Below are 57,671 nucleotides of genomic sequence, written 5' to 3' on the forward strand. Positions count from 1 at the left end.
TCTTAAGAAAACAATCACAAGAAACAAGAACAATCCAATCAGAGTGGAAGATAGGGGATAGGTTTCAATCCAAGTAAGTAGCTGATCCATAAGTGGTGCGTCCATTTCTATATTCAAAGCAAAAAGTTGACAAGCTAAGATTGGAGGCGAGCTAGAGATTCCAAAAGTTTTTCTTTTGTAAAGGGTTTGAAAATATATCCAGAGATGATTGGAATTTTTGCAGCCCGATCAGTATCAGCCTCGTCGACAGAAGAACTAACAAGGAATACTTCAATTGCTTTGGGAAACTTTGGAAAGATCTTTCCAAAGGCATCTAAAAATTGCCATCCATCCATAAAGGGCATATTGATATCTAAAAAGATGATATCGGGAAGTAGTTCTTTGTTTTGAAATTCCTGATGAAAGAACTCGAGCGCATTTTCCGCATCGGAAAAAACGAGAACTTCCCCTTTGATTCCCGCATTGGAGATGATTTTTTTGGTAGTGAACTGGTAAATTTTATCATCATCGATGACACAAATCTTGGGAGTCGTCATAGGGTATCTCTCCCATCGGGAAAGTACATAAGGAAAGTAGCCCCTTCCCCTGGTTTGGAACGCACTTCAATCCTTCCGCCTACAGATTCCATTTTGTATTTAATCAAAAACAACCCGAGTCCCTTACCACTGATATGACGATGAAAAGTCTTTCTAAGCTGAAAAATTTGATCACCATATCGCTCCAAATCGATTCCGGTACCATTGTCCGAAAAAGAAATGGCAGTTTGGGATCCAATTTGAAAGGATTCCACGGAAATGCGTAGTTTTCTGTCTGGGTGGGAATACCGGATGGAATTGCTGAGTAAATGTAGGAAAATTGTTTCTAGAAACTCTTTGGAGAAATAAACCGTTTCTGCCCCCGAAAAATCGGATTGGATTTCGACCTGTTTGTTTTTTAATTCTCCTTCCATCAGTTGGATCACATTGGAAAAAGATTGGCTGATGTGGACTGGTTCTGGTTTGTAAGTGTCTGGGTTTTGAATCCTCAATGTGGTGATCAGTTCTGAGAGGACAGTCTCTAAGGTTTCAGTGACATCTTCTAAATGGTTTTCCAATTCTCTAATTTCTTCGAGATTGTTTGTCTCTTTCATTAAATCGAGAAGACTTCTTAAATTGCTTACGGGCGCCCGCAGGTGGTGAGAGATGATTTGATTGTAGGCTTGTAGCTGTTTGTTTTGTGTTAAAAGCGAATTTGTAATAGCCCTCAAACGATCATTGTTTTCTAGAAGGAGGGTTTCTGATTTTTTTCTCTCATTGATATCGATGATTTGCGCAAGATAATGGATGGGATGGCCTGTGTCGTCACGAAGTACAGTAACTGTGATATAGGCCCAAACTTTTTTTCCTGATTTGTGAATGTATTGTTTTTCAATGGAATAGTTATCGATGATTCCTTTTTGAACTTCATCTCTATACTTTAAATTTTCTTCTAGTTCTTCACCGGCACTGATTTCAGAAAAATGTTTTCCAATGATCTCAAAACTTTTATAACCTAAAAAATTAGCAAAGGCATCATTTGCTTCATCAATATATCCGTTTTTTCCTGTGAGTACAAGTCCAATCGGGGAATCGTGAAATAATGTATTGAACCTTCGTTCTGAAAGTGCTAAATTTGCCTCGGTATCTATTTTTTCTGAGATATCTCTAGAAGATGTATGTAAATATTTTTTCCCCGTAGTTGGATGTATCGTTAAACGATTGTCAGACTGTAGCCATATATAATTCCCGTTTTTATGTAAAAAACGAAATGTTGTATGGATGTTCTCATCTCCACGAAGGAGAGGTTGGTGTGATCTTTCTTGGATGAGTCTTCTTTCGTCTGGGTGAAAATAATCGTAAGGATTTTTTCCAACTAGTTCCTCTGCATTATATCCTATGATTTTTTCCGAGTTGGGGCTAACATAAATGTAGGTTCCGTCTGATTCGTGCAAACAAACCAACTCTCGGCTAATGGCCGTTACTAAGTGAAGTATCTCAGAATCGGGAAGTCCCACGAGGAAATTCTCGCCAATTCCTTTGGATTGTCTATCCGAAATGTAAATGTGAACAGGGATTTTATAAATTTAGTTTCATTTGTAATATTTTTTTAAACCAACCAAATCAAAAACGAACCAGTCTTTGTGTGGCCATCAAAATTGATTTAAGGGATACTCAAATGAAAAATCTATCGTATGTCATTCTGGACGGAAATTTAACCGCCGACCCAGAAGAAAGAACCATTGCAGGCGGAAAGTCTTTAGCTAATTTCACAGTTGCCGTCAACCATACGTCCAACAACCAAGAAGGAAAAGACAAGGAAGATGTCTCTTACTTTGAAGTGGAGGCTTGGGAAAAACTAGGTGAGAATTGCGTGGAATACCTGAAAAAAGGGAGTAAAGTAACCGTAATGGGAAATCTGAAACAAAACCGATGGAAAAGTCCTGAAGGTGAAAACAGATCTAAAATTAAAGTCACTGCTTCCACTGTTCGGTTTGATAGCGTTCGAAAGAAAGAGTCAAAGGTTGCATAAAAATGACTTAAGCGGGTGTTGGAATCGCCCTTCACCCGTTTTCGTTCGTTAAGGAGTAGGAATTGTCCTTTTTTTATGTTTTGTATGAGTTGGGGAATCAAAAATAGAATGAGAATCGTGATCATCTGATTTTGATTTTTCTTCTGATTCATCAGTTAGTTTTTTTTCATCATTACGTTCCTCTAGTAATGATTGTTTCCCATTTTTGTTTATCGATACAATGCGAAAGTACCGGGGAGAGGAAACTAGGTTCCATTCTCTAAACATAAATTTTGTAAATCCATGTTTGGGTCCAAAGACTCCATTCGTGTTTTCAATTTTTGATTTGATATTGGTTTTGAATTCTAATTGTTCAGTTTGTGTTAGGTTTGGGAACTGTGCCACTTCACCTTCTACATAACGATTTTTTAAAATATCCAATTCTCTTCGATTACGCCCAGTGACATCTTCAAAAAATTTCTGTTTGGCTCCATTACAATTACCTGCGTATGATTCACAGTTAGGTTCTAGTTGTGGATTTACATAAGTGAGTTCTAAATAGATATTAATGTATTCGCCAAGATTTGGAACTTTGCCTTCTTGAATTTCCAACACTTGAGGAACTGTATCTCTATCGGTGTATTGTCTTTCGATGGCTTCCCGTGAGGTTTTAGTTTCAGGAACCGTGCTATTTACCTTTACTGGTTTTTTTGACTCTCCAACGATTACTTTGTTTCGCATAACTTCCGTTTTGGTTTCTAGAATTTCGTAAGCTTGGAAGTTTACTGGTTGTTTGGCGATAATTTCACCCTTTTGGTTTAGGACAATGATATGATGGTCTAAAATGGTGCCAGAAATGATTTCTTCTATAATGCTAATACCGGCATCTTCAAAAAACAAATCCAACTGTATGAAGGGAATTTTGTTCTCTGAATATTCCACACTGACACCTGGTTCTAAAGTCAGAGGTTTTTTTCCTTCTTTGGAATCGGTATGAAATGCTTCCGATTTGGTAATCATCTTAATTCGGTTGAGATTGATTTGTTCCGTATGGGTGGGGAAGGTTGGTGTGATTACCTGTTGCGGAGTTTGGCATCCGAAAGAGAGGAGTAACAGGAAGGAAACAAAATACAAACGATTCATAGTTTAAGTATCGGATATAGATTGCCCCTAAAATTAGGGGCAAACAGGTAAGTTTAGATGTGTTTTACGGAAAGCGGAGGGAGGATTGGTCCGCTAGTTTGGATGATTTCCACATACTTTCCATTCACCAAACGGAATGCTTTTTCTGGGCGATCTTTTAAGAAATAAACAGCTTCCATTCCTTTTTGGCCTGGTGCTTCCATTTTTAGAACCTTACCCCACTCTGTGTAAGTAAGAGTGATGGATTGACCATCTTGGTTGTATTCTTTTACGAGTTTTCCATCAAAGTCATACTCAGCCATAGCAATTGGGTTTTTGTCAGTCCAGAACTCAATTAGGTTGAAAATAAAGATATCTAAAAAACTTCCAAATCCATAAGCAATGTATAGTGGGAAGATCATTAAAAGGGAACGAAAGAAACCTGCAAGTTTGCCAGAACCAATTTGGATATTTCCGTTAAAGGAGTAAACTGCTTTGACAGCACCAAATTTTCCAAAACAATTGGAAAGTAAGCCAAAGGACAAAATTCCCACGAGAGATGTTTTTAATATTTTTTTCATTTTATACCTCTAAGTTTTTAGCTAGAAAACTAGAAGTATATCATAGGCGATTCTGTTGCCATCTGCAAGCCGAAATGATTGACAGACATATTTTTTCAAAGAGCCTGGTCTGAATAGAAGGCATATCCCATTGATCTTTTCTGATTTTGAATATTTTGTCTTCTTTCTCTTCGTTTTTTTTACGGTTTGGTACGTATTCCCCGCCATTTTTTCGAACCAATCTCAAGAAACACGAATCTTACACGTATTCCTACTCATTAGTAGTTATTTCTTTTACATGTCTTGGGACTACCGATTCGGTGCGCTCATTTTGCTTTCTACTGCCATTGACTATTTTGTAGGACTCAAACTTAGCTCAGAGACTAGGGAAAAAGTAAGATACTACCTCTTACTTTTTAGTTTGATTACGAACCTGGTTTTTATTTTAGGCTTTTTTAAATACTATAATTTTCTTGTGACCTCTATCAACACTGTCACCAATCCAATGTTTGGTGCAGATGCACTTCCTGTTCTTAAAATCATTCTTCCTGCGGGAATTTCCTTTTTTACCTTCCAATCTTTATCTTATACGATTGATGTATATCGCAGGGAAATCCCGGCTGAAAAAGATTTCATTCGTTTTGCTCTGTTTGTAAGTTTTTTCCCGCAATTGGTAGCAGGCCCGATTGTGACGGCAAGGACCTTTATGCCACAATTGTACGTTCCGAAGAAATTGGAAGATATTGAGTTTCGGGTTGCGATTCGATTCTTTATGTTAGGTTATTTTAAAAAAGCAATCCTATCTGATATGGTGGCTCCTACCATTGATACCATTTATGCAGATCCTGCTGGACATCACGCCTACGCCTTGTTAATTGCAGCTGCCTTGGGTGGAATCCAGGTTTATTTAGACTTTAGCGGATATTCGGATATGGCGATTGGAAGTGCCATGTTACTTGGTTACAAACTTCCCACTAATTTCAATTTGCCTTTCATTGCCACTTCCGTTTCTGGTTTTTGGCGCCGGTGGCACATGACCTTAAATTCTTGGTTACGCGATTATATTTATATTCCTATGGGGGGAAGTCGGGTAACATCAGTAAGACGAAAGTTTAATCTTTGGTTTACTATGTTTGTGAGTGGAGTTTGGCACGGAGCTCAATGGACTTTTGTGTTTTGGGGATCCCTCAATGGTGTTTTTTATGTTTTGGAAGAGGTTTGGAAGGAGTGGTTTCCTGACAAAAAGGACAATGCAAAGGCAAAACATTGGTATAAAGTTCCTCTTTGGCTCTTTCAGAATATTCTGAATAGCTCCATTTTCTTTTTAGGTGCAGTTTTTTTCCGTTCCCTTACTTGGGAAAATGCCTGGATCCACATTCGGGGAATTTTTACTTTTCAGATGGGACAAATCCGGCCTTATATGTGGAAGGACTTCCTTTGGATCCTATTCTTCTTGTATTTGGGCCATGCCATCGGTTATTTGATCTTTGAAAAGGGAAAAGGCAAAAAAATCCCGGCTAGTTTGGAGTTTGCCCTCTATCCGGTTCTCTTTCTTGTCTTAAATTTGGCTACACCAGAAAATTCTGTTCCGTTCATTTACTTTCAGTTCTAATTTGCTTTTTTCGTTTCCAATAATGGGAATCCTTGTACCTTGTTGCTATGGAAAGTGAGCGAAGGCTTCCAAGAATATCTCCAGGTGACTTTTCTGGATTTGAGGTCCAATTGGATTTGGAAGGGATCACTTTGTTCGGAAAGTTAGGGAATATTTCGGAAGAGGGCCTTTGTTTTTTGGGTGAGGATGACTTACTCAGCGATGAAATTGAGTCCCAAGTTTTGGGTAGTATTGTTTGGTCAAAAGGCACCAAACGGATGTTCTTTGAAGGTACAATTATCTGGACCCAAACTTCCAAAATCAAAAACGTAATTTATTATATTGCAGGAATCCAATTTCAAGAAAGGCTCAATCTTACGGATTCCATGCTCGCACGTAGTTTGGAGATTAAATGAAAATACTACTCCTTGGTGGAACTGGTCTTATCGGTAAACAAGTGTTACTCTCTCTAGTTTTTTACCCTCAAATTAAAAAGGTAATTGTTTGGGCGAGAAACTCACCCTCTAGTTCCAATCCCAATGTCCCCATTGAAGTGGTACAAGTTCGTTTTGAGGATTTTAAAGTGGGAAAAGTTTCCATTCCCGAAGGGATCGATGCTGTATTTTGTTGTTTGGGTACAACCATTAATAAAGCGGGAAGCCAAGAGAAGTTTAAAGAAATTGATTACGAATATCCATTGCTGGCAGCAAAACAAGCGAAAGAAAAAAAGATCCCAGGATTTTATATCATTACAGCTATGGGATCAGATCCGAACTCTTCGATATTTTATAACCGAGTGAAAGGCGAAATTGAAACGGAACTACGTAAGTTACAATTTCCCTTTTTAGGAATCTTTCGGCCTTCTTTACTTATCGGAGAAAGAGAAGAGGTGCGAGTGGGAGAGAAAGTGGGAGAATTTCTTGGCCATCTCATTCCTTTTGGTCTTCTGGGGCTCAAAAAATACAAACCCATTCCCGGTGAGTATGTTGCGAAATCCATGATTTATTCTTTGTTACACGACAAACCTGAGCCGGGTGTGGCACCTATAGTGAAAATTTATGAAAACGATGTCCTTTGGGAGATCGGTAAGGACCATTCTTTTTGATTCCAGATAACAAACAAAAACCTTATTCCAAAACCAAATACATTATCCTCAGTTGGGTGGTTCATTTCATTGTCCGAGTTTGGTACCTATTTGTTCGAAACCAAAAATTCATCATCCCCGAGGAAAGTGCCAAGGTCATTGAAAAAGGTTCAGGTTACATCATTGCTGTTTTTCATGAAACCACACTTTCTCTTTATAGGCATGCCACTCAGTATTTGAAACGAAAGAAAAAAGCAGATATGGTGGCACTTGTTTCCCAATCCAAAGATGGAGAGATCATCCACCAAACCTTTGCTCGCTCTAACCTTCGTTCGGTTCGCGGTTCTTCTACACGAGGGGGCACCGGCGCATTTCGCAATATCTTAAAAGAAATGAAACAAGGTGCGGTTCCTATTTTTACTGTCGATGGTCCCAAGGGCCCGAGACGGGAAGTGAAACCAGGAGTGATTGTGACTGCTTCTCTTACAGGATTTCCCATCCTGTATTTGCATTCTTGTTATGACAGGGCCTATACTTTCAAAAGTTGGGACAGGCATTTTTTTCCTAAGTTTGGAGCCCGACTTTTTATCCAATACGGGGAGCCGTTCTTTGTTCCGAAAGGCCTTTCGGAGAGCCAAATGGATGAATATGCCAAAAAATTGGAAATTGCCATGGGGAAAAATGCCGAAATCCTAGAATCCTATGTGCGTGGACTATACCCCGACAATTCTATTGACGTACCGCCTAAACTCTAAATTTTAACCAAGTAAGGTAAAAAATATGTCCTCTCTTAAAAACTATATCTTCACTTCCGAGTCCGTATCTGAAGGACACCCAGACAAAGTCTGCGACCAAATCTCTGATGCCATTCTCGATGCGTATTTAGCTCAAGATCCAAAATCTCGTGTGGCTTGTGAAACTCTCGTCACTACAAACTTAGTTGTGATCGCTGGTGAAATTACCAGTAAAGGAAAAGTAGACACACAAGAAGTCGCACGTGATGTGATCCGAAAAATCGGTTATAACGATATCAATATGTACTTCGATGCTGATTTTGCTGTGGTTGCTTCCCATGTTCATGCACAGTCACCTGACATTGCTCAAGGGGTAAATGAAGGAGAAGGACTTCATACAGAACAAGGGGCAGGAGACCAAGGTCTTATGTTTGGTTTTGCAATTGCAGAAACGCCAGAACTTATGCCAGCTCCTCTTTACTATTCGCACAAACTTTTAGAACATTTATCTGAACTTCGCCATACAAACAAAATCGAATGGCTACGCCCAGATGCTAAATCACAAGTGACCATCCAATACGAAGATGGAAAACCTAAGAAAGTCGATACAGTGGTGATCTCCACTCAACACAAACCAGGTGTGACTCACAAACAAATCGAAGAAGCAGTGATCGAAGAATGTATCAAAAAAATGATACCAAAAGAGCTTCTTGTGAACACTCGTTATTTTATCAACCCTACAGGTAAATTTGAGATTGGTGGACCACATGGTGACACAGGTCTTACAGGTCGTAAGATTATCGTAGATACTTACGGTGGAATGGGTCGTCATGGTGGTGGTGCTTTCTCTGGAAAGGATCCATCTAAAGTGGATCGTTCTGCTGCGTATATCGGTCGTTATATTGCGAAAAACGTTGTGGCAGCTGGTCTTGCTCACAAATGCGAAGTGCAACTTGCTTATGCCATTGGTGTGGCAGAACCAGTTTCTGTTCTTGTGGATACATTCGGAACAGGAACAATTTCCGATGAAGAAATTGCAAAACGAGTTTTAGCAAACTTCAAACTCACTCCTAAAGGTATCGTTGATGGTTTGGATCTTCTTGGAAAAGGAAGAAAATACCAAGAAACAGCGGCTTATGGTCACTTTGGTAGAACAGGTAGTACATTTACTTGGGAAAAAACTGATAAAGCAGAAGCTTTAAAAAAAGGATAATATGGGAGCACCTAGCCAATCCACTGCGGACAAAAAAGCAACAAGAGATGCATACGGCGAAGCCTTAGTTGAGTTAGGTGCATCCAGACAAGACGTCGTAGTTTTAGATGCGGATCTTTCTGGTTCCACTAAAACTGCAGATTTTAAGAAAAAATACCCTGAACGTTTTTTTAACGTTGGAGTCGCTGAACAAAACTTAGTCGGTCATGCGGCAGGTCTTGCTCTTTCCGGATTTGTACCTTTTGCTTCCAGTTTTGCTATGTTTTTATCCGGGCGAGCTTGGGAAGTGGTTCGCAATAGTGTTGTTTATCCACAGGTAAATGTTAAACTCGTTGCTTCTCACGGTGGAATCACAGTGGGAGAAGACGGTGCTTCTCACCAATGTATTGAAGACTTTGCAATTATGAGAGTCATTCCTGAAATGACAGTGATTTGTCCTTCTGATTTTAACGAAACCAAACAAGTCATTCATGCAATTGCAGACTTTAAAGGTCCTGTTTACGTAAGAGTAGGCCGTCCGGCAATCCCTGTGATTGAACGAGAAAACTACAAATTCCAAATTGGAAAAGCAGAAGTCATCTCGGAAGGAAAAGATGTTTGTATCATCGCCAATGGTGTGATGGTAAACGAAGCCATGATTGCTGTGGGTCTTCTCAAAGAAAAAGGAATTAATGCAAGCCTTCTCAATATGGCTACCATCAAACCTTTGGATAAAGAAGCCATCATCGCCAAAGCAAAAGAATGTGGGGCCATTGTCACTTGTGAAGAACACAATGTCATTGGTGGTCTTGGTTCTGCTGTATCAGAACTTCTTTCCGAAGAGTATCCCGTTCCTGTCATCAAAGTGGGAATGAAAGATACATTTGGTAAATCGGGAACTTGGAGTGGTCTACTCGACTACTTCGGTCTCCGTGCCAAAGATGTAGTTTCCCACGCAGAAATCGCCATTTCCAAAAAGAAAAAATAAGGTTTGGGTTTTGGGTTATGACCGGTGCCGGAGTTTCCCAACCATCCATCTTAGAAGAAACCGAAGTGAGGCCACGTCGTAATGACGGGCCTTGGAAGGTTGTACTTTGGGATGATGACTTTCACACTTACGAATATGTCATTGAGATGTTGATGGATGTCTGCCAAATGCCTTGGGAAAAGGCCTTCCAACATGCCGTTGAAGTCGATACAAAAAAGAAAACCATAGTTTTTTCAGGGGAATTAGAACACGCCGAGTTTGTCCACGAACGGATCTTAAACTACGGCCCAGACCCTCGGATGAGTTCCTCGAAAGGATCCATGACGGCCACACTAGAACAGTAAATGACTGTTATGCGTAGTAATACGTTTGGATTGTGTTAATTAAATAAGAAATCCATTGACCTTCTTTTGCTTTTCCATCGAATGAAATGTAGCCATTTGATTTATAAACATAGTCAACAGCCCACATTTTGTTTTTATTTCTTTTTTCATTAATATATTCGATAGAATCCTTAACTCTTGTGTCTTTTATTTTATCTGTTTCAGAGATAAACCAGAGTAATTCTAAAATAGTTATATTGTAATTTTCGGGAAAATAAAGATCAAGTATGTGTTTAGTGATTGGGTTCCCATTCGATTGTCTCTTAAAAAGGTGATGCTGCAGAATATACTCTGTACCTTCCTCAAGTTTTAGTTGAAGATTTTTATTTGATTCAAATTTATTATATTCGTGTAAAGCTATTACTGATTTGGCTAATCCTATATAACAAGGAGTAGATTTAAGGCATCCGCCATGTTTTAAAATTTCTGCCTCCTTCCAATCAGAGTTAAAATTTCTATGGAAAGCCTGATAATTTATGATCCAGTTAACAGCATTTTTGACAATTTTATTAGATTGTAGACCCAATTTACAAAAGGCTTTAATTAATATAGCATTGTAACATGGTAATAAATTTTCCTTATTTCCAGTGAGAGAAAATCCTTCAGAAGTTCCAAGGTTTTTGATAATTAAATCAACTATTTTCTTAGTATATGGTAGTTGTATAGAATATGGAATTTCACTAAGTGCAATTAATTTCCAAATAAGAAATAACGGATTTTGATTAATATCCTTTGTTAAATTCTGAACTAATTTAGAATTTTTAAGTAAAGAGGTAATCTCGGATTTTGATAAACTTTCTTTTTTGTCATATTTTATTCTTAATTCTAGAGAAGTATCAAATATCATGATGTTTAAAATGTAAAGTGTGAGCGATCACATCTTACGTTCTAAAGCATAATTCCGTTCTGGTACGAGTAGTGATGAAACGGATTCATTGGTATCCACTTTGATATGAGTTGTTGGATTGTAAGTATCCAACATATAATCCCCATCCACAATGAATTGGTAATGGTATTCACCCGGGAGTAGTTTCTTTTCGAGAGTAAAAACTCCCTTTCTATCTTTTTTCAAAAAATCATGTTCTGGGTTCCAATCATTAAAACTTCCCACAACACGAACCACCTCTGCATTTGGTAAATAGATTTGGAACTTAACCGTCCGTAAGTCACGTTCTTCGTTTGCAGAATCTTCGAGCACCATAGTTTTTGTTTGGCGGTCAGTATCTTTTCCTTCTAAAATAAAACGAGAGAAGTAAGATCCAGAGCCATCTTCCAACTTGTCAAAGTTTTCTGGATCATAAGTGAGAAGTCCATTCACTCGGAACTTGTATTCATACACTGGATCTTCTTCGTAAGTATCAGTGATTTGAGTGGGTTCCACCACGGTATAATAGATACCATATTGATTTCGCTTCATATCGGAACATTCCCAATTGTTGAAACTTCCGCAGATTTCTACAGATTCATCCCGGAGTCCATTGTAGGTAAAAAGAATTCCTCTGTGTATTAGTTTGCCAGAGGATACGTAAGATTCCACATCGAGATAACGAATGTAACGTGGAGCAATATTTTTTTTGAGACTTTCTAGTTGCCAGAGGTAATAGACTGTATCTTGGTCTTCTGTTTCATCGGACATCTCTAGTTCTTTCGAGGAAAAACTTCCAATCCAATCCATTCCATCCTCGGCAAAGATTCCGATTCCTGTGAAAAAGAGTAAAAATAGGGCGATAAGGATGGATTTGGATTTCATCATAGTCGTGGTCGTTAAGGAGTCCTTCTAGATAATTTTCGGCAGAAATGAAAAAAGAGAGTGAAAGGTTTTTTTCTACGGGAACCATCTGACATAATAAAAAAAATATTCTGTCATTTTAAGAAGGGGCCGATAATTCATTAGGAATAGACCCGTAATGGCTGAGCCGATAGACAAATTGAGTCCGGAAGAAATCACACAAATCGAGACGATGTTTTCGGCTCTCAATAAAAATCCGCTTTCATCGGAAGAACTGAATCCGATGGCGAAGGTTTTACGTGAGAAACTGGGATATACGAGTCCCATCGTACCTTCTGAACCTGAAGCCGACACGGACGAAGATTCTGGCTCCACCTTTGATGATTTTGATAACGAAGGGGCCGGCGATTCCGAAGCAGGGGATCCTTTCTCCGGTCTCGACGATGAGGACGATGATTTTGGTCCTCCCAAACTTCCCAACCGAGAAGCAGAAGAAGACGATGGAATTGATTTAGATGAACTTCTCGGTGAAGACTCACCAAAACCCAGCCCCACACCTGCTGCTACTGACGATTTTGATTTTGATGCCCCTTCTTCTGACACAGAAGAATCCGATCCCTTTGCTTCCGATTCAGGAACCACAGACGAACCAGACCCGTTCGCAAGTATGGGCACTCCAGGAGAAACTTCTGGGGAAGATGATCCTTTTGCTAATTTAGATGCCGTCGATGAAGCTCCTTTAGAAGACAAACCAGCTCCTGTCATTGGCGATGATCCTTTTGCCAATTTAGGTGGTGAGGAAGATACTCCTCCTACTACCGACGAAGATCTGTTTGCTGGTTTTGATTCCGGCGAAGAAACACCAACCCCTGCCGGTGATGATTTTGATTTTGGAGGTGGTGGGGACACAACTCCGGCCGGCGACGATCCTTTTGCGGATATGGGTGCCACACCAACATCGACAGAAAGTTTCGGCGATGACCCATTTGGCGGACTTGATACACCTACCTCCGATACAGGGGGCGCCGATGATCCGTTTGGTGATCTTTCTACTCCTGCTTCTGGGGGAGAACCTTCTTTTGGCGATGATCCCTTTGCGGATATGGGATCGACCCCAACCCCAGCAGAATCCAATTTTGGTGATGATCCTTTCGGAAATATGGACAGTCCGTCCGCTTCGTCTCGTGATAATGAACCTGCCGATGTAGGTGGTGGATTTGATGATCCTTTTGGTGACTTGGGTGTGGGAATGGAACCACCGAGTCTCGATGACGATCTCGGAGCTCCGTCTTTTGATGATTTAGCACCATCCATTGATGATATGCCTGTCTCTACAATGGATGACTTTGGTTCAGAGGGCCCTGGGGGATTTGAAGAAGACCTCATGTCTCTTGGCAAAGAAGACGAACCAGAAGAGTCTTTAGAAGCCAACCTAACAGATGAAGAGTTGGCGGTCATCCAATCCGAGTTACTTCGTTATCCGCCAAAACTTCGTCGTACAATCATTGATACGATTGTGAACCAAAGGATTCCGGTTCGTAATCAGAAAGAAATCATTGAGCTCATCAAGGCACAACAAAAACCAGAAGACATCGCCAGTTACTTAAGTGGTCTTCTGGGAGAACGAGTCGAACTCAGCGATTCTACAGGAAAATTTTCTGCCGATGGCGTTCCCATCATTGCGAGCCGAGATGCCTATACAAAAGAAGGAGCTGCACGCAAACGAGAGTTAGTTCGTAGAACTATTCTTTCATCAGCAGCAGCGGTATTTCTTGTTTTTGGGATCGTGACTCTTTGGAAATATGTCATTGTTCCGTATCGTGCTAAAGCTCAGTATGCACTCGGACTCGAAAAAATCGAAGAGTATAGTTATGAAACAGATGCTCTTGAGAAGAAAAAACTCCTGGCCGATGCAGAAAATTATTTTATCAAAGGGGAAGAGATTTTCCCACATAACTTAGAGTTTTTGAATAAATATTGTACTGCGTATACCAAAGCAGGGCTATATGAAAGAGCCTTTGAAAAATGTTTTGGAAAAGTGGAACCTGATTTTGGTTACGAGCCAGAAGACAAAGAACACAAACGTGCTTGGGAAAATAGAAAAGAAGTACCAAACATCAGTTTTGCGAAAAAAACAGAATGGAATGATGCAGGAGTTGAAACGGCTGGCCGACGACCACTTTCAGAACTCGCATTTTATCTTACGTCTCAAGACAAGGTTCCAAGAAGGGTTTTGAAGGCTGGGGCTTACATTGCCTCAAGGCTTAAATACAATATCCATGATATTGATACCTACATTGCCCTGGGAACCTTCCACTCCTTTCACAGAAAGGACTTTATCGAAGTTCCTCCTGGTAGTAATCGCAAAAAATACAAAAATGATCATCTTGCCATTGAATACTTCAAACGAGTGTTTACCGATGGTGGCGATCCAGATAATGTCGATGCGATCGCAGGAATTGCCAAGATTTTTTACAACAAACAAGAGTTTGGAACGGCTGTTAAATACTATAACGATATCATTGAGAAGTATCCCAAAAATGCCATTGGACATGGTGGGATTTTATCAACATACATCGAAATGTGGAAACGAGATAATAACCCTCAATATGTTTTAAACCATCATAGACAAGTTCGTAATGCTCTGAATATAGAAGATGAACTTTCTCTCTTTGTTTTGGCAAAACTAGCATCCTTTTATATTGATTTAGATTCTGAAGAAGTAAGAATCAAATACAACATCAACCCAGAAGACCAAGTGACCGGAATGGAGATTGATGATAATGTGGAATACCTTTTAAACATTGCTTATGGAAAAGAAGGTGGTTCTAAATTTGCGGAAGGATATTACCAAAGAGCTCGGTTCTATTTCAAAAAAGAAGAAGCGGCACGTGCCCTCAAACAATTGGAATTGGCATCAACTTACGATATCCGCCATTACTTAGCTGTATTACTTATGGCTGAGTATTATATCCAAACAGAAAATTATGATGAAGCTGTAAAACTCCTCAGAGAAGCGGACGACCGTTATCAAAATTATAGAGAAAGGCTTGGTGAAAGAGATGAGGATGAAACCTTACTCGAAGGAAGTCCTGGAAGGATTTCGTTTAACTTAGGAAAAATCCAATTTTTGGAAGCGGCTGGGATTAACGTAACAGACAATATACGAGAGTTTCCTGGTAAAAAAATCTATCCAGAACGTAGTATTGGAACTCTTTCTTATGAAGAGAAAGAAAGAAGAAATGGTCTTTTTATGGCTCGCGAATCCTTCTTAGCTGCCTTGGATCGTGATATTTCAAAAGATCCAAAGATAGTCAGAGAATGTTATTATTACTTAGGTTGGATTGATTATAACCATGGAGACTTTGCGCAAACTTTGGATTTTTGGGCAGAACTTCCGGAAGAAGATATTTATAATAACGCAACCTTACTTTTTGGAAAAGGAAATGCCTTTTACTATACAAGACAGTACAATGCTGCCCTTGGCAACTATCTGAAGTTAAAAGATGATTTTGAGCTGAAAGAACAAAGTTTGGGAAGAATCGATACAGAAAATTCGGATCATAGAGAAGTGTATGAAACCCTCACAGCCCTTTATAACAATATTGGGGCAGTGTATGAGAAAAAACAAGATACTATCAATGCTCTTAAATACTATTGGAAAGCCATGGAGACGGCACGCAAAATTGGTTCTGTAAGCGAAATTGCAAACTCTAACAAAGATTTGGTGTTCGTTCGGGCCAAACTCGACCGTGAACCATTGTTAGAAGATTGGTTAGCTCCAACACTCGACCGGTTGACCGAAATCAAAAAATAGATCGAATTTAGTGTTTGCGGAATCTTTCGCGAATCCCGAGAAGAAAGAAATAGAAAGTTTCCCACATTCTTTGGATTCGGTAAGGTCTTGCGAGGATTCGCCAAAACCAAATCAGTCCTCTTTCTTTGAACCACTCAGGGGCTTTTTTGTCAGCACCAGATAACATATCTAAGGCGCCACCCACACCGATCACAACTGCTTTGCCAAAATAACCAGTATTGTTTTCGATCCAAATTTCTTGGTCAGGAAAATCCATCGCGAGGAAGATGATATCGGGTCCTGTTTTTCGGATGGCTTCTTTGACTCGCATCTCTCGTTGCCGGTCCAGATGACCTGCATGCCTTCCAACGATACGAACTTTTGGAAAGTGTCTTGTGAGGTTAAAATAAATTCGTTCTACAATTTCGTCTTTTGCCCCAAAGATAAAGGCGGTGAATTCTTTGAGTTCTGCCAGACGAATGAGATCCATCATGACGGCAATGGGAGTGACTCTTTCTTTGAGTCTTCCCGAAGTCATCCATCCAATTCCAGCTCCTTCGACCAGAATGGTTCCGGCTTTTTCTGCAATCCGGTGGAGTGATTTTTTCGGACGCATCCGCATGAGTTTGATCGGATCTAAAAATAAAACGTGGTGCATGCCTTCTTTTTTCTCAAGCACGCGGAAGAGTTTAGCAATGGCTTCGTCTGTAGTGACGTTGTCGATGGGAATTCCCAAAACATTCAGAGTTTCCAGCTTGGAAACATCGATATTTTGGTATTCTAGTAGTATATCCCTCTCATCTTTTGAGGAATTGTGAACGATTTCGCTCAGTTGCTTCATTTAGCCGGGCTTTCCTTTCCTATCTAAAACATTATGTCCAGTATCCTCTATTGTCGCCTCTAAATTTTTAAAAACTACCGTTTTTTCACTTGGATTGGAATCGAAAGAACGAGAAAAAGTATCAAAATGTTTCGAAGCCATCTTTTCCCAATATTGATTCTCCTATTTCTCTCAAGCGCAAGTTATGCGGAAAAACTTTCCATTTATGGAACTATACAAAATGGTACAACCGGTGGACTTGGTAAGGCAGATTCGATTCGAATGTTGGCTTTGCAAGGTGCGATGGTTCCTTTAGCAGACATCGGTCCACAATCGGGTAAATTTCGTTTTCCCGAAACGGATTTGCCCGAAGGAGCACCCATCCTTTTGCAGATTCAATACCAAGGCGTAAATTATAATAAAATGATTCCGCCAACTACCAAGTTTCGTACATCTCCGCAAGAAGTAACAGTGTTTGATACGGGGGCCGATCGCAAACAAGTCGCCGTAAAGAGCTTAATGCAAGTTATGCGAGAAAAAAAAGGCCTTCGCGTTTTTAAACTATTTCTAATTGATAACTCGAGTAAACCTCCCAGATCCTATGATTCCAAATTATCTCCTTTAGAATATTCTGTTGCTAAAGAAGCTACAGAGATCCTGGCACAAATCCAACAGCCAGGAAGTAAAATGGCCATTCCTTTAGGAATTCCGGAAGGAACTAATGGAGGAAGGATTTTGGATCGGGCAATCCTACCTGGTGTATCGGAGATGCAAATCTCCTATTTCATCCCAAATAACAATGATACATTCAGCGAACGAATGTTAATTGAATCCGAAAATGGAAAATTTCCCATCTTTGTCAAACCGCAAGATATGGAAATTACCACCGGTGAAAAAACTCCAGTCACCAAACTAGACAAAGATGTTCCGGCTGGCCTGAGTGCTTACGTTCTTAGTTCCTTAGAATTTGGAACTACTGTGGAATTTACATTCTCAGGCGGAAAACCACTTCCTACTATTTCCAACAATCCGAATCCAGAAATTTGGAATGGATCCATACTTACGAGTTGGGACCTTTCCCTTTTTGCAGTCGTGGGTTTTCTTGGATTTTTATTTACGCTCTCATTTATTTTTGTCTATCGAAAACAAATAGAAAGGAAAAACAATCCATGAACCAAAAACAAACAATACGAGATAAATCCTATCTGCGATTCTTTGGCCTCGCCGAACTCGCAGACCATGGAGCAAGAGGGATTTTAGCATTTTGGGTCATTTTAGGAATGGCCTTCTTTTTGTTCGGCGACCAAAACTTGATCGCACCGAATATGAAAAATATTGGTGCTTCTCTTGGAATTACAGATCCAAACGAAGTTGATTGGAAGTTAGGTGGGATCATTCCCGTATTGTTTTTTATTTTGGGTGGAGTGGTTTCCTTATCCATGGGATATCTATCGCAAACATTTTCGCGAAAGAACTTACTACTCGCAACAGTACTTCTCGGTGAAATTCCCTGTTTTCTGACTGCTTATGTTGAAACGTATGATCAGTTTTTGGTTTTGCGTACCCTTTGTGGGTTTGGTCTTGGTGGAATTTTCCCCTTACTCTTTAGTTTGATTGGAGATTATTTTTCTAGTCAGTCGAGAGCGATTGCTACCGGATACGTGTCTTTGGCAATGGGGCTTGGTGTGGGAGTAGGGCAACTCCTCGGTGGAATTTTGGGTGGAGCAGATCCTATTAACGGATGGAGAGCTTCTTTTATTTATATGTCTGCGCCTTCTTTTATATTCGCAGCAATTTATTTATTCTTTTGTAAAGAGCCTAAACGTGGCGGGGCCGAAGGTGTTGTCAGTGATGAACTGTCTCACAAAATTAGTTTAAAAGATTTTAAATTACTCTTTGAAAACAAAACCAACTTAGGAGCCTTTTTACAAGGCCTACCAGGTTGTATTCCTTGGGGAGTCTTCTTTGTTTATTTGGCTGATTATTATGAACACACTTACCACCTTTCCAAAGAAGTTTCTGCTGGTATGATTACCTTTGCCGCGATCGGAATTTTTATTGGAACTTTTTTCGGTGGGGTTCTCGGTCAAATTTTGTATAATATCAAAAAAACCTACCAACCACTTCTCTGTATGGGAACCACATTCTTTGGCGTATTTCCAGCAATCTTACTTTTATATTCCTTTGATATTGTCCCTTTTATGGGGTTATTCATTGCTCTAAATATTTTCACTGGAATTATGATCTCTGTCACTGGGCCGAATGTGCGAGCTGTTTTACTGAATGTAAACGAACCAAAATCAAGAAGTGCGATCTTCTCTATTTATAACCTTACGGATGATTTGGGAAAAGGGCTTGGGCCAGTGATGTCGGCAGTGATTTTAGGTCTGACTCCTGACCGGGGACTTGCTTTATCTATATCAATCCTATTCTGGATTCCTTGTGCTTTCGCATGGTTTCTTGTTTTGTTTAATTACGAAAAAGATGAAGAAAGGATGCATTTGCTTATGAAACAAAATGCATCGGCAACATAATATCTTTACCATTTGGATTGAATGAAGATTAAACACAATTTACTCGACATTGAAGGGACAACGGCACCAATCGCCTTTGTCCATCAGGTTCTTTTTCCTTATGCAAAAAAACATATTGGTAGCTTCTTAAAGACATACCAGTTTTCAAAAGATCGCCAGAAAGAAATCCAATTAGAATTTGAGAAAGATATAACATTAGGTGAAAAAGGTTTTCTGAATCTTTTTGCAAAAGAGGGGACGACACAACAATCGAACACTATCTCTTTTTCTTTGGAACTCATTCCTTCTTACTTTGAATATTTGATAGAGAAGGATCGTAAGTTTGGACCTCTAAAAGAAATCCAAGGGAAAATTTGGAAAGAAGGTTATGAGTCAGGCGAAATCAAAAGTATAGTGTATGAAGATGTGCCTGTTTTTTTAAAAAATGCCAAGGAAGAAGGAATTCAGAATCATGTATATTCTTCTGGTTCCGTAGAAGCACAAATTTTGATTTACCAGTATTCAGAGTTAGGTGATCTTCGAAACTTTTTTACTTCTTATTTTGACACTGCTGTCGGTGGAAAAAGAGAGAAAACAAGTTATGAAAATATTGCAAACGAGTTAAAATCTCCTCCGAACCAAATTCGCTTTTTTACAGATATCATAGAAGAAGCAGAAGCAGCAAATGCAATAGGTATGGATGTTGTGATTTTAAACAGACCAGGAAACCTACCGCAAAAACCGCACCACTTCCCCGTTTGGGATCATTTCTAAGTTAGAATCCAAATACTAAAAGAATAGATTCCAATGAGTATAGGGAATGTGACCTTCCAAAAAGGATTGGCCTCTTTCAGATTCATAAATACAAAACAGATCAACAGAAACTTGATAGCACTCATGAGAATCAAATTCCAATTTCCTGGAATCGTCTGGCCCATTCCAAAAAAGGAAAAGTAAACAATGAACATAAGAACGCTGTAAGTGATGATAATTAATTTCATTTTCTAGTACCTACTGAATCAAATAAAGTGCGGGATAAAGTAATAGCCAAATCAAATCACACATATGCCAAAACACAGCTCCTGCCTCTAAGTTTTCAAAAGATATGGTTTTACGGCTTCCATAGATGAAAAAAAGAATCAGAATTCCCACGACAACATGGAGATAATGAAATCCAGTGAGTAACCAATAATAACTGAAAAAAATACTGGTTTCTAGTCCATAACCTAACATCCATTTCTCTCTAAATTCGTAAAATTTGAGTATTAGAAATGCAAATCCAAATAAGATGGATGCAGATAAGAAGACTGTAAAAAGATTTAAGTTGTTTTTACTTTTATAAAGTACAGCAGTCGCAATACAAAAACCACTCGTAAGTAAAAACACTGTATTCCAAAACGCAAAGGTTTTGTTCAGGTGTGACTGCATAAAAGAAAAAGCTGCAAGATCATTCGACTTTTCATAAACGAGCGAGCCAATCCCCATACAAAATGTAAGTACTTCTACAAGAACAATCATCCAAATCAGGATACCTCCAGGCGGATACCACAAGGATTGATTGGTTTGTATGTTGTTTTGATTCATCGTATTCTCCAAGACCTCTAAATATTTCCAAATAAGTGAATATTCAATATATATAATTTAATAAGAAAATTCTCTTTCGTTGACTAACTCTTAGGGATTTCCTATTCATAGGACAACCTGTATTCGAAAACTCTCTGTGAACGTAGTTCTTATTATATTAGATTGATTCTAGTTAGCAATTAATCTCCAATCATGATTCAAATGTCAATGATATTAGAAAAATTCAAATTCGTACTTGATATAAATCAATGCCGAAACTAAAATCTGCTCTTACAATTCTAAAAATTGAAAATAGGAGGCAAGGATGCTATCAAAATCGCAAGCTAGGGCGTTCTTTTTGGGAGGCACTTTCTTGTTCAGTGCTGTCTTTGTGTTTCTCACTGTGGATACCTTGCGACAAACTGATTCCCGAACCAATGCACAAAACATCACAGAGGATGTTTTAAAGGGTAAAGAAATTTGGGAAAAAAACAATTGTATGGGTTGTCATACACTGTTAGGTGAAGGAGCGTATTATGCACCGGATCTGACTAAGGTTGTCGAAAGACGAGGAGCCACTTGGATCGATGTATTTTTAGACGATCCACAGGCGATGTTTCCTGGAGAACGAAAAATGGTGAAGTACAACTTTACTAAGGAAGAAAAAGGACAGGTCATTGCCTTTTTGGATTGGGTAGGTAAGATCGATGCCAACGGCTGGCCTCCAAAACCAAATATTCCCATTGATTCGATTGCGACTTCTCCTGCCCCGCAGGTCAAAACCAATGCAGTTGCTGTGTCTCAACCAGAAAAGTTTTCTCAACTTTGTGTCGCCTGTCATACGGTAGGTGGAAAGGGGGGAAATGTTGGGCCAGCACTTGATCACGTAGGTAGTAAATTTGATTCTGATTATCTCAATCGTTGGTTATCAGATCCTCAGGCCATCAAACCGGGAACAAATATGCCTAAGTTGCCGTTAACTGATCCAGAAAGAAAAGATATCGTTACCTATCTTTCTGCATTGAAATAAGGAGAAACAATGAGATTCCAATCACAAAAGGTCGCATATTGGTTCTTTGCAACTTGTATGTTACTCTTATCTTTACAAATCGTATATGGTTTCATTATGGGTTTTGCTCGTATCGGCCTGGATGGACTACATGATTATATTCCATTCAATACCGCGCGTGCTACACATACAAATTTACTCGTAGTATGGTTGTTAACCGGTTTTATGGGCGCAGCTTATTACATCATTCCCGAAGAATCAGACAGAGAGTTGTATAGTGTCAAACTCGCTTACATCCAACTCATTTCTTGGGTGGTTGTTGGAGTGATTGCCATTATAGGATTTCACTTCAACTGGTGGGAGGGACGTAAATTTTTAGAAATCCCAAGGCCACTTGACTATTTGGTTGTTGTGAATGTTTTAACATTTTTGTTTAACATTGCTATGACTATTTGGGAAGCCAAAAAAAGAAGTACAACACAACTTGTTCTTTTCTTTGGTTTATTATGTGCCGCCTTACTCTACTTACCTGGTATGATTTACTTCGACAACCAAACGATTGATTCTTACTTTCGCTGGTGGGTAGTACATCTTTGGGTAGAGGGAGTATGGGAACTTATTATGGGTGGTATCCTTTCTTTTTTACTCATCAAACTCACGGGAGTGGATAGAGAAGTGATCGAGAAATGGCTTTATGTAGTTGTGGGTTTGACTTTCCTTTCTGGAATTTTGGGAACGGGTCACCACTACTATTGGATCGGAACCCCTAAGTATTGGCTTATGGTCGGTGGTATCTTTTCTGCTTTAGAACCTCTTGCTTTCCTTGGAATGGCGATCTGGGCACTCAATATGTATCGCAAAAAAGGGAAAAACCATCCGAACAAAATCGCACTCTATTGGACACTGGGAAGTGCTATGATGTCCTTTATTGGCGCTGGTTTTCTAGGTTTTGCTCATACTTGGCCTGCGGTCAACCAATGGACACATGGAACACTCATCACTGCGATGCATGGACACCTTGCTTTCTGGGGCGCTTACGCCATGTTAGTGTTAGCTGTAATTTCTTATGCAATGCCTAACCTTACGGGAAGAAAACTATTTACAGGAATGTCTGGTTATTTAGCATTCTGGGCATCTAATATTGGAATGTTGGGAATGACTGGAGCACTCGCTGTCGCCGGGATCACACAAGTGTATTTAGAACGTAAGTTGGGTATGGACTTTTTGGTTGTTCAAAAGGAAATTATATTCCATTTTATTGGAATGTTACTTGCGGCAACTCTCTTTACCGTTGGGATCACATACTTTATCGTTGATTTCATTCGACATGGCCTTCCATCGAATGAAGCACTCGGTAAGAATGTTGGTGACCTCGATTAATTTATGTTAACTAAGAAAGCACCCTATTACGAACCAATCGGTAAGGAAATAGAAATCTTTCAGATGGCGGCAGAGAATTCTCTGCCGCTTTTGTTGAAAGGCCCTACTGGATCTGGCAAGTCTCGGTTTTTGGAATACATGGCTCACTTAATGGGACGAAGGCTCATCACTATTTTATGCAATGATGAAACTTCCTCAGTCGATTTAGTCGGAAGATTTTTAGTGAAGGGGGCTGATACTGTATGGATGGATGGACCGCTCACAACGGGAGTCAAAGAAGGAGCCATTGTATATTTGGATGAAGTTGCAGAAGCAAGACCAGACACACTCGTGACGATCCATTCTCTAACTGATCATCGTCGCACGTTATTTCTAGAAAGAAAAAATGAAGAAATCGTGGCACACCCCGATTTTTTACTCGTCGCATCTTATAACCCAGGATACCAAAGAGGATTTAAAGAACTAAAACCGTCCACCAAACAACGATTTTTGGGAATGGACTTTCCTTATCCCAAACCTTCTGTTGAAGAAAAAATTATTGTGGGAGAAACTGGGATTAGTGATCCAATCGCCAAAAAATTAGTTCAATTTGCGGGTCTTGTTAGAAACAAGCAAGAGTTAGGTTTGGCGGAAACCGTATCCACGCGGTTGCTTGTTTCTTGTGCAAAATTGATGACAAAAGGGCTTCCCTCGCGCCTCGCAGGAAGAACAGCCATCATCCTTCCGCTTTCTGATGATATAGATACAGTTGCTGCCTTACAAGACAGCTTCGATCTGATTTTTTAGGTTTTCACATTGGAATGGGACCAGTTTGTATTCTACCAAGGTCATAAACTTTGGAAAAAAATTCGTAAAAAACTTACACCACCGAGTCCCTATTATGGATATGATTTAAAATCCGAAGAAGTCAGGATCATTCGCTACTTACAAACTCTAAAAAAAGAACCAGTCACTTTGATTCTTGGGGGAGAATCCATTTCCTTGGGTCAAAACTTTTTGAAATTCCCAGAAGTTGTACATTGGTTCGTATCTGAATCTATTTCAAAAAAATTTGTTCGGATTCTCCTTGCCTATCTTTCTTTTCTTTTTGATTTGCAGCAAGATTTGAAAACTAAAAATGCAGTTCCATCCCGTACTCCAAAAAATTTCTTTAATCAGTTTCGGAAGTTTTTAAAAAAGTTTCCGGGTATCACTCTGGACTGGAAAGAAATCCGAAAGGAACGGTTGGAGATTCGCAAAAAAGACCAAACACAATATACGAAAATTAAATCTATCCTTGTTACTGCCCAAACATCCGTTACTGATACGAAACAAATATTTCCAGCTGGAAAAGACTTTGTATCCCAATCGAATAAACAAAAAATCCAATCGAAAGAATCTAAACAAAAATTGGATCCCAACGAAGCCGAACTTTTAGAAGTCGATGAGAAAAAAATCGAAGAGTATACCTTGGGTCACAATTTTGAAAAAATCGAAACAGTCGAAGAGTTTGATGGGCAATGGAGGGACATTGATGGAGAAGAAGATATGGATGAGGAGGAGGCTTTACAAGAGCTAAACCTAAAACATATCATCCGAACAGAAGATCCAGTTCATACAACACGAACCAGTGAATCGGGATCTGGAACTTTACTTGAAATTGAAGACGTTCGAGATGAGGGAAAAAGTTTTACTTATTCGGAGTGGGATTATAAACTAAAAAACTATAAACCAAACTATTGTTCTGTGGTAGAAGAGTTCCCAAAACAAACTGATGTTGGTTATACAAAACAAGTTTTAGAAAAACAACATTCGTATTTAATCCAATTGAAAAAGAAAATGATGGCTCTCCTAAACCAGACTCGGATCAAAAAACGTTTGGTGGCTGGGGCTGATATTGACTTGGATGCTCTTGTGGATCGGTACGCAGATATCAAAGCTAAAATTAGTCCTTCCGAATCGATTTATATGAATCCCATCCGAGATGTGTCGGATATGGTTTTGTATTTTCTTGTCGATTTAAGTTTATCTACAGACTCATGGATCCAAGAAAAAAGAGTTTTGGATGTCGAGAGGGAAAGCCTCCTCTTGTTTTCCGAATGTTTGGAAGATCTGAAAATTCCCTTTGGGATTGCCGGTTTTTATTCACGGACTCGTAATTATAATCAATTTATCCACGTAAAAAAATTATCGGAACCTTGGATGGTGGCACGTGATCGTTTGGGTCCACTTTCCCCTGTTGGATACACTCGTGTGGGTCCATCTCTTCGTCACGCAAGTTCGATACTAAAGGAGACATCATACAAACAAAAATGGATTATTTTAATCACCGACGCTCGTCCCAATGATTATGATCAATATGAGGGAAAGTATGGAATTGAGGATGTAAATAAAGCGGTCGGAGAATGTTTGTTTAATGGAATTCAAGTTTATACTTTGGCAATAGGAACAGAAGAAAAACCGACGATACCGGCTATGATGAGAAATGCTAGTTATCAAATGTTGTTTCATCCTGAAAGGCTCCTCGATTCTCTCCAAGAGTTTTTTCGAAGAGCCATAAGAGTATAAATCTTTTCTTTAGGAGGGTTTTCCGTCAGGTCTTGGGCTAAATAAAATCTTCGTGTATTGTAAAAGAAATATTAAAAATGTTAGAATCCAAATCGTACCAGACAAATGGTATGCATACTTGTATTCTCCCATCAAAGGAAAGAAGACCCGAACCATCACAGCAAAATTAAAAATGAAATATGCAAATACAGTTAGTCGGGAAGCCACAATACTTCTTCCGGTATGTCCTAAACTCACCCTTGTGATCATTCCATAAATAAAAACTCCGATTCCGCCAACAGTTAAACTATGGATTGCTGAAGAGATAGGGAAGTATCCGAGTTCTGCCAAACTATAAAATAAAAAACCTAAACAAACCCAGAAGTAACCCATGTACAAAATCCATAAGATAGGTTTTTTGTAAGACTTCCAAGGTTTCCAAGAAAGGAATCTTATGCTATTGGTTACAAACAAAGAGAAACTGATTAAAAAAGAAGCAATAAGTATCCCTATAACTAAATTAAAATTTGTAATGTCAATGTTAGTGAAAACATTTGGTGCCAAAAATCCTTGGATGAGTTTGAAAAAATAAAAGACAAAGGGTAAGTAAAGGATAGCCGATTCTAACTTGGGAATTCGTTTGAAGGAATATCCTGGAATCACAACTCCAGAGAAAAAGGGAACAACACGGCCTCCAATGATCAAAATCAAAAATAAGATTACGAAAATACTTAAGTGAACAAATAATAATGTTCGTTCCGGTTGTAAAACCGAACGAGCAGAAAGACCACTTAACAAATGAAATATGGTAAATAGTGCGTAATGGAATACGATCGGCCTGTTGTGTTTTTGTGTAGGCACCATGAGTTTCGGAATTAATAAGTAGATGACCATGAGATCTGAACTAATGTCCAAACCAAAAGATAAATAGGCAGGAAATCCAAGAGGATACATCGAAAATCTACCTAAAGCCCAAAATAGTAGAAGGAAAAATAGATTTTTCCCTTTTAGGATGGTTGAGTTTGTCCAGTTTTGGACAGCAGTAAAAAGGAAGCCGAGTACGATTGCTTTGGAAAAACCAAAGACCATTTCATAGGAATGCCAATGGATGGAGTTAATTTCGATTGGATTGCTTATTGTATTCGAAAGTACTAATAACCACAACCCAATAACAAAAACGCCATAAATAGAACCGAACCAAAAAAAAGGTCGGAAAGCAGTGTTCCACAAACTTTGCTGAAAAAATGAATCCTTCATAGTTCGATACTATTAATAATTAGAATCATTTCATTGATTCAAATCAAGAACTAAGCTAAAATTTTAAGTAAACCTTCTTTGTCCAAAATAGAGATTTCTCCCTTTTGGGTATCAATGAGACCTTGGTCCTTGAGTTGTTTGAGGATTCTAGAAAATGTTTCTGGTCTGAGATACAGAAGAGACGCCATTTGTGTTTGTTTCAAGGCTAGTGAGTCGGGTGTCCCGTAGAATAAAAAATGAGCCACCCTTTGCATGGCATCCATCGTAAGGCCACGGTTGATTGCCAAATTTAAGGTTTCAATTTTGTTCATGAGCGAATGCATTAAAATATGATTGAGTTCTATATTTTTATGAATGCGGGTCTGTACTTCTGTTAATGGCATCCGTAAGATAGTGCTATTTTTAGTGAACCGTCCAGAAGCGGGGTAAGGAATGCCTTGGATGACTGCCCACTCGGCAATGATACTCACAGGACGAAAGAAAGTTAAAGTTACTTCATTCATGTTTCCATCATATTTGAAAACTTGTAAGTCCCCCGTGACAAGTAAATCCATATAGGCAACTTTATCACCGCCGTGAAATAAAAATTCATCCTTAGAGAAAGATAATTCCTGGCATCCTTCAAATGCTTTCATTAATGATTCAGGATTTGGCTGTGTAAGGTACTTTATAATCATGAAATTCTGAAATTATTTTTTCTTTTTAAAGTTTGGAATTTTAATTTCAGTTTCTTTTAGAAATTTCCAAATCCGTTTTAGAGTTACTTTCCAATCTTCCTTTTGTGGTTTCGTTGAAGAAGATTCTGAAGTAGCTTGCGATTCCTTCACTGGTTGCAGTTCGGAAACGGGAACAATCGCAGAAATACCTAGGTCGATTTTAAGATATTTCTTTTTAATAATTTTGAAATCAATTTTTGCACCTAATAGGCGAACTATTTCCAATATGATTGCCCATTTTACTTTTATAGGTGTTAAAGTATTATAATTTTCAACTAAATCGCTAAATAATCTTTGTGAGACTTTGGGATTGCTATGGAATAATAAAAATCGGAAGTGAACATTTCCCCTTAAATCTTGTGTGATGATTAGATCATTGTGGTTAAACTCTTTGAATGGAGGAAAATCAACTAGTCTTACAACTACGGAGTTAATTAAATCCAAACTATTATGGATTTCCGTCTCAGGATTAACCTTGATCGAGTAGGTTATATCATCTTCTGGTATGACTTCATTAATAAAGGATATGAAGTTTACTTGTTCCTTAAACGGAACTTCTTTCAAGACTTCCAATCTCGAAAGTTCAATAATATCATCCATTACATTGTCTATGGATGATTGGACTTCAATCACTTCTTTTACTAAGTTTTTGTCCTTTGCTTTTTGGGTAGATTCGCGGTAAGATATAAGTTTGTCTTTCATAGATTTCAGAGGGCCTGAAATCATCGCATCCATGTAATAAAAAATCTTTTCACGTAATGAGTCCGCCTCTTTTAGTCTTTCATATCGATTTTGAAGTTTTCGTTTCATCATCAGAAATTGAAATCGTAAGGCGAGTGTCATTAAAATCAAATACACCAAGAAACTTGTTTCGAGAGAGGATGGAGAATTTAGGTATCCTCTTTCGATTAAGATTTCTTTTAAAATAGAATAAAGTAAATAAACAAGTGCAAGTAAGTGTATTGCCGATCCACGTGCTTGTTCGCGAAGTTTGATAAACGTTACGTAGATAGCATAGCCAATGACCGCAAGAAGATGAATGTCCCAATATCCAATGAAGTTATACCAGAATACGGGATTATGAAGTATTGCAAATATTGCTATAAAGAAAAACTGTGTTAGAAGATATATTCTCTGGTATTTAAAAGGTTTTAGTTCAAAGAAATCTTGAATAAATTTAATAAAGCCATAAGGAAGAATGAGTAAAAACGAATACTCAACAAACTTTAATATTGCGAATTGATTGATTATAAAAAAACGAACTTCGTTTTTTGACAATTCATAAGCAGAAAAAATAAGGGCTAAAATGCTAAAACTTAAATATTCTTTTTTATCTCTTAGATTGAAAAAGTTAATAAAGAAAAATAACGCTATAAAGAGATAAAAACCAACAAAGATAAGTTCTACGAGAGAATCATAAAGATTTCCATTTAGAGCCTCTTCATAAGTCACAATGCGAATTGGTCCTGTGATGATTCCTGCCGAGGTGGATAATGAGGAATCAATTTTTATTATTAGAACATTTTCTCCTTCTAATAATAGGTCATGAGGAATTGGGTAAATTCTTGGTCTACCAAAGGCAAACTCATCAGGATCTTTTCCGAACGCAGAGTTGTTTTTACCGATAAGCACTCCATTAATAAATACTTCATCCGATTGATAAATTTTACCAAGTTGTAGTGCTAAGGATTTTTGGTGTTGTTCTGTAGTGATGTCAAAACTTTTCCGAATCCAAATGGCTCCGCGATAACTTCTGTTTAAATTTCGAAAGTTACTCGGAACAGTTGTGAGATCTAAATTATTTGCATTAAATTCATTACTGAGTATGTCTGAGTTATTGTTGAAATAAATCCCCCAATCTTCGCCATCCAAACGTAATACAACGGTGGTCTCATCTGTGGAGCGAGAACAATTGTAGGTAAGTAAAAAGAAACTAAATAATAAAATTCGAAAGAATGTAAAGGATTTCATTTTTTAGGTTTCTCCGGGATACGAATAGTGAATTTGGCTCCCATACCTTCACTTGATTTTAAACTCACTGTCCCACCAAGAAATTTTGTTGTGGCCTCAACTAAAGTTAAACCAATACCAGCACCTGGGATTTCATTTTTTTTATCACGGTATCCTCTGACAAACTTTTGAAAGATAGTTTCCATTTCTAGTTGGCTTAGACCCATACCCTCATCCATAACAATGAGTTGGTGATAACCATCGCGGTTAAAAAACTCTATGCTGATGTCAGTTTTTGGATCGGTGTATTGGTAGGCATTTTCAATAAGATTTCTTAAGATACAAAAGAACAATTCCTTTGGAAAAAATACTTCTAAATCATTCGGTTTTACTTCGATAGAAGTAGTTTTTCTGTGTTGTTCTAAATGGTTTTCAACATTCGAAACGCAGTGTCTAATCAATTCTGATACTGAGAAAGTTTCATAGAAAGGTATGTATGTTTTGTCTTCTAATTTTCGTAAGAGAATTGCTTCTTCTACCATATAACTCATGTAAGAAATATGGTCTTCAGCTTGTTTTATAGGATCTAACTCTTGTTTGGAACCAGATTTAGGTTTGGTTTTCTTCTTAGCTGCAGATTTTGTAGATACTTTGGTTGGTTCTTTGGAAATATTTTTCCCGTGATTGGAGGATATATTGTCGATTGCCTTCTTGATTTTCTCCATTCCCGATTTGAATTCCGAGGACAAATTGATAAGAAATCCTGTTTTCACTCGTTCCATTTGGATCAGTTCTTTTTCTTGTTCGATAAAATTCTCTAAACCCAAAACGATGTCGTTCGAAAGTTGGATTGAAATCATTACAAGAAATATCAAAAATCCTAAATAAAGAGTTCCTGGCATCGAAATGATTTCTAAAGCGGAAAGACTATCGATCAGAATGGTAGGCAATAAAGAGGCGATACCAATTAGAATATATTTTACTTTTGCAATGTTTGCTTTGCCATTGTTGACAAATAGATAAATCACAAGACCCATTGCCACTGGTAAGGCATAATTAAAAAGAGCAATCACCAAAATCCAAGTCTTAGGAGTTCTAAAGAATAAAGTGATTACAAATAAAGCAAAAAGGAATACTTCATATACAAGTAACACAACATTCCGTTTCATCTTTAGATACTGATGCATGAAGTTGATAAAAAATACAGGAAGGCAGATAAGAACTAAAAGTTCTGTAACATAAGACCAAGTAAAACTTTCAAATAAAATATCGCGATGTTGGGTTCTGATCAGAACATAGATTCCCATAAATATGGAAAAAAGAGCAAAGAAAAAGTTTTCTCCTGCTCGGCCGCGAACAATGGAACCTACTAGAAAATATATCCCCATAAATATGAATACATAACCGCAAACCATTGCAAAGGCTTCTTTCGAAAAAACTTCTTCGCGTAATAGGCGTTCTTTGGCAATCGTGGGAGCTTCTTTCAGTCCATTTAGATTGGTCGCGGCGTAGATGCGAATTGCCATTACATTCAGGCCAGGTTTGAGAAGGTGAGTTGGTAGGGAATAAATTCGAATTTTTTGGAAGTCCACTTCCATTTTTGGTAAAACGGTTCCTGTTTTATCGATCAAAGTTCCATTCAGATAAAACTCATCAATATCTCGAATCCGACCGAGTTGGACTGCGATGGGTTCTACAGGAGTAGTATAGTTTTCTGGTAAATAGAATGAACACCGATACCAGTGATATCCTGTTAGGTTTTCTGTTTTTGAAATTCCATAATCGGGGACAGATCGTTTGACCCAGAAAGATTCTTCAACTGACTCATCGCGCCAATCTAAGTTATCACCCTTCCTAAATAACCAATCTGTTTTTAAAACTACTGGTCTTTCGAAGGATGTGATCATGGTCCCGCAAGGTTCCGCCACCAAACTGAAAGTAGCTGGTGACAAAATCAATGCGAACCCGAATACTAGTTTGTAAATACGGGTTTTCGAAATCATATCGGTTCGACGTTTCGAATGGCCTCTTCGATTTCTTTGAGCTGTGTAGAGATCCTTGCATCGATCGCTCCCACATCTGTTTCGATGATAACTCCGCCACGGTCCACTCGAGAATCTTCGTAGATATTGACCTTTCGGAGAGATTCCATAAGTTTGATAAGTTCGTCTTTGTGTGCTGTTGTGAGTTCCAAGTCCGCAAAGTTAACACGAATATCAATTCGGTCTCGATCTTTAATTCGTTTCATTGCTTCACGGATATTGTTAAGCACTATCTCTTTACGTTCAATAATTTCGTCTTTAATTACTTTCCTTGCGATGACAAGAATCATCTCTACCATTTGTTTTTCAGAAGCAGCAATCATTTCTTCACGAATATCAATCGCCTTACCAATGATAGTTCCTAGTCGGTCAATGAGTCGTCTCACTTCCCCTTGGCCTTTTTTAAATCCTACTTCACGACCTGCATCGTAACCTTTTTGGTAAGCTTCGTGTTCGATCTCTGCCTGTTTCATTTCGGCTTCTTTGATCATACGTTCGACTTCCATCTTCGCACGATCTAAGATCTGTTCTGCTTTGGCACGGCCGGAGTCTTCTTCTAATTTAATTTTTTCTTTAGAGTCTTGAACCATTTGGAAGGCTTTGGTCCTTCCTTCTTCTTCAATGGCTTTGGCTTGTTTTTTGGCATCTTCTAATAATTGACGGACTTGTTCTTCTGTCTCTTGACGATACCTTTGTAGTTCCGCTTCGATCTCTTCGATTGAAGGACCTTGGTATTGTTCGATGATATTCCCTTCTTGGTCTATCTCGAAGTCTTCTTGTTCGTCGGTCTTATGGAACTTTTTGTACTTATCAGGAAGTTGAATCTCAACTTCTTCTTGTAAGTCGGCAATTTGAATGGGTTTAAAGACGAGTTTTGCCATATCCTTACTTCAATCTCCAGAGTTTCACTTTGCCTTCATCCATTGCCTCTCGTAGTCTATCCAAGATTCCCTTTTGGGCTTCTTCGATTTCTGCTAAAGAGACAGGACCTAACGAATCCCATTCGATCTTAATTTCTTTCACAAGCCAAGATTCCAAATTGGAATATACTTGATCACGAAAATCTGTTTCCACTCCTTTCAATGCGCAAGCAAGGACAAGAGGATGGATCTCAGAAAAGAACCGAGTGAGGCTCGTCCTTCCTAAATGAAGGAGGTCTTCCAAACGAAAGTAGTGTTCTACTATAGTTTCGGCATATTCTGGGCTTTTTTTCTGAATTCGTTCAATTAAATTTTGAGATGGTAAAAAAGGAAGTCTAGTGAGAATTTCCCCCGCTGTTTTTGCTTTGCGGCTGCGGATCTTTGAAACGGGCATTTTTTTCTGGATGAGTTCCATTTTGAACCGAAGGAAACGCTCTAATTGGTCCCTTTCCCGGTCCGAATGGTAGTCAATTTCGGAAAGGGCTAAAATGATATCTTCCCGATGATTTTCCGGATATTCGGCCAAAACCTCAGAGGCAGTTTCCGGATCAGAAAAGCTGAGAATTCGGGCCACAACCTCTGGAGATTCGTCCATGGTCAGATTTCGGAGCATTTCCAAGGAATAACTCGGAAGCTCTGGCCAAAGGGGAACTCCCGATTTGGAATCTTCCTCTTTTAAGATCTCTTGTAGGAGGGAATACAATTCATTTGTGTCTGGATGTTCGCTATTCGCATATCCACCCTCGTCTAGTGGATTTCCGAATGTGGATTCGGTTTTCCCCCTTTGTTTCGGGGAATCATTGCTATTCGTATAACCGCCGCCGCCGGTTCCAGACATACCTGCGGATTTTGTGTTATCGTTGTAATTCGTATATCCACCCTTCAGAATCTCGCTGGGAGTGCCCATCGGTCCTGGTTTCGGATATCCCAAACCAATCTGGTTCGAGTTTCGAGAGTTCCCCTTTTTTTGGAGGAAGCGGGTGAAGGAAAGGAGGATGTCTTTTTCCTGCCCTTTCGTTGGGGATGGATTGGATTCGACTTTTAAGAGGAGAGATTCGATTTCGGAATCGCTCAAATGAGAGAACACTTCATCCGGTAAATAGCGACCTAAGATTTGGTAGGCCAGGGCTGCTTTATTGGATCCGGAAGAAGATTTCATTTAAGAGACATAATAGGTAATCATTGTGGTCGTACAAACCAAAAAATATTATTTTTTTCAATTCGAAAACTTCCTTTCCAAATTCATGTCCTCCAAGTCTCTGAAGGTTAGGGATGACCCGTCAGACATTAATCTATCTTTCCATTGTATTTTTGGCAACGGCTTGTAGTATGGTTGCTCCTTCACCCCAGGTTCACTTGGGTGAATTAGATTTGCGAACATTTCCTTTTGAATCTGAGTCTGCGGTTGTTCTCCAGGGGGATTGGAAATTCTTTCCGGGGGAGTTCGATGTTCCTTCCGATGCGACTGCTCCCACTTATCTCCCCGTTCCGGCTCTTTGGAACCAGTTGCCATTGCGATCAGGGGCAGCGGACGGTAAGGGATACGGTACTTATGTTCTAGATATCAAACTTCCAGAAGAAACTCAAATTTATTCAGTTTATTTGCCTGAAGTTCGTACCGCTTTTCGACTTGTTGCGGGTAACAGGAGTTTGGTGTCTGGAATGCCCGGTCACACGAAAGAAAGTACAACTCCAAGTGCGCAAGGTCAAAGTTTCACGATTTCGGCAAAGGATAAACTTCAGATTCGTATTGAAGTAAGCAACTTCCACCACAAAGAAGGTGGGCTTCCGAATGCGCCAGTATTTGGACTCGCAGAAGGTGTTCAAAACTATATTTTGTCACAAAGTACTGTGGATTTAGCGCTAACGGGCGCTATATTCATGTTCGGTTTGTATCATTTCATTTTATTTTTCTATCGCAACAAACAGAGAGAAGCTTTTTACTTTGGGTTTTTCTGTTTGGTCTTTGCAATTAGGATTCCTTTTATTGGAAGTAAAACCATTTATGCAATGTTCCCAAATATTCCTTGGGATTTAGTAATCTATGCTGAGTATGCATCAGTGTTCGTTTTGGGGATATTATTTTTATGGTTTGTGGATGGTCTTTTTCCTCGTTTCATTGATACAAAAATCATTTTATACTCTAGCGCTTACGTACAGTTTATGTTAGTTTATGGTTTGATTATCAAACCGGAAATATACACTCAATTTGAAGTTGTCTTTCAAGTATTGGGAATTGTATATGCAGTATTTTTGGGAATTCGATTGTACCAGATGGTAGCCAAGGGATTGCCTGATGCTGGAATTTTCTTTTTAGGGTATTTGATATTATTTGCTGGTTTTGTTTACGATGTTTTCCTTGCTTATAGTGGGGGAGGAGATTCTACTTTATCACAAATTGCAGTGTTTCTATTTTTTGGAGTACAGTCCACAATTGTTACACTTCGTACGGCAAGAACCTTTCGTAAAAAACTACTTCTGAAAGAAGAATTTGAAACTATCAATGAACAGTTTATTTTAACAAATCGTTTTTACGCAAAATTTATTCCACGCGACTTTTTAACTCATTTAGGTAAGGAAAGTATCGAAGAAGTTCGGTTAGGTGATAGTAGCGAAAGGGAAATTACTGTTTTGTTTGCAGATATCTGGGAATATTGGGATATTATTTATTCTATTCCTCTTGAAAACAGAATGTTATTTACCAATTCTTATTTAGGAAGGATTGGACCTTGTGTTCGCAAGAATAATGGTTTTATCGATAAATACATTGGAAGTGCCATCATGGCATTATTTGACGGTGGGATTCAGAATTCAATCAAGGCAGCTGAAGATATCCAATGGGAATTAGAAAAATACAATGAACGTAGGAGAACTTTCGGTTATTTGCCGCTACATGCTGGAATTGGAATCCATTCAGGGGATACCATGCTCGGAATTTTGGGAGAAGAAGAAAGACTCGAATCTACGGTAATTTCCGATACAGTCAATCTTTCGAGCCGCATTCAAGGTTTAACAAAAAAATACGGTGCAAGAATTCTTGTTAGCCTAACGTCTCTTATGTTGCATGAAGATCTAGATACAATTCCTTATCGAATCCTGGATTTCGTACGAGTTAAAGGAAAACAAGAAACAGTAATGATTGCTGAGGTTTTGATTCCCGACATCGATGCAATTTCTAATAAAAAAATTGAAAATAGAGAACAATTTGAAGCTGCGATTTTTGATTATGAACGTGCTGATTTTGTTTCAGCATTAGAAGGGTTTCGTGCTGTATTTGCAAACAATCCTGAAGATTTGGCAGCACAAATTTATATCGAAAGATGTGAATACTACCAGACTGCCGGTGTAGGTGAAGATTGGGACGGAGTTTCTGCATGGGAAAAATAGCGAAAACCATCTCATTAGGTTTTATATTTCTTATTTCTATATTTGTATTTTGTTCCTGCAATTTTGGCACTTCTCCTGAAGCGATCAAAGGTTATCTGGAACTGCCTCCCGAGTATGTAAAAGATCATAAAAAACTATCCACTAGTGGCGAATGGGAATTGTATTGGGGAGAAGTTTATGGCGATAGTTTATTTGAAAAAATAAAGGAACCGAGTAAAACTTATGTTAAAGTTCCTTCTTCTTGGAATTCTTATCGACCAGAAGGAGAAGGTGGCGATGGTTATGCGGTTTTTCGCCTAACATTTAAAGTTCCAGATCCAACCATTCGTTATTATCTTCGAGTTCAACCAGCAACGAGTTCCTACGAACTTTATATCAATCGTCAAAAAATAGCGAGTTCTGGAAAGGTGGGAACGGATGAACTAAGTGCCATTCCCAAATACCAAATCCAATATGTATCCTTCCAACCAGAAGACTACGAACAAGAAATTCTTTTTGTTGTAAGCAATTATCATCATGCACGGGGTGGGTACAGAAAACCAATTGAAATTGGAACCAAAGAAGTCATTCAAAACGAATCGCTCATTTATTCTGCGGGCGAAGTATTTGTTTTTGGCGCTATGTTGACCATGGCTCTCTACCAACTGACTGTTTTTTTCTTTCGTAGAGAAGAAAAAAGTTCCTTGTTCTTTGCCTTGTTTTGTCTGTTTACCGGTCTTCGACTCGTTGTGCTCGATAACTACTATATCATTTATGCATTTCCGGATTTCTCCTGGCACTGGATGCAGGTGTTAGATTACACGTCAGCACCCCTACTTGTGTGTTTTTTCTTAGGGTATTTGAAGAGTTTATTTCCCGGAAGGTCGGAAGTTCCGAAGTGGATGTTGTATTCTTGTTGGAGTATCACTGCTTGTTACGTATCCTTTGTAGTTTTGACAGATGCAAAACTTTTTACCAAAACAAATATTTTTTCACAAGTGGTGATTCTGTTTTTTAGTGTTTGTTCTTTTTATGTGATTCTAAAAATATATCGGCAGAAAAAGAGAGATAGTAGTTTGGTTTTTTATGGATCACTATTACTTATGCTTGGATCTACTCATGATTTGATGGCAGGAAATTATTGGTTTCAATCCCAACCCTTTATGCCGTTTTCTCTTTTTGTATTCTTCCTATTCCAGAGTATTCTCCTTGCACGAAGAAATGCTCGGTTTTATTCCTCAATGGATACTTTGACAACAGAATTGATCGAAGTCAATAATCGACTAGAAGCATCTAACCAAGTTTATGCGAAATTTGTTCCTTTGCGACTGATTCAATTGTTTTCTCAACAATCGAAAGCTAGGGTCAAACGCGGAGATTTTATCGTAAAACAGATGTCGGTATTGTCTTCTGATATTCGTGATTTTACGGCTATCTCTGAAACTTTAAGCCCTGAAGAAACATTTCTTTTTTTAAATGATTATTTGCGCCAAGTCGGTCCAACCATCAGGTCCCATAATGGATTTATTGAAAAGTATGTGGGAGATGCTATTTTTGCTTTGTTTGAAAAGGAACCGGAAGACGCTTTGTCTGCTGGTATCGAAATGCATAAAACAATTGCAAGGTGGAATAAAGAATCAAAACCACACCGAATCGGGGATATTCAAATTGGAGTGGGGATTCATTTTGGTGAGCTAATGTTAGGTATCATCGGTGAAGAACAAAGAATTGAGTCCGCCGTTCTCTCTGATTCGATGGGTGTTGCCAACTCATTAGAATCCATGACAAAAAAATACGGAGCCAAAATCATTTTAAGTTTAGATGCTCTCCTTGAATTACAACATCCTGATTCTTATCCGCATCGATTGTTGGATTTTATTAAAATACCCGCCAAACAAAAGTTAATAGGAATTGCACAAGTGTTGGTCGAGGGTGTAGAAGATTCCTTTGATTTAAAGTTAAAAACCAAAGATCAGTTTGAAGAAAGTGTAAATTTGTTTTGGGACGGGGAGTTTGAAAAGGCCGGAGCAGGATTTCGTGCCGTTTTTGGCATCGATCCCTCTGATAAAGCGGCAAAATTATATTTGGAACGCACGGAATTGTATGCACAAAATGGACCTCCCCCTGGATTTGGAAGAGGATTTTTGGCATAAAAAAGACATAGATTCGCCCTGATTTCTGAAAAAGTTCTTGAACTTCCTCTCTAAATGAACGAGAGTCAGTAATACGGAGATTCCCAATGACCCAAGCTACTCTTACACAAGCCCCTACCACTGGAAAGGCTGTGATCCAAACAAAAAGTTTTACTCCATCCGATATTGACCGTATTTTCAAAGCGCAGAAGACAAAGGCTTTGGAACTTCGATTGTCGAATTTCAAAACTCGAATTATAAAACTAAAGAAGCTGAAAGACGCTGTCCTTAAATACCAAAAAGAGATCCAAATAGCCCTCCATTCTGATTTTAAAAAATCGGCCGGAGAAGTAGACATTACAGAAATTCTTCCTACCATTGCCGAAATCAATGATGCTATTCGTCATGTAAAACATTGGATGCGCCCAAAAAACGTAATGACACCACCCACTTTACTTGGTGCAACAAGTCGTATTGTTTATGAACCCAAAGGTGTTTGTCTCATCATTGCTCCCTGGAACTATCCATTTCACCTAGCGATTGCCCCTTTAGCAGCTGCGATTGCTGCGGGTAATACTGTGATGTTGAAACCGTCTGAGTTTACTCCACACACTGCAGATGTCATCAAAGCAATGTTAAGCGAAGTATTCTCTGAAGAAGAAGTTGCTGTATTTGAAGGTGATGTAGCTGTTGCCACGGCGCTTTTAGAAGTGCCTTTTGATCATATCTTTTTTACGGGCTCCACTCCTGTGGGTAAAATTGTTATGGCTGCTGCCGCAAAAAATCTCACAAGTGTAACGTTAGAGTTAGGTGGAAAGTCGCCTTCTATTGTTGCAGAAGATGCAGACTTAAAAGTTGCAGCGGAGAGGATCATGTGGGGAAAATTTCTAAATGCAGGACAAACCTGTGTGGCCCCCGATTATCTTTTGATTCCTGAATCCAAAGTAGATGAATTTGTAAAAAATGCCAAAGAAACAACAGAAAGTTTCTTTAAATCCAAACCTGAGAATTTTACTGCAAGTCCAGATTTTTGTAGGATCGTAAATGCAAAGAACTTTGGAAGAGTGTCTTCTTATGTAGAAGATGCGGTGAAAAAAGGTGCAAAAATTGCGTATGGTGGAGAAACAAGAAGTTCTGATAACTTTATTTCACCAACCATTCTTACGAATGTGTCTTTAGATGCTCGTATAATGGAAGACGAGATTTTTGGGCCACTCCTTCCTATTGTCACCTACAAAACTTTAGATGAAGCCATCCACATCATCAACGAAAGACCAAAACCATTGGCCTTGTATATTTTCACAAAAAAGAGAAGTACTTCTAAATATGTGATTCGTAGAACAAGTTCCGGTGGGGCAGTAATCAATGATGTAATTCTTCATTTAGTGAATCCAAACCTTCCTTTCGGTGGAGTGAACCATTCTGGGCATGGTAGTTACCATGGTATTTTTGGCTTCAAAACCTTTTCGCACGAAAGATCTGTTTTGCAAACTCCTAAGGCATCTATTGCTAAATTGATGTATCCACCTTACTCTAGTTTTGTGAGATTGATGGTGAAGTTAACCACTAAATTTTTCGTTTAGTCTAATTTCGCTTAAAGATGATACACTCCTGGGAAATACTCGGGAGTGTTCCTCATGAAATCGCTACGAAATCTCAGTAATTTGTATCCCTTTATCAATATTCCTGTTTTTTAGAAAGTACTGATAAATATCAATTCCTAAAATGATTCTAATTCAGTGACATCGCACTCGTGATTATTTTTGTGGAACTATGCAAAAGGATTACTCCGCACATTTAGATTCCTTAAGAATCACATGGTTAAGTGAACCTTTCCATCTGGGAATTCCCATTATTGACTTGCAACATGTTTGGTTGGTCCATATCATTCTAGAACTAGAAGAAACCATTGTTGCTTCCGAAAAAGAGGGGTCTGATGTTGATGTTCATTCGTCCTTTCGAAAAGCTTTGGATTATGTGGCAGAACATTTTGCATTAGAAGAAGATATCCTCGAACATTTTAACTATCCTAAGTTTTCTGAACATATACAAGGCCATCGCAAATTTGTAGAGAGGTTAACGGAAAAATATTACGAAGCAAAAAATAACCAAATGGCGGCTTTGGGTATTTTACAAATTCTTAAAAAATGGCTATTCCAACATATTTTACATGATGATACGGATTATGCTGAGTTCTTTAAAGCAAGTGGTATAGATTTAAAGTCTTACTGTAATGAAATTTTAAAGTCTGGTAAGTATCCGATTTCAAAAGAACAACTTTTGATTTACCAAAACATCATTCAAATGGATACAACACATATTTCACTTCACGAACAATCCATTGATACAATTCAGGAAATCAGAAACATTTGGAAAACATATAATCTTTCTACCGGAATTCCTATCATCGATTTACAACATATCTGGCTTTTGAAAATGATTGTTGAATTGGATCATTCACTGAAGTTAGGTGATGGGGCTAGCGACACCTTCCATAAGGTCATAACCGCAGCAATTGAATATACAAAAGACCATTTCGGTGTGGAAGATAAAATCATGCGTTACTTCCGATATACCGATGTGGTAAACCACATGAACCAACACAAACGGTTTATTGATTTTATCAAAACAAGAAACGATGAATTTAAATTAGGAAATCCGAGGGCTGGATTGCATTTGGTTCAAGATTTAAGAAATTGGCTTTTGTCCCATATTGCCCTTGAGGATAAAAAAATTGGTCTGGCCTTTGAATCTCGAGTCAGAGAACTTTCCGAGTTTACTAAAAAACTTCACCAAACTGGCGAAATTAGCATCTCTCGGGAGCAAAAAAACCTATATAAACTGGTAATGCAATCGGCTCCTGACCCACTCGAATAATTTCTGTCGGAAATTGAATTGCCAGGTTGATTTTCCGGGAAAATCCTGTTTTCAAACCCATGGAATACGAAGTCATCATCGGTCTGGAAGTCCACGTCCAGCTCAACACTCTATCTAAAATTTTTTCTACGGCTACGAACGAATTCGGTGGTAGTCCCAATACTCATATTTCAACACTTTGTGTGGCGTTACCCGGCACATTGCCTGTGTTAAACGAAGTGGTTCTTGAAAAAGCCGTTCGGGCCGGTGTTGCTCTTGGATGTGAAATCACACGTTTTACAAAATTTGATCGTAAAAATTATTTTTACCCTGATTTACCCAAAGGGTACCAAATTTCCCAATTTGATAAACCTTATGCAACACAAGGTGGAATCCATATTAAACTAAAAGGGGAAACGGAAGAAAAGTTCATTCCCCTCACAAGGATCCACATGGAAGAGGATGCAGGAAAATTAATCCATTCTCATGATCCATCAATTAACAGATCTTATGTAGATTACAATCGTGCGGGAACTCCCCTCATTGAGATCGTTTCGGAACCTGATTTGCGTTCTTCTGATGAAGCTTACGTTTATTTAAATGAACTAAAGACAATATTACGATACATTCAAGTATCGGATTGTAATATGGAAGAAGGTTCACTACGTTGTGATGCTAACGTATCCATTCGACCTAAAGGAGAAAAAGGATTTCGAACTCGTGTAGAAATCAAAAACCTCAACTCCTTTAAAGCCGTAAAACAAGCGATAGACTATGAAATTGAATGGCAAAAAGATGTTTATTCGCGCGGTGAATCATTTCGTCAGATGACAAAACTTTGGGATGCTACTTTACTCAAAACCATTCCTATGCGTTCCAAGGAAATGAGTCATGACTACCGTTACTTTCCAGAACCGGATTTACCTACCATTCAAATTTCTGATTCTTTTATTGAAGACATTCGTAAAACATTACCTGAACTTCCCAGACAAAAAAAAGAAAGATACAAAACAGAACTGGGACTTCCCGATTATGATGCCGAAGTACTCACAAGCGAACGTGAGATCGCAGAATACTTTGAACAAGCTCTTCTTGTTTCGGGGGATGCAAAAAAAACATCCAACTGGGTAAAGGATGAAATTCTAGGTATTGTTAACAAAGAAAACATTTCCATTCAGGATTTTGCCATCGACCCTTTGCGTATTGGTAAACTTGTGAAACTCATCAATTCAGGAGAGATCACAGGTAAGATCGCAAAATCTATCTTTGAAGATATGTTAACTACAAAAGACCAACCGGAAGCCATTGTGGAATCAAAAGGTTTAAAAGTAGTTCGGGATGACAAAGCATTAGAAGAAATTGTGATTCGTGTGATTGCATCCCAACCAGAATCAGTAGAGGGTTGGAAAAATGGAAAAGACAGAGTGCTTGGAGCTATTGTTGGTGGTGTGATGAAAGAAACCAAAGGCAAGGCAGATCCAAAACTTGTGAATGATTTGATTCTTGCTAAGTTGGGTCCACTCGGCGAAAAAAAGAAGGTATAGTCTTTCTGCAATTGCAAAGTCTAGATAAGGATAGGCAGAGGAATTAACGGAATCTCTCTGCCGTTTAGCGAGTATTAGACGATCTCTATTTTGTGTACGGATCCGAAGTCCACAGGAGATTTGAAGGCTTCTTCATAGGGAGTTCCGAATTGTTTACAAAGAGCAGCTCGGATCGGCCCTGAGTGGCAAACAACAATCAAAGAAGAAAGTAATCTATCGTTTGATTTTTCCCATTCTGTTCTTAAAAGGCCACCTTCTTCCCAATCTTCTATAAAAGCATTCACACGACTGATCAGATCTGTAAAGGCTTCTCCACCAGGAGTCTTCGCATTCACGAAGTCTTTCATCCAAGGGATCGTTTCTTTTCTTGGAATCTCTTCCCAGAGTTTTCCATCCCAATCTCCAAAATTCATTTCCCACAAACGTTCGTCAGTTGGTATTAAAGAATGATCAGTCGTTGTGAGGTTGTATTTGGATAAGAGGGCAGAAGATAGTTTTAGAGCCCTGGGTGCCGGACTTGAAAGGAAATGGTCAAAATTTGGTGGTAAATGGGGAAAGGTGGAATCCGCTGTATCTTCCACTGGATATTTGAGAGGGAAGTCGGTTCGGCCATAACAAGTCCCTTTGGGAGCAATCGTTTCTGGATGGCGAATTAAATAGAGGTCCATATAAAGACTCCCGAAATCCAGATACAGGTTTCGACTACTTGTTGGACTGCTCCCAAACAGTCTCCTGTAAATCCGCCAATCCAACGTTTCATCAGAGAATACATATAATATAGACTAGGAATGATAAGAATCAAACTTAAGAAAAAATTTGGATGTTTGTATGATAGCCATAGAAAAGGAAGAAGTCCTGCAAGGCTTGCGAAGAAAGTCTGTCGCCAAGTAATTTCTTTCGCCATTGGTTTTGCATAACCTTCTTCTTTGGCATAGGGAAGGAGTTTCATCATAAGGACTGAGAAGAATCTGCTCAAACTATGGGCTGAAACAAAGTACAACCAAATGGTGGTTAGCTGATAATTCCAGGCAAATGAGAAATGGTTCAAGCGAAATCCTGTGACTGCGAGGGATCCGGAGGCTCCTAAAATTTTTAGAACGAGTAGTAGGGAGATCCCAGCAGCTCCAAAACTGCCAACACGACTGTCCTTCATAATCCGAAGGATGTCTTCTCTCTTCCAACCTCCTCCAATCCCATCGCAAAAATCAGAAAAACCATCTTCATGAAAGGCACCCGTTAGGATTAATAAAAATCCTAAGGAGATCACAAATGCAATACTGGGACCAAAAAACAATTGGAAAATAATGTAAACAAACCATTGTAAGGTTCCGAGCATTATTCCGACAGTCGGTGAATACTTGATTGATTTATGTAACCATTCTTCTTGAAAACCAATCCACCGAGGAGAGGGAATTCTCGAAAGAAATGACAAGCAAACAAAGAATAGGCGAATTTCTCTCAATAAAAATTGCATATAAAAATTTATTGTGAATCCGAATTGCTAACACCAGCATCAGCAAATGACGCCATTTCATTCAGAAATTTAACACTAAGTTCAATCAGTGGGTAAGCTGCAAGAGCACCGCTTCCCTCTCCTAAACGAAGATTGAGTCGAAGCAGGGGTTTTATTTTCCAATGTTCTAAAACCACAGTATGCCCTTCTTCTTCCGATAGATGTGAAAAAATGGCATAGTCTTTTACTGTCGGGTTCAGTGCAAAAGCAATCGCAAATGCTGCTGTTGAAATAAAACCATCTACAACAAATGTTTTTCTTTGTGTAGCCGCCCCAATCATGGCTCCGGCCATCATACCAATTTCAAATCCACCAAATTCGGAAAGTATTTCTAATGGATCTTTTAGTTTTCCCGTTCTTTGGAATGCTTCTGAAAGGATTTTGAATTTATTTTCTTTTCCGCTGTTATTTAGACCCGTACCTCGTCCTACAAGTTTTCTTAGTGGAATGTCTGTTAGATGAGATAGAATGAGAGATGCCGCAGAAGTATTGCCAATACCCATCTCGCCGAATAAAAATATATTCGTCGATTCGTATCTTGTTTCCTTTAAAAGCTCGATTCCACTTAAAATGGTTTCTTTAGCCTCTTCCAGTGACATAGCTTTTGATTTCAGAAAGTTGGAAGTTCCTTTTCGAATTTTTCTTTCAATTGGTTTGGTCACATTTTTATCCCAATCATGGTCTACTCCCGCATCCACAACTTCGACATCGATATGACTGTGTTTGGCGAAGACGTTGGCACAAGCTCCCCCTGATAGGAAGTTCAAAACCATCTGCCAGGTGACATCTTTGGGATATAAGGAGACAGGTTCTTCTGTGATTCCATGATCTGCGGCAAAAAGAATGAGCTTTGGATTCTTTAACTCAGGAGAAAGGCTATTTTGGATTTCCGCCAATTGTAAGGCAATGGTTTCCAAATCGCCTAAGGAACCTAAAGGTTTGGTTTTATTGTCTATTTTGCTGCGGATGGAGCTTCGCAAAACATTGGTTACGGGAGAAATGGAGGGTAGGGAAAATGGTGACATAAACAAAACCAGTCTAACCAAGCCGGTCTCGGCTTCCATCGTTTTTGGGCTTGGACGGGGCAGGGAGGTTTGGGAATTGGCTATTTGGGCCAAAAAAAATCCGAAATCCTTCCCTTGGGGCGCTTTACGTAGGAACCCATCGGAGTTACTATGTCACCAAGCCATGGAAGATTTCGCTCACCTTCATTTACATACTACTTATTCCATGTTGGATGGGGCCATACGAATCAGCGATTTGATGAAACGTGTGAAGGAACTGGGTATGAGCTCTGTCGCCATCACAGACCATGGGAACATGTATGGAGCCATTGAGTTCTATAAAGAAGCGGTCAAACACGATGTCAAACCCATCATTGGCTGCGAGTTTTACGTAACACCTTCCCGTAGTGCCGAAACCGAACTAGATGAAATCGCTGACGGTGGTGCTTATCATATCATCTTACTTTGTAAAAACGAAATTGGTTATAAAAATATCATAAAACTTGCAAGCCGATCCTTTACCGAAGGATTTTATCGCAAACCAAGGATTGATTATGATTTATTGGAGAGGTATAGCGAGGGACTTGTTTGTTTAACTGCTTGTCTTGCAGGTGAAGTCAACCGAAAGATTTTAGAAGGCAAAGCAGATAAAGCGTATGCGTTAGCTGGTCGTTTACATGAAATTTTTCGTAAAGAAGATTTTTATTTAGAAATCCAAGACCATGGAATTCCTGAACAACGCATTGTTGCAGAAGCCGTTATGGGATTTTCAAAACGCACAGGCATTCCCCTTGTGCTCACAAATGATTCTCACTTTCTTACTAAGGATGATAGAGAGGCCCAAGACATCTTACTTCGCATCGGAATGCGTAAAAACATTGATGATGAAATGCGTTTTGGATTCAACGAAAACTTTTATGTAAAGTCGCCTGCGGAAATGATCAGCATTTTCCCTGATCATAAAGATGCCTTTTATAATACATTAGCCATTCGTGACAAATGTTCCCTTAATTTCCAATTTGGAAATCCGCTACTTCCTCCTTTTGAAGTCCCTGCTGGTTTTGATACAGATAGTTATTTAGAAAAACTAGTTTGGGAAGGTATCAAGGAAAAATACCAAGATATAACGCCCGTTGTACGCGAAAGAACGGAATATGAAATGCAAACCATTCGCAATATGCATTTTGCAGGATATTTTCTTATTGTTCAGGATTATATAAACTTTGCTAGGCGAGCGGGAATTCCAGTAGGACCGGGACGAGGGTCTGCTGCCGGATCTATCATTGCATTTGCATTAGGCATTACTAATGTCGACCCCATACGATACAATCTCCTCTTTGAACGATTTCTCAATCCCGATAGAAAGGATATGCCAGATATCGATACCGACTTTTGTGTGGAAAGACGAGAGGAAGTGATTAATTATATCAAACATAAATATGGTGAGAACCGAGTAGGGCAAATCATCACTTTTGGATCTCTTGCTGCAAAAGCGGCGATCAAAGACGTGGCTCGCGTATTTAATGTTCCATTTTCTGAAGTGAATGAGATGAGTAAACTTTTCCCCAAAAAACTGGGAATCACCATTCAGGAAGCCGTTGATACATCGAAAGATCTACGTGACATTGCAGAAAAATCAGATTTAAACAAAAAAGTTTTTTATATTGCTCAAAAACTGGAAGGTAACTACCGTCAGGTGGGACGTCATGCGGCAGGTGTTGTTATTGCCCCTACGGCTCTAGAAGAAATTGTTCCTTTATCCACGGTCAGTGAACCTGGTAGAGATGGTCGATCCATAGTCACCCAATACGACAAAAATATGTCTGAACAAGTGGGACTTATCAAGATGGATATCTTAGGTTTAAAAAACTTAACTACCATCCATCATGCAACAAAACTCATTGAAAAACGTCATGGTGTTTTACTCGACCTAGATAAAATTCCTTTAGATGATGCGGCCACATTTAGTTTACTACGAAAAGCAAATGTCCTTGGAATATTCCAGTTGGATTCTTCTTCCGGGATTCGTGATCTTTTTGCTAAGGCCCAAGTGCAAAAATTCGAAGAGATCGCCGCCTTACTTGCGTTATATAGGCCAGGTCCAATGGGATCGGGAATGTTGGACGATTATTTAGATCGTAAAAACGGGAAAAAGAAAGTAGTTTTCCCTCATGAAAGTTTAGCTGAAGTGTTAGGTGAAACCTACGGTGTGGTCGTATACCAAGAGCAAGTAATGGGTATCTCCCGGATTATGGGTGGATATTCCGTGGGAGACTCGGATGTTCTTCGTAAGGCGATGGCCAAAAAAGATAAATCGAAACTCCCTGCCTTAAAAGAAAAATTTGTAAAAGGTGCCATCGAAAAAAAGATCAATGAAAAACTAGCCATTGAACTATTTGAACAATTAGAAAAATTTGGTGAGTATGGATTTAACAAATCTCACTCTGTTGCTTATGCCTTTGTTACTTATCAAACAGCTTATTTAAAAGCAAATTATTCCATTGAATACCTAACCGCTCTTTTATCAGGAGACCATTCCAAAATTACTGATGTAGTGAAATACATCAACAATGCCAAAGAAATGGGAATCAGAATTTTAGGTCCCGATGTCAAGGAGTCGGGAATATCCTTTGAAATCACCGATGATAAAACAGTTCGATTTGGGCTTTCTTCCATCAAGGGTGTGGGGGAACTTGCCGCAGAAAACATCATTTCCAATCGTAATTCTATGGGTGGGTACAACCAACTCGGAGACTTTACAAAGAAGTTAGATACAAGACTTGCAAACAAAAAAGTACTGGAGTCATTAGCGCAAGGCGGTGCCTTCGATTCTTTCGGTTACTCGAGAAAAACAATTTCTGAATCTACAGATATCATTCTTAACTATGCTAACAAAAAACAAGCGGAAGAAAAGGAAGGCCAATTTTCTTTGTTTGGTGGTGTCAATGGCGGTGGAGAAGAAAATCTAAATCTTCCCAAAGATGGAATTGAATGGAATGGAGATGAATTACTTCGCAAAGAAAAAGAAACAACGGGTTTATACCTTTCTGGCCACCCACTCGATAAATTTACGGAGCAATTAAAAACATTAAAACCAACAACAATTGAAAACTTGGAAGAAATTCGACCTAAATCCAAGGTAGAAATTGCAGGGGTTCTTTCCAAAAAAGTGGTGAAACTCACTAAGAAAAAAGAAGAGTTTGTCAACTTTATGATCGAGGACCAAACCGGTGAAATCGAATGTGTTGCCTTTCCAAAAACTTATGCAGAATACAAACATCTATTTACTGAAGACAACACAGTCTTTATCCGTGGAATTTTGGAACGTCTGGATGCCGATGAATCAGAATTAAAAGGTCAAATCATAGTTAATAAACTTGAAGAACTAAATTCTGTTACCATTGAAAAGAAAATGGAAAAAACACTCCATTTAACAATCAATATGTTAGAAGAAAAAAATCGAGATGTGATTTTAAAACTCCAAGACATTTTATCAGTTCATCGTGGTGCATCCTCTGTTTTCTTTCATTTAGTGGGTAACGGTGATGAGAAAAAAGTGATTCGTGCTCATGATCATTTTTCCATCGAAATTACATCGGATCTGATGAAAATGTTAACAGACATTCTAGGAAAAGGTGCGGTTCGTTATACGGTGGGTGAAGAAGTGAGAGTTTTCGGATAAAGTTTGTGGAAACTACTTCTCTTTCCTTAACTTTATTATTAGAGTTTCTTTGGATGGGTTCAGGGTCAATATTTTGTTTGATTTGGTCGCTCTCCAATTTAATTCGCAATCGTAGTCATTCAGGATTTGTTTGGTCTTTTATTTTATTTTCCACTGGGCTTTGGTTACTCACCGGTGCTTTTATGTTCACTGGTTTTTATACCTACCTTCCTTCCATCGCATTGATCCATATACCTTTCGTTTTTTTATCTTCTACATTGCTCTATCTATATTTAGAATATTTGTTTTTGGAAAAACCCATCCAAGTCAAGGTATACCATTTTTTTCCCGCCCTTGTATCCATTCTTTTTTTGATTCCCTTCTATTCGGGAACGAATAGAGAACGATTAGAAATTTTAGAACTTTTGGGTAGAACAGAATATGGTTCCATCATAGTAGGTCTAAACTTCGGCATTAAAGTTTCGATTTTGTTTTCAGTGGGAATATTTCTTATCAAAGAATGGATTCCAAATGTTCGGTTATCCGTTTTCTTTACAAAAAAAGCCATCTATTCTCTAGTATTTATCCTTCTTATTTGGATCGACTTGTTACTCGGAAGTATCGGGTTTACATTTCAAATTGCTTTTTTTCGTAAACTCAGTGCTTATCTTTTGCCAGTTCTTATGTATTTTTATTATTTTACTCGGGAACTTTGTACTCCTTTTGTGAGTGATGTCCGAGATAGTATCCAAAGAAATAAATACGAAAAATCTAAGCTGGTATCGGTTCAATTAGAAACCATCGATCAAAAGTTATATGAACTGATGCGAGAAAAGATTTTTTGTGATGAAGATCTTAGCCTTTCTAAATTGGCTGAGATGGCAGAAGTCAAATCTGGTCAACTTTCGGAATACTTTCATAAACGGTATGGGTTTGGATTCTACCAGTACATCAATCAATACAGGATCGATGAGGCAAAACGTTTGTTATTGGAACCAGAAGAAAGGTCCATTCTTTCAATTGCTGATGCCGTTGGATTCAATTCTAAATCAACCTTCAATCGAGTTTTTTTAGAAACGGTCGGCACCACCCCTTCCGAATTTCGTAAACAATCAAAATCTAATTAAATCCACGTCTCAAAGAATTCTCCAAGACGACAGTTCCCAATTCTTTCGTTAGAATTGGGCTCGTAACGAGGAAATTCAATGCGAACCATGATTGATTTTTATTTAAATCTTCCGGCAAGATTCGGGCACAAAAATGCTTTTGCCACCCGAGTCGGTGCTGGTGTTTACCAGTTTAAAACTTACAACAACTTGCTATCGGATGCAAAGGATTTGGCATTTGGACTGCGGACAAGTTTGTCTGAAAGAGAAAAAGTTGCCATTTTTGCTGACAATGCCTACGAGTGGATCCAAACCAGTATCGCCGTAACATTGTTAGGTGCAGTTGACGTACCAAGAGCGTCTGATGTTACAGACCATGATATACTTTACATCTTAAACCATTCAGAGTCAAAAATTCTTTTTGTGGAAAATGAAGCAGTTTTTAAGAGAGTGATTCGTTTGGAATCTGAGTTGGAATTTTTAAAAGAAATTGTAATCATTTATCCCCCGAAAGAGGGAAATAAAGAGATGAGTTCTAGAAAAATTAAAATCTCAACTTTGCAAGAGTTAGTCGCCAAAGGAAGGGAACTTCGTAAGGCAGATACAACAGACTCTATCTTTTTGAATAGTACAATTAAAGAATCGGATTTATTTACCATGATTTACACCTCGGGAACCACAGGAACACCCAAAGGAGTAATGTTAACACAAGGAAATATTCTATTTCAATTACAAAACCTCCCGATTCGTTTGGAGAAAGGTGATAGAACTCTATCAATACTTCCTATTTGGCATATTTTTGAACGAATTTTTGAAATCTTTACTTTGTATTATGGAGCTTGTACTTATTACAGCAGTGTTCGTACATTAAAAGAAGATTTAAGATTTGTAAAACCTAACTTTATGGCATCGGCTCCGAGACTTTGGGAAAGTATCTATTCTGGAATTTTGGGAACACTCGCGAAGTCATCAGCAGTGAAACAAAAAATGTTTCAAATTGCTATGTTCTTTGCCAAAAGATTTTTTGTTTCAAGACAAATCATAACGGGGAATGTTTTGGATATCCATCCTGTCGTTTTTTGGAAAAAATCCATTCGTTTTGTTTATCACTTCTATCGATTTTTTTTGGTAAGTTTGCCTCATTTGTTTTTTGATTTTTTAGTTCTATCAAAAATTCGAAAGGCAACGGGGGGAGAACTAAAAGGTTCTTGTTCCGGTGGGGGAGCGCTCCCTTATCATGTAGACGAATTTTTTAATACCATTGGAATTCCTGTTTTAGAAGGATATGGAATGACAGAAACGGCACCTGTGCTCGCTATGCGGACTTTCGAGGAAATCATTCCAGGCTCTGTCGGAAAGATATTTCCAAAAACTCATTTAAGGCTCGTTGATTTACATACCGGTGAAGTTTTTTTGGATACGGAAGCCGGTAAATTTGTATTTGGAAGAAAAGGGGAAATCCACGTAAAGGGAAAACAAGTGATGGCTGGTTATTATAAAAATCCAGATGCAACAAATAAGGTTTTGGTGGATGGTTGGTTGAATACTGGTGACCTGGGGATTTTTACTGCAAACCACAATTTACGAATTGTAGGGCGTTCTAAGGAAACCATAGTTTTGTTAGGTGGTGAAAATGTGGAGCCAGTTCCTATTGAATCAAAGATTTTAGAATCGGAATGGATTGACCAGTGTATGGTGGTGGGACAAGATCAAAAATATTTGAGTGTTCTTGTGTATCCCAACATATCTCGATTTGAGGAGCCACTCACAGGAGAATTCTGGAATCAAAAAGAAGTGGTTCAAAAAATCGAAACAGAAATCAAAGCCAAAGTCAATGCACAGACTGGGTTTAAATCTTTTGAAAGGGTTGTGGGTCTTGTTGTATTACCAAAACCATTTGAAGTGGGAGACGAACTCACAGCAAAACTATCTCTAAAGCGTCATGTAATCACTGACAAATACAAATCAGAAATTTCTAAATTGTATTCCAACAACTAAAGATTTTTTGAATTTCAAAGATTAGGGGAGGGTTTAGTTCCCTCCGCTAATTCTTGTTATGTTTATACCGAACCCTCTTTCTGATTCTTTTCCACTAAAGTCTTTCGTTTGTACTTTGATGGTATTTTCCCCTGCTTTCAAATTGAGCACTCCGACCAAATATCGGTCTTTAAAAAATAAATCATCAAAACTATGACCTTCTTTGGTTTTCCATTTCCCAGAGTCAAATCGTAAGGACCCAAAGCTTGCTTGTTTGTAAGGCTCTCCATTAAAAAGGAACTTCACTTCCTTCACACCCCTACGTTGGCTATTTTTGATTCCCCCGTCAATGATACTCACTGTGAGTGGGAAAGCTTTGGAGACATTGATATTGTCGCCATCGTTTAAATTTGTGTAATTTTCGCCAACATGGATGAAGAGATTGGCAATTTGTGGAGGCATAGTGTCTTCTACGGGGGGAAGGTAAGTGAGAGGGTCAAGCAGGGTTTTTCCGTAATCCTTTCCCAAGACAAAGTGTAAATGGCCTCCCGTGGAATGGCCCGTATTTCCTGAGATTCCAATGGTGTCACCAGCAGAGACCTGTTTGTTTATCCGTACCGTCTCATTTCTTGTTCCGCCTAGATGGTAGTAACCACTCACATAACCGTTTTTATGTGCAATCCAGACAATATTGCCCGAACCGCGTTCGTCTTCAAATGGGTCATCTTCCGCATAACGGGAGTATAGGATAAATCCCGGGCTCATACTTTTCACAGGTTGTAAAACGGAAGAAATATCCAATCCATTGTGAAAATGGTCTTTTCTGGACTCACCGAAGGTACTTGTGATGAGACCAGGCAATTCTAAACCTTGGATTGGCCAAACAAACTCAGGTTTTGTATCAGAGACCGGTTCCTCTGCTAAAATAAAACTTGCCAAGAGACTCAATACTACAACAATACTTCTCATGTTTAGAGAAGTCTCCTGGCAGGTTCCTTTTTAGGAAAGTATATAATGAAACTGACTTCTCATACCAATGAAGAAATTTTAGAGATTGTGAAAGCATGTGGTTCTGGAGATGAAAAGTCTCTAAGGACATTTTTTGACCTCTATTCGCAAGATATTTACAACTTTCCCATCCGTGTCTTTCACTTAAGTGAGGATGACGCTTCTGATTATTATATCTATGCTTTTGAACGTTTAAAAACAGGAAAACGTTTCAAAAGTTTTGTAGGAAAATCAAGTTTCAAAACCTGGTTTTTTTCGGTGCTCAGAAATCTACTAATTGATTGGCAACGCACCAAACGAGAAGTCAAAACCCAAACCATTTCCAAAGTCAATAAGGAAGGGAAAGAATACAGCACCATCGAAGACGAACCAGACAAACGATCTGAGGCTTTGGCTTTGGCTGTGGATGTCACTGACCAGTTCCATTCCGTACTATCCACAATCAAAATTGAGAACCGTGTTGTGTTTAAATTGTCCTTTGTTTACTACCTTCACTTGGATCCGGAAGAAGTTCGTTTCATTGCAGAAAAAACAAACCGTCCGGAAGAGGACATCCGTATCGAAGTTTTGAAACTCAGAGAGGAACTTTCCGGTCGCGAAGAAGAGAATCTAAAAATGGAAGATAAGATCACTTCCTTGTATTTGAATATTCTTGATTTGAAGGAACAAAAAAAATCCAAAGCCCAAGGGGATTCCGTAGAGGCTCAATACTATAAAGAACGTTTGGACCATGCCCTTGCGAAAAAGTACGAACAAAGGAAAAAGTTAATCGAAAAGAAGCAAAAAGGACACTTTCTTGTCCGCACCCCTTACCGAGAGATTGCCAGAATCTTAGGGATTTCCGAAGGTGGTGTCAGCGTGACTTTGCTTCGGGTCCTCGAAAAAATGCAAAAAAAATGCATTCCATCGCTGGAGAGGCCTGATTTCCTTCGTCATACTCTTACAGGGTGGGGGGTCCACATGGAAAATCAGGGTTTTAACGTAGAGGTGATGGAGCTGGCCAGAGAATTTTTTATTCGAGGTGAGTTTCCTAGTGAGGATGAGTTGCAAATTCATCCCGATTTGCAAGATGCATTCTGGTTTTGTGAAGAAGCCTTCTTTGCAAGTTTGCGCCTGGAAAGTGTTGCAAACAACCCCTTTGCTGAGGCTTGGGATCTGGCTAAGGCAGAAATTGCTTTGTCCAAAGCACCACTCCCGCTTCCTGATTTTTTAAAAGAATACACTCGCCAAAATTTAATCTTACCTGAGAAGAAAGATAGCCTTATCGTTCGGCTCACACAGTCGGGAATTCGAGTGATTGATAGTCTAGTAGAATCTTTACAAATTCGAGAGAGTTTTGAGTTTGCTCCTTCGATGCGTTCGGCCTCGGCAGAGGTTCGTTCGGGAGATGCCAATTCTGTTATCTTTGAAGAAACCACCAGCGAAAACCAAAAATTCTACTACCAAATCGTAAAAGAAAACCAGGGAGAGGTATACCTATCTGTAAAGGCAGAGGGAACACCAGCCTTCCAACAAGTAAACCTTCGTAGAGAAGGACGGTTTATCCTTTCAAGCAAAATCAGTTTAGAAGGCAGTGCTAGCTTTTCGGGGTTAATCCCAGGTAGTTACACCATAGAGTTTGTAGGTCCTGGCCAATCAAAATCGTTTGACTTGTCTATCCTTGTCGGATAGGTTCGAGGGAGCATGCTCTCCCTTATCATCGATAGAGTTGGTAACGTTAATATTTTCAATGTTTTGGAAGATAATCTTCCTGTTGAAGAATCTCACATTCAATCCACGTTAGACGATGATTTAATATTCGAATATTTAGGGGAAGTAGAGAGACTTGTCCACGTTTCTCAGTCGGTTCTTTCCAATCCAAACCAAATTCTCAATGCTGACATCCTTCAAGATTTAAAAGTGTTAGGGGAAACTTTTTACCAACAGTTTTTTCCCCTCTCCATCATTGAAAAATTAAAAAACACAACTAAACATAGTATTCATTTTAATATTGATCCGGCTCTTGCCTTGGTTCCTTGGGAACTACTCCATGATGGAACCAGTTTTCTATCCGATAAATTTCGAATTGGAAAAACCATCCGAGGCGGTTTACACCGTCCCACACACCAAGAGAACCGAAAGATCAAGATGCTCATCATTGCCGATCCGACAGAAGACTTACCTCACGCACAAAAAGAAGGGGAAGTGCTTTTTTCTGTACTCAGCCAAAAGGTTCCCACTCATCTTTTGGAACTAGAGTTTATTGGCGGCAAACAAGTCACCAAACTAAAGTTACTTTCTCTTATCAAAGACAAACATATCATTCATTATTCGGGGCATCTTCATTTTTCGGATGATTCTCTGGAGAATGGTTGGCTATTGTCCGATGGAAAAGTATTAAAGGCACGTGAAATCAAATCAACAGGAATTGATACCGACTTAGTATTTTCTAACTCCTGTATGTCTGCAAAATCTGCAGGTAAAAAATTAAATACAAATATTATGAACCAATACGCCGGAGCATTTTTGACTGCGGGTATCAAAACATTTGTCGGTACGAACTGGGAGATTTTGGACAACGAAAGAACGATAGATTTTACAGTCCGGTTCTATACTTTTTTGTTTTCTGATAAATCTGTTGGGGAGTCTTTGTTTTTGTCCAAAGAATTCGCAAGACGAAACTACCACGCTAATGATTTAACTTGGGCTAACTATGCCTTGTATGGAAATCCAGATTTTTCTTTATTCGTCAAAGAAAGAAAAATATTCCATTCTGCAAAAATTCTAAATCCTACTACGGTTCTAGAATTTTATCCTACTCCGATTGCCGTTGCTTATTCCAAGTTCATCAATACTAGTAAATCAAAATCCATTGATAAAAACAATCTTCTTAGTTTGTCCAAATTGTTCGAAGCGATCAGTCAAGTGGTTGGTATGATGGTTTTTAGCGACCATGCGGCACACGCGATGAACAAATCGATTCCGAATAACCCGGATGATGCGGTGTCACTTCGTAAATGGTGGGAACTTGTATATGGATGTGTTTGGGATTTCCAAAAATTAAAGATTTCAAGTATTTTGGAAATGGCTTTGCCTGTTTTACACGAACAAAAAGAAACTATTTTCAAAATTGTTGGATGGATGGAATCTTGGGAACGAGAGGAAATCAAAGAAGAAGAAATTGAATCTTTCCAAATTATTTTGCAGTTTTTTTTAGAGAATATGTTATTAGAATTCTCTGAATTGGAAAGAGTCAGTATTCTTTTAGTTTCTGAAAATCACAATCCGCATTTTTATTTCAAAGGCATTAAACCTGCTTATTTATATCCATCCTCTCCTGGATCCAAAGACAAATTACAAGAACAACTTTCTAATCAAAAAGGAAATTTAGTTTTGGTTCATGAAAGTCGAAAAATTGTAATTCCTTTTCCAACTTACTTTAAAGAAAAAAAAGAAACTGGTGATTTGGAACTAGTGTTTAACGGCCTTACTCCATTTGTATTAGGAGCCAAGCAGAGTTGAGTTTATGCCATCCGGATGTTGGTAACGTATCTTGTGGTGCTTGTTGCGGATTATTTAATTTAAAACTACAACCCAAAGAATTCAAAACTTTATTGTTAGAACGGACTTCCGAATTTCAAACTACGGTCAATTTTGAAGTTCGCCATAGTTTTCCTATCTTTCGTAAAGAAAGAGAAACCAAAGAAGCCCACATTCCAAAAAAAGATGATATGACCTATAATTGTCCTTTTTTGGGATACGTGGATCCAACCAAACAACGCATAGGTTGTATGATCCATCCAATTTTTACTGGTGATCCTAAAAGCCAAAACTTTTCCTTTTATGGGGCTTCTATTTGCCAGGCGTACGATTGTAAAAATAAAGAAAGTATTTTGGCCGATTTATGGGAATCTCTCTTTGTGGAGATGGCAAAGGACTCGGTTGAGTATTCATTTTTATCTGCAGACCATATCTTTGTAAGTGCATTAGAAAAATTCTTTCAGTTTGTAAATATCAGTATGGATCGATTGTTTCAGGAATTTCGGTTGGAAGTGATGGATTTGTTTCGGACAAGGTTACTTACCTCAGCAGAAAAAAATTTAACATCTTTTGAAATCAATTATGATAATTTTCCCGATTTAAATGCTTTGGAAGATTATTTTACAAAAGAGTTGGGTGAGTATTGGAAAGATTGGCGAGAGGGAATGATTAAAAAAAATCCCGGATAGAGGTAAGTATCCGGGTTTTGTTTAGAAAAAAATTTAATTAAGCTTTAGATGTAGCAGTTGCTACTTTTGCTTTTGTTTCAGCTACAACAGTGTTTGCTTTTCCAATGATTGTTTCTACTTGAGAAAGGCCTTCTTGAAGGTATTTTCTAAGGTTTACAGAAACTTCGCTTTGGTCTTGAGCACCTTTTGCTGCTAGGTTTTGGAATCCAGTGCTGATTTCAGAAAACGCTTTTTCCGCTTCTACTTTTGCTGTGTTCACTGCGCCTAGGATGAAGTTTAATCCGTCTTTTACTTGTTGTTCCATTTTCATTTTTCCTTTTCGGTTCTTGTTTTGTGCGATGCACTATCTCTTTTTGTGCGGTGCACAGGAATCCGTCAACCCGTTTTTGTATTTTTTTCCTGCATCGCACCAAAAAAATGGATAGATGCCTCATCCGGAATTTTTGCCCATCCAGTGGAAATCCACATATTTAGAACTTCTCGACCAACGAATTCTGCCGGGGAAAAAAGAATTTCTGAAATTAAGCTCAGCCGAAGAAACGATTGTAGCAATCCGCGAAATGGCTGTTAGGGGAGCACCGGCCATTGCCATCACCGGGGTATTTGGTCTCACATTAGGCGCCAAATCTCAGTCAGGTGTAGCCAATCCCGAAGACATAGAAACATTACTTTCTTCTGTACTTGAGTCAAGACCCACGGCGGTCAATTTAAGTTATGCCATTCTTGAGGCAAAAAAACGAATCCAAGGAAATTCTGGTTGGGAATCCATTACAAAGATTTGGGAAACCTATGGCCTAGAAATGATGAGGGACGATTTGGCAGCAAACAAGGCTTTGGGGGAAAATGGAGTTTCTTTGTTTCCCAAGGACCAAAAGGAATTTCATATCATCACTCA

47 protein-coding genes and 2 pseudogenes (2 of these 49 cut by a window edge) are annotated in these 57,671 nt (G+C 38.7%); 28 read left to right on the forward strand and 21 right to left on the reverse strand.

What is annotated here, in order from left to right; all coding sequences use genetic code 11:
* The 3 genes and pseudogenes from LEP1GSC195_RS16625 to LEP1GSC195_RS16635 all read right to left on the reverse strand — a co-directional run.
* Window positions 1–105 (reverse strand): annotated as a pseudogene (locus LEP1GSC195_RS16625) (FMN-binding glutamate synthase family protein); it reaches 1,458 nt to the left of the window's first position.
* Between the two features lie 29 nt (window positions 106–134).
* Complete coding sequence (locus LEP1GSC195_RS16630; RefSeq protein WP_015682070.1) at window positions 135–536, reverse strand: response regulator; 402 nt, start codon at window positions 534–536, stop codon at window positions 135–137.
* The gene (locus LEP1GSC195_RS16635) at window positions 533–2,032 is read right to left on the reverse strand and encodes a sensor histidine kinase (RefSeq protein WP_015681823.1); all 1,500 of its coding nucleotides are present in this window, start codon (window positions 2,030–2,032) and stop codon (window positions 533–535) included. Before LEP1GSC195_RS16635 ends, LEP1GSC195_RS16630 begins: the two co-directional genes overlap by 4 nt.
* Before the next feature lie 161 nt (window positions 2,033–2,193).
* Here LEP1GSC195_RS16635 and LEP1GSC195_RS16640 point away from each other — a divergent pair, with 161 nt between their 5' ends.
* Complete coding sequence (locus LEP1GSC195_RS16640; RefSeq protein WP_015682476.1) at window positions 2,194–2,547, forward strand: single-stranded DNA-binding protein; 354 nt, start codon at window positions 2,194–2,196, stop codon at window positions 2,545–2,547.
* A gap of 48 nt (window positions 2,548–2,595) precedes the next feature.
* Here the strand turns inward: LEP1GSC195_RS16640 and LEP1GSC195_RS16645 are convergent, their stop codons facing one another.
* Both LEP1GSC195_RS16645 and LEP1GSC195_RS16650 read right to left on the reverse strand, forming a co-directional pair.
* Window positions 2,596–3,669 (reverse strand): hypothetical protein, encoded by a 1,074-nt coding sequence (locus LEP1GSC195_RS16645; RefSeq protein WP_015681808.1) that lies wholly within the window; start codon window positions 3,667–3,669, stop codon window positions 2,596–2,598.
* Window positions 3,670–3,722: 53 nt separating this feature from the next.
* On the reverse strand, window positions 3,723–4,229 hold the full coding sequence (locus LEP1GSC195_RS16650) for a DUF3332 family protein (RefSeq protein ID WP_015682252.1): 507 nt from the start codon (window positions 4,227–4,229) through the stop codon (window positions 3,723–3,725).
* 130 nt (window positions 4,230–4,359) lie between these two features.
* On the opposite strand from LEP1GSC195_RS16650, the gene LEP1GSC195_RS16655 reads away from it, so the two are divergent.
* Genes LEP1GSC195_RS16655 through LEP1GSC195_RS16685 form a run of 7 tightly spaced genes read left to right on the forward strand, consistent with a single transcriptional unit; the run spans window position 4,360 to window position 10,141 of the window.
* Window positions 4,360–5,820, forward strand: coding sequence for an MBOAT family O-acyltransferase (locus LEP1GSC195_RS16655; protein ID WP_015681285.1), 1,461 nt, complete (start codon window positions 4,360–4,362; stop codon window positions 5,818–5,820).
* Window positions 5,821–5,852: 32 nt separating this feature from the next.
* Complete coding sequence (locus LEP1GSC195_RS16660) at window positions 5,853–6,215, forward strand: PilZ domain-containing protein (RefSeq protein WP_002986410.1); 363 nt, start codon at window positions 5,853–5,855, stop codon at window positions 6,213–6,215.
* Window positions 6,212–6,904: a Rossmann-fold NAD(P)-binding domain-containing protein gene (locus tag LEP1GSC195_RS16665; RefSeq protein ID WP_015681986.1), complete on the forward strand. Its 693-nt coding sequence runs from the start codon at window positions 6,212–6,214 to the stop codon at window positions 6,902–6,904. The genes LEP1GSC195_RS16660 and LEP1GSC195_RS16665 overlap by 4 nt, the downstream gene beginning before the upstream one ends.
* On the forward strand, window positions 6,901–7,638 hold the full coding sequence (locus LEP1GSC195_RS16670) for a lysophospholipid acyltransferase family protein (RefSeq protein ID WP_015682238.1): 738 nt from the start codon (window positions 6,901–6,903) through the stop codon (window positions 7,636–7,638). Before LEP1GSC195_RS16665 ends, LEP1GSC195_RS16670 begins: the two co-directional genes overlap by 4 nt.
* Before the next feature lie 25 nt (window positions 7,639–7,663).
* Window positions 7,664–8,830 carry a methionine adenosyltransferase gene (gene metK / locus LEP1GSC195_RS16675; protein WP_015680570.1) on the forward strand — a complete coding sequence of 389 codons (1,167 nt, stop codon included), beginning with the start codon at window positions 7,664–7,666 and terminating at the stop codon, window positions 8,828–8,830.
* 1 nt (window position 8,831) lies between these two features.
* Entirely contained in the window at window positions 8,832–9,797 is a 966-nt protein-coding gene (locus tag LEP1GSC195_RS16680) for a transketolase family protein (RefSeq protein ID WP_015681327.1), read from the forward strand.
* Between the two features lie 17 nt (window positions 9,798–9,814).
* Window positions 9,815–10,141, forward strand: coding sequence for an ATP-dependent Clp protease adaptor ClpS (locus tag LEP1GSC195_RS16685; protein ID WP_015681729.1), 327 nt, complete (start codon window positions 9,815–9,817; stop codon window positions 10,139–10,141).
* Window positions 10,142–10,148: 7 nt separating this feature from the next.
* On the opposite strand, the gene LEP1GSC195_RS16690 is transcribed toward LEP1GSC195_RS16685, so the two are convergent.
* On the reverse strand, window positions 10,149–11,027 hold the full coding sequence (locus LEP1GSC195_RS16690; protein ID WP_015682233.1) for a hypothetical protein: 879 nt from the start codon (window positions 11,025–11,027) through the stop codon (window positions 10,149–10,151).
* 27 nt (window positions 11,028–11,054) lie between these two features.
* Window positions 11,055–11,933, reverse strand: coding sequence for a glycogen-binding domain-containing protein (locus LEP1GSC195_RS16695; RefSeq protein WP_040506890.1), 879 nt, complete (start codon window positions 11,931–11,933; stop codon window positions 11,055–11,057).
* A 154-nt stretch (window positions 11,934–12,087) separates the two neighbouring features.
* On the opposite strand from LEP1GSC195_RS16695, the gene LEP1GSC195_RS16700 reads away from it, so the two are divergent.
* Complete coding sequence (locus LEP1GSC195_RS16700) at window positions 12,088–15,726, forward strand: tetratricopeptide repeat protein (protein ID WP_015682788.1); 3,639 nt, start codon at window positions 12,088–12,090, stop codon at window positions 15,724–15,726.
* A 7-nt stretch (window positions 15,727–15,733) separates the two neighbouring features.
* On the opposite strand, the gene LEP1GSC195_RS16705 is transcribed toward LEP1GSC195_RS16700, so the two are convergent.
* Window positions 15,734–16,546 carry a WecB/TagA/CpsF family glycosyltransferase gene (locus LEP1GSC195_RS16705; protein WP_015681965.1) on the reverse strand — a complete coding sequence of 271 codons (813 nt, stop codon included), beginning with the start codon at window positions 16,544–16,546 and terminating at the stop codon, window positions 15,734–15,736.
* 126 nt (window positions 16,547–16,672) lie between these two features.
* Here LEP1GSC195_RS16705 and LEP1GSC195_RS16710 point away from each other — a divergent pair, with 126 nt between their 5' ends.
* From LEP1GSC195_RS16710 to mtnC, 3 genes are read left to right on the forward strand one after another with little or no spacing between them, the layout of a single operon-like run.
* On the forward strand, window positions 16,673–17,698 hold the full coding sequence (locus tag LEP1GSC195_RS16710; RefSeq protein WP_015680710.1) for a hypothetical protein: 1,026 nt from the start codon (window positions 16,673–16,675) through the stop codon (window positions 17,696–17,698).
* Window positions 17,695–19,059, forward strand: a complete 1,365-nt coding sequence (locus LEP1GSC195_RS16715) for an MFS transporter (protein ID WP_015682226.1) — start codon at window positions 17,695–17,697, stop codon at window positions 19,057–19,059. Before LEP1GSC195_RS16710 ends, LEP1GSC195_RS16715 begins: the two co-directional genes overlap by 4 nt.
* Before the next feature lie 21 nt (window positions 19,060–19,080).
* Window positions 19,081–19,812, forward strand: a complete 732-nt coding sequence (gene mtnC, locus LEP1GSC195_RS16720) for an acireductone synthase (protein ID WP_015680932.1) — start codon at window positions 19,081–19,083, stop codon at window positions 19,810–19,812.
* Here the strand turns inward: mtnC and LEP1GSC195_RS16725 are convergent.
* The gene (locus tag LEP1GSC195_RS16725; protein ID WP_015681752.1) at window positions 19,809–20,039 is read right to left on the reverse strand and encodes a hypothetical protein; all 231 of its coding nucleotides are present in this window, start codon (window positions 20,037–20,039) and stop codon (window positions 19,809–19,811) included. The genes mtnC and LEP1GSC195_RS16725 overlap by 4 nt on opposite strands.
* Before the next feature lie 10 nt (window positions 20,040–20,049).
* Window positions 20,050–20,622 (reverse strand): cytochrome c oxidase subunit 3, encoded by a 573-nt coding sequence (locus LEP1GSC195_RS16730; protein ID WP_015680941.1) that lies wholly within the window; start codon window positions 20,620–20,622, stop codon window positions 20,050–20,052.
* A gap of 304 nt (window positions 20,623–20,926) precedes the next feature.
* Between LEP1GSC195_RS16730 and LEP1GSC195_RS16735 the strand changes: the two genes are divergently transcribed.
* The 4 genes from LEP1GSC195_RS16735 to LEP1GSC195_RS16750 are packed head-to-tail and all read left to right on the forward strand — an operon-like array spanning window position 20,927 to window position 25,537.
* Window positions 20,927–21,631, forward strand: a complete 705-nt coding sequence (locus LEP1GSC195_RS16735; RefSeq protein WP_015682715.1) for a c-type cytochrome — start codon at window positions 20,927–20,929, stop codon at window positions 21,629–21,631.
* A gap of 9 nt (window positions 21,632–21,640) precedes the next feature.
* The gene (locus tag LEP1GSC195_RS16740; protein WP_015682184.1) at window positions 21,641–22,990 is read left to right on the forward strand and encodes a cbb3-type cytochrome c oxidase subunit I; all 1,350 of its coding nucleotides are present in this window, start codon (window positions 21,641–21,643) and stop codon (window positions 22,988–22,990) included.
* A 3-nt stretch (window positions 22,991–22,993) separates the two neighbouring features.
* Entirely contained in the window at window positions 22,994–23,776 is a 783-nt protein-coding gene (locus tag LEP1GSC195_RS16745) for a CbbQ/NirQ/NorQ/GpvN family protein (RefSeq protein ID WP_015681449.1), read from the forward strand.
* Between the two features lie 9 nt (window positions 23,777–23,785).
* A complete protein-coding gene (locus LEP1GSC195_RS16750; protein WP_015682442.1) occupies window positions 23,786–25,537 on the forward strand; it encodes a nitric oxide reductase activation protein NorD in 1,752 nt (583 codons plus the stop codon).
* A 9-nt stretch (window positions 25,538–25,546) separates the two neighbouring features.
* On the opposite strand, the gene LEP1GSC195_RS16755 is transcribed toward LEP1GSC195_RS16750, so the two are convergent.
* The 6 genes from LEP1GSC195_RS16755 to LEP1GSC195_RS16780 are packed head-to-tail and all read right to left on the reverse strand — an operon-like array spanning window position 25,547 to window position 33,560.
* Window positions 25,547–26,773: an NnrS family protein gene (locus LEP1GSC195_RS16755; RefSeq protein WP_040506893.1), complete on the reverse strand. Its 1,227-nt coding sequence runs from the start codon at window positions 26,771–26,773 to the stop codon at window positions 25,547–25,549.
* A 50-nt stretch (window positions 26,774–26,823) separates the two neighbouring features.
* Entirely contained in the window at window positions 26,824–27,450 is a 627-nt protein-coding gene (locus LEP1GSC195_RS16760) for a Crp/Fnr family transcriptional regulator (RefSeq protein ID WP_040506895.1), read from the reverse strand.
* Between the two features lie 12 nt (window positions 27,451–27,462).
* Window positions 27,463–29,460: a 7TM-DISM domain-containing protein gene (locus tag LEP1GSC195_RS16765; protein WP_015680588.1), complete on the reverse strand. Its 1,998-nt coding sequence runs from the start codon at window positions 29,458–29,460 to the stop codon at window positions 27,463–27,465.
* A complete protein-coding gene (locus tag LEP1GSC195_RS16770) occupies window positions 29,457–31,442 on the reverse strand; it encodes a sensor histidine kinase (RefSeq protein WP_040506897.1) in 1,986 nt (661 codons plus the stop codon). Before LEP1GSC195_RS16770 ends, LEP1GSC195_RS16765 begins: the two co-directional genes overlap by 4 nt.
* Window positions 31,439–32,362, reverse strand: a complete 924-nt coding sequence (fliH, locus tag LEP1GSC195_RS16775) for a flagellar assembly protein FliH (protein WP_002973208.1) — start codon at window positions 32,360–32,362, stop codon at window positions 31,439–31,441. The genes LEP1GSC195_RS16770 and fliH overlap by 4 nt, the downstream gene beginning before the upstream one ends.
* Before the next feature lie 4 nt (window positions 32,363–32,366).
* Window positions 32,367–33,560, reverse strand: a complete 1,194-nt coding sequence (locus tag LEP1GSC195_RS16780) for a FliG C-terminal domain-containing protein (RefSeq protein ID WP_015681648.1) — start codon at window positions 33,558–33,560, stop codon at window positions 32,367–32,369.
* Window positions 33,561–33,673: 113 nt separating this feature from the next.
* Here LEP1GSC195_RS16780 and LEP1GSC195_RS16785 point away from each other — a divergent pair, with 113 nt between their 5' ends.
* The 5 genes from LEP1GSC195_RS16785 (at window position 33,674) to gatB (ending at window position 42,299) form a co-directional block, all read left to right on the forward strand.
* Complete coding sequence (locus LEP1GSC195_RS16785) at window positions 33,674–35,788, forward strand: adenylate/guanylate cyclase domain-containing protein (RefSeq protein WP_015682478.1); 2,115 nt, start codon at window positions 33,674–33,676, stop codon at window positions 35,786–35,788.
* Window positions 35,776–37,920, forward strand: coding sequence for an adenylate/guanylate cyclase domain-containing protein (locus tag LEP1GSC195_RS16790; RefSeq protein ID WP_015680910.1), 2,145 nt, complete (start codon window positions 35,776–35,778; stop codon window positions 37,918–37,920). The genes LEP1GSC195_RS16785 and LEP1GSC195_RS16790 overlap by 13 nt, the downstream gene beginning before the upstream one ends.
* An 86-nt stretch (window positions 37,921–38,006) precedes the next feature.
* Complete coding sequence (locus LEP1GSC195_RS16795) at window positions 38,007–39,482, forward strand: aldehyde dehydrogenase family protein (RefSeq protein ID WP_015681394.1); 1,476 nt, start codon at window positions 38,007–38,009, stop codon at window positions 39,480–39,482.
* 190 nt (window positions 39,483–39,672) lie between these two features.
* Window positions 39,673–40,776, forward strand: coding sequence for a bacteriohemerythrin (locus LEP1GSC195_RS16800; protein WP_015682188.1), 1,104 nt, complete (start codon window positions 39,673–39,675; stop codon window positions 40,774–40,776).
* A gap of 59 nt (window positions 40,777–40,835) precedes the next feature.
* On the forward strand, window positions 40,836–42,299 hold the full coding sequence (gene gatB / locus LEP1GSC195_RS16805) for an Asp-tRNA(Asn)/Glu-tRNA(Gln) amidotransferase subunit GatB (RefSeq protein WP_040507206.1): 1,464 nt from the start codon (window positions 40,836–40,838) through the stop codon (window positions 42,297–42,299).
* Window positions 42,300–42,373: 74 nt separating this feature from the next.
* On the opposite strand, the gene LEP1GSC195_RS16810 is transcribed toward gatB, so the two are convergent.
* Genes LEP1GSC195_RS16810 through cobT form a run of 3 tightly spaced genes read right to left on the reverse strand, consistent with a single transcriptional unit; the run spans window position 42,374 to window position 44,837 of the window.
* Window positions 42,374–42,967 (reverse strand): histidine phosphatase family protein, encoded by a 594-nt coding sequence (locus LEP1GSC195_RS16810; RefSeq protein ID WP_015682310.1) that lies wholly within the window; start codon window positions 42,965–42,967, stop codon window positions 42,374–42,376.
* On the reverse strand, window positions 42,952–43,773 hold the full coding sequence (locus LEP1GSC195_RS16815; RefSeq protein ID WP_040506899.1) for an adenosylcobinamide-GDP ribazoletransferase: 822 nt from the start codon (window positions 43,771–43,773) through the stop codon (window positions 42,952–42,954). Before LEP1GSC195_RS16815 ends, LEP1GSC195_RS16810 begins: the two co-directional genes overlap by 16 nt.
* Before the next feature lie 8 nt (window positions 43,774–43,781).
* Window positions 43,782–44,837 (reverse strand): nicotinate-nucleotide--dimethylbenzimidazole phosphoribosyltransferase, encoded by a 1,056-nt coding sequence (gene cobT / locus LEP1GSC195_RS16820; protein WP_015681292.1) that lies wholly within the window; start codon window positions 44,835–44,837, stop codon window positions 43,782–43,784.
* 163 nt (window positions 44,838–45,000) lie between these two features.
* On the opposite strand from cobT, the gene dnaE reads away from it, so the two are divergent.
* The 3 genes from dnaE to LEP1GSC195_RS16835 all read left to right on the forward strand — a co-directional run bounded on the left by dnaE (window position 45,001) and on the right by LEP1GSC195_RS16835 (window position 51,581).
* Window positions 45,001–48,498 (forward strand): DNA polymerase III subunit alpha, encoded by a 3,498-nt coding sequence (gene dnaE / locus LEP1GSC195_RS16825; protein WP_040507207.1) that lies wholly within the window; start codon window positions 45,001–45,003, stop codon window positions 48,496–48,498.
* A 5-nt stretch (window positions 48,499–48,503) separates the two neighbouring features.
* Window positions 48,504–49,604 (forward strand): helix-turn-helix domain-containing protein, encoded by a 1,101-nt coding sequence (locus LEP1GSC195_RS16830; RefSeq protein WP_015681922.1) that lies wholly within the window; start codon window positions 48,504–48,506, stop codon window positions 49,602–49,604.
* 78 nt (window positions 49,605–49,682) lie between these two features.
* On the forward strand, window positions 49,683–51,581 hold the full coding sequence (locus tag LEP1GSC195_RS16835; RefSeq protein WP_015682298.1) for an AMP-dependent synthetase/ligase: 1,899 nt from the start codon (window positions 49,683–49,685) through the stop codon (window positions 51,579–51,581).
* Between the two features lie 33 nt (window positions 51,582–51,614).
* Here the strand turns inward: LEP1GSC195_RS16835 and LEP1GSC195_RS16840 are convergent, their stop codons facing one another.
* Window positions 51,615–52,529 carry a M23 family metallopeptidase gene (locus LEP1GSC195_RS16840; RefSeq protein ID WP_015682673.1) on the reverse strand — a complete coding sequence of 305 codons (915 nt, stop codon included), beginning with the start codon at window positions 52,527–52,529 and terminating at the stop codon, window positions 51,615–51,617.
* A 45-nt stretch (window positions 52,530–52,574) separates the two neighbouring features.
* Here LEP1GSC195_RS16840 and LEP1GSC195_RS16845 point away from each other — a divergent pair.
* The 3 genes and pseudogenes from LEP1GSC195_RS16845 to LEP1GSC195_RS16860 form a co-directional block, all read left to right on the forward strand.
* Window positions 52,575–53,465: pseudogene (locus LEP1GSC195_RS16845) on the forward strand (sigma-70 family RNA polymerase sigma factor); the annotation flags it as partial.
* A 786-nt stretch (window positions 53,466–54,251) separates the two neighbouring features.
* Window positions 54,252–56,069, forward strand: a complete 1,818-nt coding sequence (locus tag LEP1GSC195_RS16855; protein WP_015681574.1) for a CHAT domain-containing protein — start codon at window positions 54,252–54,254, stop codon at window positions 56,067–56,069.
* The gene (locus tag LEP1GSC195_RS16860) at window positions 56,066–56,776 is read left to right on the forward strand and encodes a hypothetical protein (protein WP_015681940.1); all 711 of its coding nucleotides are present in this window, start codon (window positions 56,066–56,068) and stop codon (window positions 56,774–56,776) included. Before LEP1GSC195_RS16855 ends, LEP1GSC195_RS16860 begins: the two co-directional genes overlap by 4 nt.
* A 37-nt stretch (window positions 56,777–56,813) precedes the next feature.
* On the opposite strand, the gene LEP1GSC195_RS16865 is transcribed toward LEP1GSC195_RS16860, so the two are convergent.
* The gene (locus LEP1GSC195_RS16865) at window positions 56,814–57,080 is read right to left on the reverse strand and encodes a sigma-54 down-regulated protein (protein ID WP_015682698.1); all 267 of its coding nucleotides are present in this window, start codon (window positions 57,078–57,080) and stop codon (window positions 56,814–56,816) included.
* 121 nt (window positions 57,081–57,201) lie between these two features.
* Between LEP1GSC195_RS16865 and mtnA the strand changes: the two genes are divergently transcribed.
* A protein-coding gene (gene mtnA, locus LEP1GSC195_RS16870; RefSeq protein ID WP_015680575.1) for an S-methyl-5-thioribose-1-phosphate isomerase crosses the window boundary here: on the forward strand, window positions 57,202–57,671 show its 5' end (the start). 604 nt of this gene lie beyond the right edge of the window; 470 of the gene's 1,074 nt are visible here — the first part of the coding sequence; its start codon is at window positions 57,202–57,204; the stop codon falls past the right edge of the window.

The sequence above is a fragment of the Leptospira wolbachii serovar Codice str. CDC genome (genome assembly GCF_000332515.2).
Lineage (GTDB): Bacteria > Spirochaetota > Leptospiria > Leptospirales > Leptospiraceae > Leptospira_A > Leptospira_A wolbachii.

Bases quoted from the DNA above. Each gene is read 5' to 3' on its own strand.
- LEP1GSC195_RS16630 (WP_015682070.1), bottom strand. From the start codon at position 536: ATGACGACTCCCAAGATTTGTGTCATCGATGATGATAAAATTTACCAG.
- LEP1GSC195_RS16640 (WP_015682476.1), top strand. From the start codon at position 2,194: ATGAAAAATCTATCGTATGTCATTCTGGACGGAAATTTAACCGCCGAC.
- LEP1GSC195_RS16645 (WP_015681808.1), bottom strand. From the start codon at position 3,669: ATGAATCGTTTGTATTTTGTTTCCTTCCTGTTACTCCTCTCTTTCGGA.
- LEP1GSC195_RS16650 (WP_015682252.1), bottom strand. From the start codon at position 4,229: ATGAAAAAAATATTAAAAACATCTCTCGTGGGAATTTTGTCCTTTGGC.
- LEP1GSC195_RS16665 (WP_015681986.1), top strand. From the start codon at position 6,212: ATGAAAATACTACTCCTTGGTGGAACTGGTCTTATCGGTAAACAAGTG.
- metK (WP_015680570.1), top strand. From the start codon at position 7,664: ATGTCCTCTCTTAAAAACTATATCTTCACTTCCGAGTCCGTATCTGAA.
- LEP1GSC195_RS16680 (WP_015681327.1), top strand. From the start codon at position 8,832: ATGGGAGCACCTAGCCAATCCACTGCGGACAAAAAAGCAACAAGAGAT.
- LEP1GSC195_RS16685 (WP_015681729.1), top strand. From the start codon at position 9,815: ATGACCGGTGCCGGAGTTTCCCAACCATCCATCTTAGAAGAAACCGAA.
- LEP1GSC195_RS16690 (WP_015682233.1), bottom strand. From the start codon at position 11,027: ATGATATTTGATACTTCTCTAGAATTAAGAATAAAATATGACAAAAAA.
- LEP1GSC195_RS16695 (WP_040506890.1), bottom strand. From the start codon at position 11,933: ATGATGAAATCCAAATCCATCCTTATCGCCCTATTTTTACTCTTTTTC.
- LEP1GSC195_RS16700 (WP_015682788.1), top strand. From the start codon at position 12,088: ATGGCTGAGCCGATAGACAAATTGAGTCCGGAAGAAATCACACAAATC.
- LEP1GSC195_RS16705 (WP_015681965.1), bottom strand. From the start codon at position 16,546: ATGAAGCAACTGAGCGAAATCGTTCACAATTCCTCAAAAGATGAGAGG.
- LEP1GSC195_RS16710 (WP_015680710.1), top strand. From the start codon at position 16,673: ATGTTTCGAAGCCATCTTTTCCCAATATTGATTCTCCTATTTCTCTCA.
- LEP1GSC195_RS16715 (WP_015682226.1), top strand. From the start codon at position 17,695: ATGAACCAAAAACAAACAATACGAGATAAATCCTATCTGCGATTCTTT.
- mtnC (WP_015680932.1), top strand. From the start codon at position 19,081: ATGAAGATTAAACACAATTTACTCGACATTGAAGGGACAACGGCACCA.
- LEP1GSC195_RS16725 (WP_015681752.1), bottom strand. From the start codon at position 20,039: ATGAAATTAATTATCATCACTTACAGCGTTCTTATGTTCATTGTTTAC.
- LEP1GSC195_RS16730 (WP_015680941.1), bottom strand. From the start codon at position 20,622: ATGAATCAAAACAACATACAAACCAATCAATCCTTGTGGTATCCGCCT.
- LEP1GSC195_RS16735 (WP_015682715.1), top strand. From the start codon at position 20,927: ATGCTATCAAAATCGCAAGCTAGGGCGTTCTTTTTGGGAGGCACTTTC.
- LEP1GSC195_RS16740 (WP_015682184.1), top strand. From the start codon at position 21,641: ATGAGATTCCAATCACAAAAGGTCGCATATTGGTTCTTTGCAACTTGT.
- LEP1GSC195_RS16745 (WP_015681449.1), top strand. From the start codon at position 22,994: ATGTTAACTAAGAAAGCACCCTATTACGAACCAATCGGTAAGGAAATA.
- LEP1GSC195_RS16755 (WP_040506893.1), bottom strand. From the start codon at position 26,773: ATGAAGGATTCATTTTTTCAGCAAAGTTTGTGGAACACTGCTTTCCGA.
- LEP1GSC195_RS16760 (WP_040506895.1), bottom strand. From the start codon at position 27,450: ATGATTATAAAGTACCTTACACAGCCAAATCCTGAATCATTAATGAAA.
- LEP1GSC195_RS16765 (WP_015680588.1), bottom strand. From the start codon at position 29,460: ATGAAATCCTTTACATTCTTTCGAATTTTATTATTTAGTTTCTTTTTA.
- LEP1GSC195_RS16770 (WP_040506897.1), bottom strand. From the start codon at position 31,442: ATGATTTCGAAAACCCGTATTTACAAACTAGTATTCGGGTTCGCATTG.
- fliH (WP_002973208.1), bottom strand. From the start codon at position 32,362: ATGGCAAAACTCGTCTTTAAACCCATTCAAATTGCCGACTTACAAGAA.
- LEP1GSC195_RS16780 (WP_015681648.1), bottom strand. From the start codon at position 33,560: ATGAAATCTTCTTCCGGATCCAATAAAGCAGCCCTGGCCTACCAAATC.
- LEP1GSC195_RS16785 (WP_015682478.1), top strand. From the start codon at position 33,674: ATGACCCGTCAGACATTAATCTATCTTTCCATTGTATTTTTGGCAACG.
- LEP1GSC195_RS16790 (WP_015680910.1), top strand. From the start codon at position 35,776: ATGGGAAAAATAGCGAAAACCATCTCATTAGGTTTTATATTTCTTATT.
- LEP1GSC195_RS16795 (WP_015681394.1), top strand. From the start codon at position 38,007: ATGACCCAAGCTACTCTTACACAAGCCCCTACCACTGGAAAGGCTGTG.
- LEP1GSC195_RS16800 (WP_015682188.1), top strand. From the start codon at position 39,673: ATGCAAAAGGATTACTCCGCACATTTAGATTCCTTAAGAATCACATGG.
- gatB (WP_040507206.1), top strand. From the start codon at position 40,836: ATGGAATACGAAGTCATCATCGGTCTGGAAGTCCACGTCCAGCTCAAC.
- LEP1GSC195_RS16810 (WP_015682310.1), bottom strand. From the start codon at position 42,967: ATGGACCTCTATTTAATTCGCCATCCAGAAACGATTGCTCCCAAAGGG.
- LEP1GSC195_RS16815 (WP_040506899.1), bottom strand. From the start codon at position 43,773: ATGCAATTTTTATTGAGAGAAATTCGCCTATTCTTTGTTTGCTTGTCA.
- cobT (WP_015681292.1), bottom strand. From the start codon at position 44,837: ATGTCACCATTTTCCCTACCCTCCATTTCTCCCGTAACCAATGTTTTG.
- dnaE (WP_040507207.1), top strand. From the start codon at position 45,001: ATGGAAGATTTCGCTCACCTTCATTTACATACTACTTATTCCATGTTG.
- LEP1GSC195_RS16835 (WP_015682298.1), top strand. From the start codon at position 49,683: ATGCGAACCATGATTGATTTTTATTTAAATCTTCCGGCAAGATTCGGG.
- LEP1GSC195_RS16840 (WP_015682673.1), bottom strand. From the start codon at position 52,529: ATGAGAAGTATTGTTGTAGTATTGAGTCTCTTGGCAAGTTTTATTTTA.
- LEP1GSC195_RS16855 (WP_015681574.1), top strand. From the start codon at position 54,252: ATGCTCTCCCTTATCATCGATAGAGTTGGTAACGTTAATATTTTCAAT.
- LEP1GSC195_RS16865 (WP_015682698.1), bottom strand. From the start codon at position 57,080: ATGGAACAACAAGTAAAAGACGGATTAAACTTCATCCTAGGCGCAGTG.